The sequence below is a fragment of the Enterobacter sp. 301B genome (assembly GCF_003850715.1).
GTDB classification, from domain to species: domain Bacteria; phylum Pseudomonadota; class Gammaproteobacteria; order Enterobacterales; family Enterobacteriaceae; genus Enterobacter; species Enterobacter intestinihominis.
Window position 1 is genome coordinate 1 of sequence record NZ_PQTC01000010.1, and the last position, 57,671, is coordinate 57,671.

Below are 57,671 nucleotides of genomic sequence, written 5' to 3' on the forward strand. Positions count from 1 at the left end.
TGATTACATCGAAATGTTTTATAACAGTAAGCGTCGGCATGGTTCCAGCGATCAGATGTCACCGACAGAATATGAAAACCAGTATTATCAACGGCTAGGAAGTGTCTAGATTATCCGTGGCGATTCAAACAGCCATGATGACAAAAGATCTGCTGGCGCGCGGTTACGCTGAACAGCGTCTGAAACGTTCCAAAAGCCGCTATACCCTGACTGCCAGTCAGTCTCTTCCAGCAGGTCTGGGACAGTTCTATGCAAGTGCGTCATTACAGAATTACTGGAACAGTAAGGATACCGATAAACAATTCCAGGTCGGTTACAGTAATAGCTGGAATTCAGTTACTTACGGATTAAATGTCAACCGGACATACACCTGGTACGGCAAAAGCGATACCAGCTGGCTTCTGTCCCTCAGCTTCCCTCTCGGTACTGCCGGAGATACACACGTTCCATCCGCGCGTCTGGAAACAGGGCGCAACAATGATGGTTCATGGTCTGAGGCGGCCTCCCTGTCCGGAACTGCCGGCGAAGACAACCAGTACAGCTATGGGGTAACAGCCCGCAATACCAGCGGCGCAACCGGCAGCAGCCTGTATGTTAACGGGCAGTGGCGGACACCATATACCTATCTTAATGCCAGCAGCAGCGTTGGTAATCACTACCAGAGCCAGTCATTTGGTGCGAATGGATCCGTGCTCCTGCATTCCGCTGGCGCAACCCTCAGTCCTTACACCTCAGATACCTGGGCGTTGATTGAAGCCAGAGGAGCCGAAGGTGCCCGGGTTTCCTCTTACCCTGGTATCCGCATTGATAATGCCGGTTATGCCGCAGTGCCTTATCTGAATGCATATGAACTGAATGAAGTGGCCATCGATCCAAAGGATGCGACAAACAATGTCGGTTTTGAGAGCACGTCACGTAAGGTGGCCCCCTACGCCGGTGCTATTGTAAAGGTTAAATATAATACGCAAACAGGGGTCCCCGTACTGATTTCTGCCCGATGGAAAGGAGAACCAGTCCCCTTCGGCGCTGATGTCAGCAGTGAGAAGGGTAATTATATTGCGATCGTCGGCCAGGCCGGGCAGATATTTGTTCGCCTTGAGCCAGGCACTCATATTCTCAAACTGAAGGCCGGTAATCAGGGGGAGTGCAAAATGAAAGTCATCGTTTCCGAAGAAGATTCAGCAATTAATATGAAGAAAGAGGTCCTGGAATGTTACTGAATGCGGTAGGGTTTCTGTCACGCAGTAGCATTAAAATGCTACTCGCTATTTTAATGTTCATCATGGTGCATTTCCCGTCGGTGGCCTTGGCAGCGCCTGTTTGTGATGACACGAATATTGGCCACATAGAGATAGTATTGCCTGGTAGTATTTCACCCGGAGTGGATTTGCCGCCGTTGACCCCTGTGATATATAATTATGCCAATTTGGTTAATAATTATGACACTTATAATTGTCATGTAACCAGTGGAGACCAAGAAGTTTATTTTCTATATGTTTTTCTAGAGCCATTGAGTTCATATGGTAGCTATTATTTTTTAAATTCCGGGACTTCAGGGTTTTACAGTGTCGTTGCATTGAATGCTCCGGCATTTGGGGTTGGATTCATGAATCCTCTCGCTTCACCACCAGGGATGGCGGTGACTACAATTAATAAAGTAATCATTTCCGATACCGGTGTAACCGCTGGCTATGCTTTGGGTGCGTATTCTATAGTATTAGTTAACAACTCCTTATTACAGCCAGGATTTTTATCGGGGAATGACCTGCCTACCTTCGGCATATATGGCATGATTTATAAGAATAATGGAACCCCCTATAACGGAAAGAAAATAACGATGGGATCTGTATCTTTTAGCGGCTCAGTGAATATTATTCCGTTTACATGCCAGACACCTGATGTGGCCGTGCCGATGGGAAACTATAAAACGACAGATTTCACCGGTGTGGGAAGTACCAGCCAATGGGTGGATTTCAACATTGAATTAGATAACTGCCCGGGGAATTATCCAGGATATTTTCAGGCAAAAAACCAAATGAGTTTATTGATTAATCCCGTTTATGGCAATCCGACCCCTGATTCATTCAGTCTCAAAGCAGGTACTGGCAGCGCAACGGGGATAGATATGCAGATCCGAAAGCAAAATGATAACAGCTTGATAACAATGGGAACAGGTTTTGACCCTCTGGGCCCCGTAACCGGGAATACGGGAGTTACGCAATTACGCATCCCTCTGCAGGCCAGATATATACAGTCAGGCGGGCAGGTGACTCCTGGTTTGGCGGAGTCAGCGCTAACGTTCACAATAAATTATTATTAGTATGATAAATAATAATTTTTCTCTCATCCATTGAAATTAAAGAGTCGATATGACCAGGCAGGAATGGCTTTTGCAACTAAGACGATGTACTTCAAAAGATACGTTAGAAAAAGTGATAGATAAAAACACCTATTCTCTTTCCAGTGATGAGCTGGAGACATTTAACTCTGCGGTCGATCATCGACTGGCCGAACTGACAATGGGGAAACTTTACGACAAGGTACCTCCGGACGTGTGGAAATTTGTGAAATAAAATGCGGGCGTGGCAGGTAGCACAGCGCCTTCGTGACGTTAAGTTATGTCAAACCTGACGGCTGGAAGAGGAGTAACCTTCTCGTCGTCAGGTGGGCTGAATGCTCCATGCACGTTAAATTTTATGACGTTATTGGCCATCCGCAGATAATCACTAGAAAGGTAACAGGATGGCTGAGATGATCATATTTTTAGCAATTTTCATGTGTCTATCCCTGATCTCATCGACATTTCCGCGCTAACGTTTCACCAAATCGATTGCTGCTTAAAATTAATGAGATTCAGAAAGGTTTTGTGAAGCGTGTTTTTCTCAAAAAATGACATAAACGGATTAAGTGAGTTTTGTCCGTAGCTATTTAAAAAGAACTCACTTTTCTTTTTCATCAATCCAGGCAATCAAATCGGCGAGCCTCTTCTCAGAAACTACGGCTATACCATGTTTGGAGAGTAGCGATGCAGCGACACCCATTCCTGACTTACGCTGGCCGCTGAATGAACCGTCATAGATAAATTGACTACCGCATGTTGGGCTGTCGTCGGTTAATAGCGCCGCGGTACAATCTGACTCCTGAGCGGTACGAAGCGCTAATCTGGCGGCGAGCTGATATTGTTCAGTGACATCCTGCCCATTAATTTCAATTATTCTGACCTGCGCCAGCAATGTATCTTTAATTTCAGCAGAAATAATTTCAGCCGGAGGACGGGGCACTGATAAACCGGCGGCCAGTTCTGGACAGAAGATCACAAGGCGTCCTTCTTTCTGCCAGCGCTGCAACTGATCTGACATCTGTGCTTTCTCGCTTCCGTCATAACGTACTTTGAGTCCCGTCAGGCATGCACTTACCAGTATTTTATTGATCATCGTTATCTAATATGACGTAACCCGTATAGCTGTATGTTAACACATTACTTGTATATATCTGTCTCTTAGCGGGGGAATGCTGCGCTGTATCTTTAGACTGATTGAGAAAAAGCATGATCGTAAACGCCGAATGGCGGTATACCCCCAAGGCTATACCGCCAGCGCCATATTATCGCGCCATTAACGCAAACACCCCCCAGCCAAAGTACTCCCGCGAGTACGTCACATGACGTTCAGGCGCTGTCGTCAGCTCCGCCCGAACCTCCTGCGCGAAGTCATCTTCTGGGTTTTCCTCCAGCCAGCGACGCATGGTCATCCATTTTGCGGCTTCGTACCTGTCCCAGCCTTCCTGGTCTGCCAGCACCATTTCAACCAGGTCATAGCCCTGTTGATCGAAAGACGCAACCAGACCGGGCAGAGTGAGAAAGTCTGCAATCGACGAGACGCCGCACGCCTGGGCTGTCTCCTCCGTCGCGGGTACCTGACGCCAGTACGGTTCGCCAATGAGCATTATTCCCCCGGGCTTGAGGCTTTTTGCCAGCAGATCCATCGTCCCGGCTACGCCACCCGCAATCCAGGTTGCGCCAACGCAGGCCGCCACGTCACATTTTTCATTCGCGACATAGCCAGCCGCGTCGTTATGAATGAAATGGACGCGTTCGCTGACGCCGAGTTCCTCTGCGCGCCGCGTGGCCTGCGCGGTGAAGAGCGGGCTCATGTCGATGCCGGTACCGGTGATACCGTAATCACGTGCCCAGGTGCAAAGCATCTCTCCCGAGCCGCTGCCAAGATCGAGAATGCGTGTGCCTCGCTTCATGCGTAACACGCGACCCAGCGTCGCGTACTTCTCTTGCGTAAAGGGGTTATGAATGCGGTGTTCGCTTTCGCTAACAGTAAAAATACGTGGGATATCCATCATCCTCTCCTTAACGGTTATCGGGCTGGGCGCGGACGTTATTCAGCCCGGTAGTGTTAATGCGGTAGGGCTGACCGTTAACGGATTTGATCAGCTTTTTGGTTTTGAGCTTTTTGAAAACGGCGAGCGTGCAGTCAGCCAGCAGTAGCCCTTCGCGGCTATAGCATTCAACGGCGGTGACGCGGCCGGAGGTATTGCGGACGTGCACAATACGGCCACCTTTGGCGAGAACGTGTAAGGTACGTTGTTCCTGACGGGATAAATTCATACTGGAAAACCTGTTTAATCATCATGTGCAAAACGTGCAAACACACAGCGGTGTCCGCATTCGATTTCGGCGCATTGATAATCAGTCCGGCCTGGAAAGGTCGGTAAGCTGATTATCGGATGATTACATTCTCCAGCATCAAAGCCTCGGGTTGAGTTGAAAGGTATTTACGGGGTGAATGATAACACCTGATTTTTATAAGTGAATACCCAGGGGTGAAAAACGTGATCACGGTTGGCATCGGGTTGAGGAGAGGGAATCATTCCAGGCCGCTCTTAATTTTGCTGTCGACCTGAGGCTGTGGTTTGCTGAAAAGATATCCCTGCACAAGCTCACAACCCAGAGCCTGAAGCCGCTCAAGCTGCTCTTCGGTCTCAACGCCCTCGGCTATAACGCCCATATTAAGGCTCTTAGCCATACCGGTAATAAGCTTCACAATATTAAGCGCATCTTCTTGTGTAGATATCGGATTGACAAAAGATTTATCGATCTTGATTTTATCAAAATTCAGTTCGCTTAGTCTGGAGAGCGACGAATAACCCGTGCCAAAATCATCAATGGAAATTCTTACGCCCAGTGCGCGGAGTTTTTTCAGAATCGCAATGGGGTTATTTCTGTCACTAAAGAGGGATGACTCCGTGACCTCTAACTCAAGACGGTTAGCCGGGAGCCCGGTCTCAGCCAGAACGGTCTGCACCGTATTAATAAATGATTTACTGCCTAATTGAACAGGCGAGACGTTTACGGAGATCCTGGCCGGAACAGCCCAGGAGACCGCTTCCCTACAGGCCAGTTTAAGTACGGTTTTACCTATCTCGTTGATCATGCCTGTTTTTTCAGCGGCGAAAATAAAGCTATCCGGGGAAAGCATTCCCTTGACGGGGTGCATCCAGCGAATAAGCGCTTCATAGCCGTAAATTTCCTTGCTGACGGAATTCACAATAGGCTGGTAATAAACAATAAATTCATTGTTTTCTATCGCCCTTGCCATATCATTTTCAAGCGTTCTGCTCTCCTGCAACTTCTGAAGCATTCGCTGACGGAAAACTTTAATCTGCTGTGAGCCTGCCTTTTTGGCTTCATAGAGCGCCAGATCGGCGAACTTATAAAGATAATCAGCACGTCGTTCATTATCTGATAAAACAATACCCACGCAGGTGGCAATTTTTATAAGCTGGTTATTAATCGTATAGGGTTTACTGATATTCTCGCTGATTTCTCTAGCGCGCAAAACGGCTTCGCTTTCGTTTAACCCGCTGGCTAAAAAAGCAAACTCGTCTCCGCCTAAACGGTAAAATCTGTCTGAAATATTGCTCATGGCGGTCAATCGCCTGGATACCTGACGTAACAGTAAATCGCCAGCATCATGACCATAGGTATCGTTGACCTCTTTGAATCGGTCTAAATCAAATAACATTACCGTAACGGGAACATGATTTTCTTCGGCCTCAAGATTGAGTTTGCTGAGGTCATCCCAGAAGTACAGACGGTTTTTCATGCCAGTGAGGGAATCATGGTAAACGTCATACTCTAGTTTTGAATTCTGAATCTGTAGGGTCTCCTTGGATAACTGGAGTTCTTCTGCAAGACTTTCAACCTGCCTGTGCGCTTTAAGGATGTTTTTATTTTGATAGATCGTTAAAAAACCCAGGATAATACTCAGAATGATCAGCAGTAAAGAGAGGGCTGAGTAAATATAATACAGGATCTGTATTTTATGGTTGCTACTGTTAATCGTGCTAATGTCTTTCGTTAACGCGCTTGATGAAAGCTGACTGAGTGGAGCATCCAGCAAATGCATGGTATGAAGGTATGTTTTTACATCCGAATGGCTCATTTTTTCGAGGTTAGCATCCAGATACGTAAGGATTTTATCAAGGCTTAACGCGAGGTCATGATGTGCCTGAACGTTTTTAATGTAATGCCCTAAATCCCCCTCCTTAAACAGATCATTCTGGCTTAGCATAATTTCCAGCCGCATCCTGACCTGGTCTATCGTAACGTCATCGGAATCGGTTGCGTACAGACCAAGCCATGATTCAAAGCGGTAATATTCGGATACCAGTTGGGCGACAGACCATGACTCCGTGTAATGAGTCAGTTTTTGGAGCTCCTGCTGTCGATCGTAAACAAGAAAAGCAATATATCCAGTGGTGATAAAAAGAGAAAAAATGATACCAACCAGTATCCTGTTCATTATGTTCTCCTGAACTGCTATTCAATCTTCATTTTGCTGACCTGCCATGCCGATCGCGAGTAATATATCTGATTATTTAATTCAGGAAGACTGTCGTAGGGATATACAATGAATGCCGGCCCTTTATCTCGGATGCGCATATATTCACCATTAACCTTCAAAGCGAGTATGGCATTATATTTTTTAAAGTCGCTGAGCGGGATGGCTGTCGCGTAATCATTAAGCGCTATAACATTGACCACGTTACCCTTTGCGCCAATATAATCCATGAGTTTGCTCATTGGAACACCCTCAAACTTTGTGCGGCCATTATACCAGGGGGATGATGTCTGAAAGCTCACCATACCGAGTTTTTCAAGGCTGGCGATATCAAACACGGCTTTTCCACTTTCATTCGTGTTCTCGATATTACCGTAAATCGTTAAAATGGGTTTACCAGCAGGTTTTGGCAACTCACCAGCCAGGGTGACGCTTTGCACTAAAAAGCAGCACAGCATTAGGATAAATCGCATTTCAGCCTCCACGTTTTAACATAAGTATAAGAATTATAATTTAGTTATCCTACTAGTTTATATATTTTATCTCTCCCCACGTTTATCCATCATAATCAGGATGTAAAAACGCCGTCAGTCGGCAGCCACCCGAGCGATGCTTAACCTTCTTACCGCAGACGCATGACAAGGAACCGTCCATCATGAAAAAAGATAGCTATGCCTTTTTAATTCCACTCATCGTTGGCGGGTTAACGTTGATATTTGGCTTTGTTGTCTGGTCAATCGAGATTTATCGCGTGACATTTCTTACGGCCCTGGGGGAACAGTATCTTGCGGCTGTCTCATTGTTGCTGCCGCTGGTGGCGATGGTGATGTTCGCCGCGAAGAGGGCGTTTAAAGACAAAACCCTTGTTGACGTTGTCAAACTTTACCTCGGCCTCATCATCTTCAGCCTGCCGGTTGCCATTTTTGTCATCTTTACCGCGGCCTGGCTACTGAACGGAGAATACTCTGCCTGGAGCCAACCTTACCGGTATGAATCCGGCAGCAGAAATAGCTGTTCGGGGGCGGAAGTCTATGAGCCGGAACTCAAGAGAGAGATCCGCATCTGTTATCCTCAGGGATATTATTTAATCGATGGCACCCTGTACGTGGAAAAGCGGAGTAATTCGCTGGGTATGGTGGTGCTTTGGGCGATCGCGCGATCCTGAACCTCAGGCTCGAATAACCCCTTTAGCCCGCCTCCAGCATCCCAAAGCTGACAATCCGCGAGCGGCCCAGCTCTTTCGCCCGGTACAACGCGACGTCCGCCGCGCGCAGCAGATTATCGCTCTGGGCGTGCTGCGGATAGCTGGCGATCCCGATCGACACATCCACCGGGCCAATCTCCGAAAGCCCGTAGCGCAGCGAAAGCGCATGCACGCCGTTGTAGATCTCCGTTGCAGCGGCGTGCGCTGCTTCCTCATCTGCACCGGTAAGAAGCACCAAAAACTCTTCACCCCCATAGCGGAAGGCCAGCCCGCTATCGTGTACCGCCCGTTGAATAATGGCTGCCACGCTTTTGATCACCAGATCGCCGGCCTCATGACCAAAGCGGTCATTAATGCTCTTGAAGTGATCGATATCGATCATCAGGCAGCTTACCGGCTCCTCGTTACGCACGGCCTGCTTCATTTGAGTACGTAACGTATCTTCCAGATGGTGGCGGTTACGCAGCCCCGTCAAGGGATCGAACAGGGCTTTTTCCAGCAGCGCATCGCGCAGCCGCTGGTTGGCCAGCGCCAGTCCCAGCGCCTCGGCCATCAGTTCCAGATAGGCGCGGGACGGCGCGGTTTCAGGCGTGATGTTCTGGAATGAGAGCAATCCAATCGCCTCGCCCTGAGCAATCAGGGGAACGCACAGCGATTGCTGCGCCTGTGATTCGGGCAGATGATAACAGCCGATATCCGGCTCGCCGTTCACTGGCGGATGGCTTTGACCACGCCGGACGGCCCAGCATTCGTCAGGATGGAACGGCTTTTTATCCCCTTCTGGCGATAGCCATTCGGCCGTACAGCGCATCTGCCACGGCTCGCGTTCCAGAATATACAGACGCCCTGAAACCCCCGGCGCAATATTGGGTGCAAACAGCTCCGCCACATTCATCACGTCGGCAAAGTTTTCACAGCCCTGCAACCGCTGGGTCATTCGCGCCAGCAGTTCGCGGATGGCCCAGTCAGCATCGCGCTCTTTTTCCAGCCGCTGCCTTGCCAGCCCGTTCTCACGGAAGATGCGGATGGCCTGCGCCATATCACCGATTTCATCAACCTGGGTAAAGTTCGGCGTTTCGACGGCGTAATCCTGCGATGCAAGACGATGAACTACGTCACTCAGACGCACCACCGGACGGAGTACGCGGCGCTTGAGGATGAAAACCATCACAAACAGGAAGAGCAGGGCGGTCAGGCCGACCATCACCTCAGAGGCCGTTCGAAGCGTTTTGGACGTTTTGGTTGCGGCCTGCACGTCGGCAATAATGCGCTTGTCCAGCAGCATGCGAAAGCGTTCGATAGTGTTGTGTGCCCGTTCGAGTTCCAGCTCATAGCTCTTACCAAACAGCAGCGAAACGGCCTGCTGTTCCTCGCCACGGGTGATGCCGTCAATGGCTGCCTGCTGTTCATCCTGGAGATCGTCTACAATTTTCAGTCCGTCGTACAGCAGCGCCAACTCTTCGCCCGATGCCCCCGTATTTTTGAGCTGTCGCAGCGTGTGTTCGATATTCTTCAGCTCGGCTTCTTTCGCCTGATATTTCTCAAGCACCTCGGGCTCTTTTTGGATGACGTAAAGCCGCGCCAGATCGGAGAGCATCCAGGTGTCTGTCTCGATCTCCTCCGTCAGCTGATCGAAGACCTGGCGTTGTTTAACGGCTTCACGTTCGATGTTATCGGCGTGGGAAGCCATCAGCATGACGATGCCGGAAGCAATGGTCAGGCACACCGTGACACCATAAGCCCAGTTCGTGATCGTGGCGATTCGCACCTGTTGGATCCTTCTACGACAAATGTGGAAGAGCGTTCATTTCAGATTATAGAAAACCTCTGATTTATCGCGAAAAAAAAGGCGGCACAGGGCCGCCTCACAGAACGCGTTTCTTTATAGATCCGGAGAATTTCTCCCCTCTTCGATAAAGTCTGCGTCCAGCTCCTCGGCGTTGCCTGCGTGGTCGCGGCCGGAGAAGAGGTTCCAGCAGGCGATAAACAGAGCGGCAATCAGCGGCCCAATCACAAAGCCGTTAATGCCATACAGCTCCATACCGCCGAGCGTGGTAATCAGTATCAGGTAGTCCGGCATTTTGGTGTCTTTGCCCACCAGCAGCGGACGCAACAGGTTGTCCACCAGCCCGACGATAATGACGAAGAAGCCCACAATGAACAGACCCTGCCACAGCTGGTGAGTGGCAAACAGGAAGATGGCGGCGGGAACCCAGACGATGGCCGACCCAACGGCAGGCACCAGGGAGAGAAATGCCATCAGTGCGCCCCACAATACGCTGCCGTCAATACCGACAATAGCAAAGGCGATACCACCGAGCGTGCCCTGAACCACCGCCACGACCGCCGTGCCTTTTACCGTGGCGCGCGACACGCCGACAAACTTAGCGAACAGGTGCTGTTTGACGAAGTCAGACAGCGGCAGCGAGTCGAGGATCTGGCGCACCAGGTACGGCCCGTCTTTCAGCAAGAAAAACAGCAGATACAGCATAATGCCAAAGCTGATGGCAAAGCCGAACGTCCCTTTCCCAATCAGGAACGCGCTGCCCGCCAGATACTGCCCGCCCTGTAACGCGACATCGGAGAGTTTTTTCTGGATCTGCGCGGCGTTGGTCAGGTTGTGATCCGCCAGGAAGCCGCTGGCCCAGTCCGGCAGGCGGTTGAAGATACCAGCGATCACTTCCGGGAACTGCGTGTTGTTCTGTTGCAGCCTGGTGTAAACCATGTTCAGTTCCACCGCGAGCGAGGAAAGGATCACCATCAACGGAATAAACACGATCAGGCAGATAATGCCGAGTGTGAGGAGTGAAGCCAGCCCGTTGCGATCGCCCAGCGCGGTACGCAGTTTGTTTTTCACCGGGTTGAAAATGATGGTCAGGATCGCGGCCCACAGAATCGCCGAGAAATAGGGAGACAGCACGTCAAAGAAGGCCCAGGTTACAAGGGCCAGGATGAGAATAAAGAAACCTTTGGTCAGTCCGTTAAATCGCATAGTGAGTCCTGGTGAAGAAGAAACTGTGTCGACTATAGAACTGATTTAAGGATTTACCAATAATTGCGCTGAAGTCGCGCCGGGTGGCTTTTTGTTAACAATCGCGGTATAACACTCCTTCTTTGGATGTTTAGATGTCCATACGTTTAGAAGGTAACATGCAAACACAACAAGAAAACGGGCAACTTAAGCGCACCATGAAAACCCGCCACCTGATTATGCTCTCGCTGGGTGGCGTTATCGGCACAGGGTTATTCTTCAATACCGGATATATCATCTCGACAACCGGCGCGGCGGGCACGCTGCTGGCATATCTTATCGGTGCGCTGGTGGTCTGGCTGGTCATGCAATGCCTGGGCGAACTTTCCGTGGCGATGCCGGAAACCGGCGCGTTTCACGTCTATGCCGCCCGCTATCTCGGCCCGGCGACGGGGTATACCGTGGCGTGGCTCTACTGGCTTACGTGGACAGTGGCGCTGGGATCGAGCTTTACCGCGGCCGGGTTCTGCATGCAGTACTGGTTCCCACAGGTTCCCGTCTGGACGTGGTGCGTTGTCTTTTGCGCTGTGATTTTTGGTCTTAACGTGATTTCCACGCGCTTTTTCGCGGAAGGGGAATTCTGGTTCTCGCTGGTCAAGGTTATCACCATCGTCGCCTTTATTATTCTCGGCGGCGCGGCCATCTTTGGCTTTATCCCGATGGCGGACGGCTCTGCCGCGCCGGGACTAAGCAACATTACCGCCGAAGGCTGGTTCCCACACGGTGGCCTGCCGATCCTGATGACCATGGTGGCGGTCAACTTTGCCTTCTCAGGAACGGAGCTTATCGGCATCGCGGCAGGGGAAACGGAAAACCCACACAAGGTTATTCCGGTTGCTATTCGCACCACCATCGCCCGGCTCATCATCTTCTTTATTGGCACCGTGTTTGTGCTGGCGGCGTTGATCCCGATGCAGCAGGCTGGCGTGGAGAAAAGTCCGTTCGTGCTGGTGTTTGAAAAGGTCGGCATTCCGTATGCGGCGGATATCTTTAACTTCGTGATCCTGACGGCGATCCTCTCGGCGGCGAACTCGGGTCTGTACGCCTCTGGCCGTATGCTTTGGTCTCTGTCTAACGAGAAAACGCTGCCGCGCTGCTTTGCCCGCGTCAACAAAAACGGCGTGCCGCTGACGGCGCTTTCTGTTTCCATGCTGGGCGGCGTGCTGGCGTTGTTCTCCAGCGTGGTCGCGCCGGATACGGTGTTTGTGGCCCTGTCAGCCATTTCCGGTTTTGCGGTGGTGGCGGTGTGGATTAGCATTTGCGCGTCGCACTTCGTGTTTCGTCGCCGTCACGTGCAGTCCGGCCAGCCGCTATCCGCGTTGCAGTATCGCGCGCCATGGTATCCGCTGGTGCCCGTGCTTGGCTTTATCCTCTGTCTGGTGGCCTGCGTCGGCCTGTGGTTTGACCCCAGCCAGCGTATTGCCCTTTATTGCGGGCTTCCGTTTGTCGCCCTGTGTTATGGTGCGTACTACCTGACCCGAAATCTGACCACGCAGGAGCCTGAACATGTCGCAGAATAATCCGCTTACCGCCCTCCTTGAAAAACAGCCGTTTGTCGTGCTGGATGGGGCGATGGCAACGGAGCTGGAAGCGCGCGGTTGTAACCTTGCCGACAGTCTCTGGTCGGCTAAAGTGCTGATGGAAAATCCGGAGCTGATCCGCGACGTACACCTCGACTACTACCGCGCGGGTGCACAGGTGGCGATCACCGCCAGCTATCAGGCGACACCCGCAGGCTTTGCCGCTCGCGGACTGGACGAGTCGCAATCCCGGACGCTGATCGGCAAAAGCGTAGAACTGGCACGCAAAGCGCGCGAAGCGTACCTGGCAGAGAATGCGCAGGCGGGCACGCTGCTGGTGGCGGGATCTGTGGGCCCTTACGGCGCGTATCTGGCCGATGGTTCCGAGTATCGCGGCGATTATGTGCGTAGCGCTGAAGAATTTACCGCCTTCCACCGCCCGCGTGTAGAGGCGCTGTTGGATGCGGGCGCGGACCTCCTGGCCTGTGAAACGCTGCCTTCGTTCACTGAGATTAAGGCGCTGGCGGCGTTGCTGACGGCGTATCCGCGCGCCCGGGCATGGTTCTCATTTACCCTGCGTGACAGCGAGCACCTGAGCGACGGAACGCCGCTGCGGGATGTTGTTTCTGCGCTGGAAAGCTACCCGCAGGTTGTCGCGCTGGGGATTAACTGTATCGCGCTGGAAAACACCACGGCGGCGCTGACGCATCTGCACAGCCTGACGTCGCTGCCCCTGGTGGTCTATCCGAACTCCGGCGAGCATTACGATGCGGTGAGTAAAACCTGGCATCACCACGGTGAAACGTGCGAGACGCTGGCGGGGTATTTACCGCAGTGGCTGGAAGCAGGCGCGAAGCTGATTGGCGGCTGCTGTCGGACCACGCCGCAGGATATTGCTGCGCTGACGGTTCAGCGCTGAGGCCTTTGCCGGGTGGCGGCTGCGCCTTACCCGGCCCACAAATTGCACGAACCGTAGGCCGGGTAAGCGCAGCGCCACCCGGCGAAACAACCGTACAAAATTCACTATCCTTTCCCGCTTTTTTTCTAAAAACGAATCGTCATTAGCGATTCTTTTTTATTCCTTTATCAAAAATCCCACGCCGGAAATACTGCCCTTATAACAACAAGGGGAGCAGACGGTATGGCAATTTCATCGCGAATCACGTTACTTGGTGCACTGGCGCTGTGGGTATTTCAGGCGCAGGCGGTGGACGTCACCGTGGCGTATCAGACTTCTGCGGAACCGGCGAAAGTCGCGCAGGCGGATAACACCTTCGCCAAAGCGAGCGGGGCGAACGTCGACTGGCGCAAGTTCGACAGCGGCGCGGCAATTGTGCGGGCGTTAGCCTCGGGCGACGTGCAGATTGGCAACCTGGGTTCCAGCCCGCTGGCCGTTGCCGCCAGCCAGCAGGTGCCGATTGAAGTCTTCCTGCTGGCATCGCAGCTCGGAAATTCCGAAGCGCTGGTGGTGAAGAAAAGCATCACGAAACCCGAAGATTTGATTGGCAAACGCATCGCGGTGCCGTTTATCTCCACCACGCATTACAGCCTGCTGGCAGCGCTGAAACACTGGGGCATTAAGCCGGGCCAGGTGCAGATCATCAACCTGCAACCTCCAGCGATTATTGCCGCCTGGCAGCGTGGCGACATTGACGGAGCATACGTCTGGGCGCCCGCCGTCAACGAGCTGGAAAAAGACGGCACCGTGCTGACCGACTCCGAAAAAGTGGGGCAATGGGGGGCGCCAACACTTGATGTCTGGGTCGTTCGTAAGGACTTTGCCGAAAAACACCCTGAAGTGGTGAAAGCCTTCGCCAAAAGCGCCATCGAGGCCCAGCAGCCTTACATCAGCAACCCGGATGAATGGCTGAAACAGCCCGCCAACCTGGAGAAACTCTCACGTCTGAGCGGCGTGCCGGAAGCTGACGTGCCGGGGCTGGTGAAAGGCAACACCTATCTGACACCTGCGCAGCAGGTCCAGCAGCTGAACGGGCCGGTGAGCAAAGCGATTGTCGACACTGCGACGTTCCTGAAAGAGCAGGGCAAAGTGCCTGCGGTGGCAGCGGATTACAGCCGGTTCGTGACCGACCGCTTTGTGAAATAAGGGGGCTGCGATGCTGAACATTACAAACCTGTCTGCCGATTACGGCGGCAAACCCGCCCTGAAAGAGATCAACCTGACGCTGGACAGCGGTGAACTGCTGGTCGTACTGGGGCCGTCCGGCTGCGGGAAAACGACGCTGCTGAACCTGATCGCCGGGTTTGTACCGTATCAGCACGGCACGATCCAACTCGAAGGAAAACGGGTAACGGGGCCGGGCGCAGAGCGCGGCGTGGTCTTCCAGAACGAAGGGCTACTTCCGTGGCGAAACGTGCAGGAAAACGTTGCGTTTGGTCTGCAACTGGCCGGCGTAGCGCGTGAACAGCGTCTGAATACGGCGCGCGACATGTTGAAAAAGGTCGGGCTGGAGGGGGCTGAAAAACGCTTTATCTGGCAGCTTTCAGGCGGGCAGCGTCAGCGCGTCGGGATCGCCCGCGCGCTGGCGGCTAACCCTCAGCTGCTGTTGCTGGACGAACCTTTCGGGGCGCTGGATGCCTTTACCCGTGAGCAGATGCAAACCCTGCTGCTGCGCCTGTGGCACGAAACCGGCAAGCAGGTGCTGTTAATCACCCACGATATCGAAGAGGCCGTGTTTATGGCGACGGAGCTGGTGCTGCTCTCACCGGGACCGGGACGCGTGCTGGAGCGTCTGCCGCTTGAGTTTGCCCGGCGCTATGTGGCGGGAGAGCCAGTACGCAGCATTAAATCAGACCCGCTATTTATCGAAAAACGGGAATACATCCTGAGCCGTGTGTTTGAACAGCGGGAGGCGTTCTCATGAGCATTGTCTTCAGTGAAAAAACGCGGCGGACGCGCCGTGCCTTACGCTGGCCGTTCTCTCGCCAGCTCACCTTAAGCGTCAGCACGCTGGTGGTGTTGCTGGCGGTATGGTGGGCGGTTGCCGCGCAGCAGTGGATCAGCCCGCTGTTTCTGCCCCCGCCAGGCCAGGTTCTGGAAAAACTGATCGCCATCGCCGGACCGCAGGGCTTTATGGATGCCACCCTCTGGCAGCATTTAGGCGCCAGCCTGACGCGTATTCTGGTGGCGCTGCTGGCGGCGGTCATTATTGGCGTTCCGGTGGGGATTGCGATGGGACTGAGCCCGACGGTGCGCGGCATTCTCGACCCGCTGATAGAGCTTTACCGTCCCGTACCGCCGCTGGCTTATCTGCCCCTGATGGTGATCTGGTTTGGCATCGGCGAGACGTCAAAGATCTTACTGATATATCTGGCTATTTTTGCGCCGGTAGCAATGTCGGCCCTGGCTGGCGTAAAGAGTGCGCAGCAGGTACGCATACGTGCGGCGCAGTCGCTCGGCGCCAGCCGCGCGCAGGTACTGCTGTTCGTCATTTTACCAGGTGCGCTGCCGGAGATATTGACCGGGTTGCGCATCGGCCTTGGGGTGGGCTGGTCAACGCTGGTGGCGGCAGAGCTGATTGCCGCCACGCGCGGCCTTGGGTTTATGGTGCAGTCGGCGGGAGAGTTCCTGGCGACTGACGTGGTACTGGCAGGGATCGCGGTCATCGCCGCGATCGCCTTTGGATTAGAACTGGGACTGCGCACGCTACAGCGTCGCCTGACGCCCTGGCATGGAGAAATACAATGAGTGAACGTCTGACGATTATCCCGTTGGGGCCGTACATTGGCGCGCAGGTGTCGGGCCTGGACGTAACCCGTCCGCTGAGCGATAACCAGTTTGAGCAGCTGTACCACGCGGTGCTGCGCCATCAGGTGGTGTTCCTGCGCGATCAGGCCATCACCCCGCAACAGCAGCGCGCGCTGGCCCTGCGTTTTGGCGACCTGCATATCCACCCGGTCTACCCGCATGCGGAAGGGGTGGAGGAAATTATCGTGCTGGACACTCATAACGATAACCCGCCCGATAATGACAACTGGCACACGGACGTTACCTTTATCGACACACCGCCAGCCGGGGCGATTCTGGCAGCAAAACTACTGCCAGAGACCGGCGGCGATACGCTGTGGGCGAGCGGCATTGCGGCGTTTGAGGCGCTCTCCGCGCCGTTCCAGACCTTGCTAAGTGGCCTGCGGGCGGAGCATGATTTTAAAAAATCGTTCCAGGAGTATAAGTACCGTAAAACGGAAGAGGAGCACCAGCGCTGGCTGGATGCGGTCGCAAAACATCCGCCGCTGTTGCACCCGGTGGTGCGTACCCATCCGGTGACCGGCAAGCAGGCGCTGTTTGTGAACGAAGGGTTTACCTCGCGCATTGTGGACGTAACGGAAAAAGAGAGCGAGGCGTTGCTCAGTTTCCTGTTTGCGCATATCACGAAGCCGGAGTTTCAGGTGCGCTGGCGCTGGCAGGAGAACGATCTGGCGATCTGGGATAACCGCGTCACGCAGCATTACGCCAATGCGGATTACCTGCCGCAGCGAAGGATTATGCAGCGGGCGACGATTTTGGGGGATAAGCCGTTCTACCGTGCGGTTTGAGCCCCTCACCCTAACCCTCTCCCCAAAGGGGCGAGGGGACTGACCGGTGCGGTTTTCACCCTCTCCCTTTTAGGGAGAGGGCAGGGGTGAGGGTATTAAGTGCGCCTCTATATACCGCTGATAGCGGTTCGTCTTCAGATAACACAGATCCACCAGCACCAGCCCGTCGATACAGTTATTGAACGCCGGATCGCTGCCGAAATCGATAAACTGCACGCCGCCTGGCTCGCATAGCTCGGAATATTGTTTATAAAGCGGCGGAATACCGCAGCCCAGATTGCCGAGCAGGGATTTGAGCTTTGTCAGGTCATCCACGTAATCCACCCCGCTAAATTGCGCCAGCACGTCCGGGAGTGACGCCGGGTAGGGTTGACGCGAGGCGGCTAACGGGTGGCTGGCCGGAAACCAGAGACGATAAAACGCGACCAGCAGATCCCGGGCGGCAGGCGGTAAGCCGCCGGAGATGGACACCGGACCAAACAGGTAACGGTAATGTGGATAGCGCGCCAGATAGGCGCCAATGCCTGACCACAGGTAGTCCAGACCGCGACGTCCCCAGTAGCGCGGCTGTATAAAGCTGCGCCCCAGCTCAATGCCGTGCTCCAGTATGTCCTGCATTTTTTCGTCGTAGTGGAACAGGCTGTAACTGTACAATCCCTCGACGCCGCACTTTTCCACCTGCATGGCCGTTGGCATAAAGCGGTACGCGCCGACAATCTCGAGGTCATCATCATCCCACAGAATAAGGTGCAGATAGTCATCATCGTAGCTGTCGGTATCCCGGCGCTTTCCGCTGCCTTCCTCCACGGCGCGAAAGGCAATCTCGCGCAGTCGCCCCAGCTCGCGCAGCAGAGGCGCCTCTTCCTGCCCGTTGCGCTGCCACAAATAGATGGTTTTACCATCGCTGGTTTTGCCCAGACATTCGGCCTGCGCCAGCTCCCGCTTCAGCGTGGCCCTGTCTTCCGGGCGGGCAATGGCGCACTGGGTTTTAAAGACGCCAGGCAATCCCTTGCCAAGTCGTATCACGTGCTGACGGCACTGCTCGGCCATCTCACGCGATGAAAGGGTAGAGCTAAACCGATCATTCCAGGCAATCTGCTGGCCGATTTTGATCGGCAGCTGGCTGTGGCGGCGGCGAAACATCTGTTGCATCAGCAGCAGCAGGGATACCGTCGGCGATACCAGGGTGCTGGCATAAAACAGCAGGCTGTTGTGGGCCTGAATATGTACCGGTAGCAGCGGTACCCGTAGTTTGCTGGCCAGCTTGATAAAGCCCGGATGCCACTTTTTATCGCGGATGCCTTTACGCGTTGGGCGGGAGACTTCGCCCGCCGGGAAGAAGATCAGCACGCCGGCGTTTTGCAGGTGCTGCTCCATCTGCACCAGAGATGATTTTGCGGTTCTGCCGCCCATATTGTCCACGGGGATAAACAACGAGCTGAGGGGCTCAAGGTGAGACAGCATCCGGTTGGTGACAACCTTGACGTCCCGGCGCACGCGCGAAACGGCATACAGTAGCGCCAGCCCATCCAGGGTGCCCGTCGGGTGGTTCGCTATCACAATGAGTGGGCCGTGTTCGGGGATTTGTTCGAGGTCTCGGGCGGAAATGGTGCAGAGAATATCAAGGTGTTCCAGAACCTGCTCTACCATATCCAGCCCTTTCAGGTGACGGTGGCTGGCGGCAAACTGCTGAAATTCGTCTTCGTGGAGCAGTCTTTTTAACAGACTTTTTTGCCAGGGTGCGGGCCTCGCCTGAGGCCAAAGGTCATCAAGAACGCTGTCGAGACTAAACATTGATCACTCCTCCTGCCGTCTTGCCCAGACAGTAGAAGGAGGAGATGTCGGTTGTATTGCAGTTTAGTGAAGATTCGCGCAGAGAGTAGGCCGGGTATGGCGAAGCCACCCGGCGCTAAAGCGGATTAACGCAGAATTTTCTTCTCAGCCAGATCCAGCGCGAAGTAGCTGAAGATCAGATCCGCGCCCGCGCGTTTGATCGCCCCCAGGCTTTCGAGGATCACTTTCTCTTCGTCGATGGCACCCGCCTGCGCGGCGAATTTGATCATCGCGTACTCGCCGCTCACCTGGTATGCGCCCAGAGGCAGTTCGGTGCGTTCGCGAATGTCGCGCAGGATATCCAGATACGCGCCGGCCGGTTTCACCATCAGACAGTCTGCGCCCTGTGCTTCATCGAGCAGAGATTCACGAATCGCTTCGCGGCGGTTCAGCGGGTTCATCTGATAGGTTTTACGATCGCCTTTCAGCGCCGTGCCCGCTGCTTCACGGAACGGGCCGTAGAAGGAGGAGGCGAATTTGGTGGAGTAGGACATGATGGCGGTGTCGGTAAAGCCTGCCGCATCCAGCGCATGACGAATAGCCTGAACCTGACCATCCATTGCCGCAGAAGGTGCAATAAAATCCGCACCCGCGGCGGCGGCAACCACCGCCTGCTTGCCCAGATTCAGCAGGGTCGCATCGTTGTCCACGCCGTGATCGCACAGCACACCGCAGTGGCCATGAGAGGTGTATTCGCAGAAGCAGGTATCGGACATGACGATCATCTCCGGCACACTCTCTTTGCAGATGCGCGACATGCGTGCCACGAGACCGTCTTCTTTCCATGCATCACTGCCGGTTGCGTCAGTGTGGTGGGAGATACCGAACGTCATCACCGAGCGGATGCCCGCATTCGCAATGCGTTCGATCTCGCGGGCCAGATGCTTTTCAGGAATGCGCATCACGCCCGGCATCGCGTCGATGGCTTTGTAGTCATCGATCTCTTCTTCAACAAAAATCGGCAACACCAGATCGTTTAAGGTCAGTGTTGTCTCTTCAAACATGGCGCGCAGTGCGGGTGACTTGCGCAGGCGACGGGGACGAGCAATTAAATCGGTCATGGTATGCCTGATGTTTGTGGAACAAAGAGGCTTAGTGTACCTGAAAGCGGAGAGTGGTGTTTTACTAAAGTTGTCTTTTAGATTTTCGAAATCGATTAATATACGCTACATGTATTTTGTATATATTATAAATCTTATTATGGTGTCCAGAGTGGTATGTGATATTGGTGAGGCTTCTATATTGGTTTGGGATTATAAATATAAATGATTTATTGCTTTTTATTATATGTGTCGAAGCAACTAAAGTAGTTTGCAATCAGTTGAATTTATAATATTTATTCATAATGATTGATATTGTCCTGGGTTTATAAGCTTATTTGTCTGAATACGGACTTAATGGAATCATTCATTGAACCTTTTCGAAGTGAAACTGCATAATTCCTTCCGCAATTAAACGTTGCCAAATGATTTGATGGACAAACTTGCTTACGTCCCTGAGGAGGGATGACCCAATGCAAACATGGAAAAAGAAACTGGTTGTATCACAACTTGCATTAGCCTGCACACTGGCTATCGCTTCTCAGGCCAATGCGAAAGATATATCCGGCACGACATATAATACTTTTGGATATGACAATGCTGCGTCCACGCCCTGGTATTATGGTTATGCTGACTGGGATTATTCAGATGCCACACATGATGGTGACATTTATCCAGTCATCAATAAATCAACCGTAAACGGAGTTATTTCGACATACTATCTGGATGATGGTGTCAATGGCCGTGCGAACGCGTTGAGTATTTCTAACAGCACCATTAACGGCATGATCACGTCAGAGTGTATGACCACGACGTGTGCAGAAGGCGTGGATACTGACGGCACTACGCATACCCAGTACGATCGTTTTAGCCTGACTGTTGATAACTCCACCATCAACGATACCTACGAGCATTATGCGTATGATGTCGTTAATGGCGATACCACTGAAACGCATTATCTGGACACCTATGGTCTGGGTAACGCCATCACCCTGGATGTTGAGTCTGATATCGTTATTCAGAACAATTCCCACATCGCGGGCATCACGCTGACGCAGGGTTATCAGGAGCTTGATAACACGCCATACGACGGTGTTGAAGGCGTTGCTAACAGCAGCAATATCTTTACCGATACGCTGGTGGTGAAAGACTCTGTGCTGACCTCTGGCGCATACAGCGATCTGGGTACCAGCGGCTTCTACGGTCAAACGGCGAAGCCAAGCGACTACGGTGAAACCAACGCCACGGCTGCGGATGATGCGGCGCTGATCGTTGCTGCCAGTGCGTCTGATAACGCCATGCAGACCACCGCTACCTTCGATCACTCTACCGTTACGGGTGACATTCTTTTCTCCAGCACCTTTGATAACAACTTCTACGAGAATGGCGATCCGGCAACGGATACCACAGAAGATGGCGTCTATAACCCAACCACCAACGGCTGGGATGGTACCGATAAACTGGATGTCACGCTGACCAACGGCAGTAAGTGGGTGGGTGCAGCGCAGTCCAGCGTTGAAGCTATCGGCACTGCGCAGATGTATGGCCAGGGCTACAGCAACGTAGACTGGCACGCATTGTCCCCGAATAGCATCTGGCCTGATTCTACCTTTGACAGCAACGGTCACGTTGCCGGTGAAGAGGTGTATCAGAGCGGCCTGTTCAACGTGGCGCTGGATAACGGTTCCGAGTGGGATACCCGCAAGATCTCCAACATCGATGCACTGACGGTGAACAACCAGTCTCAGGTCAATGTTGAAAACTCCGGCCTGCTGGCAGATTCCATCACCCTGACCAATGCTTCAACCTTGAATATTGGCGACAGCGGTGCCGTGGCAACCGACAGTCTGTATCTGGATAGCTACAGCCGTGCGGCACTGACTGAAGAGACGGCAGAACTGTATGCCAACACCATTACTGTAGACAACGGTGCAGAGCTGGCGCTGGGTCTGGGTCAGGTTGATACGCACAATATGGTGCTGACCGATGGCGGTGTGCTCAACGTTGCCAGCCGCGATTATGTGCTGAACAGCGACCTGAACAACGCACGCTATATCACCAACGATAGCCATAAAGCGGACTACGACTATGGTGTTGTCGCGCTGAACTCTGACGGCCATCTGGCGGTGAACGGTGACGTTGCCGGTAACTATAAAGTGCGCATCGACGATGCGACCGGTGCAGGCTCCGTAGCTGACTACAAAAACAAAGAGATCATTCGCGTCTATGACAATAACGCGGATACCGCTGCCAGCTTTACTGCGGCAAACAAAGCTGATTTAGGTGCATACACCTATCAGGCGCAGCAGAAGGGTGACACCGTTGTTCTCCAGCAGGAAGAGCTGACTGACTACGCCAACATGGCGCTGAGCATTCCTTCTGCTAATACCAACATCTGGAATCTGCAACAGGATACCGTGGGTACCCGTCTGACCAACAGCCGTCATGGCCTGGCAGATAACGGCGGCGCATGGGTGAGCTATTTTGGCGGCAACTTTGACGCGGATAATAGCACCGTTAGCTACGATCAGGACGTAAGCGGCATTATGGTGGGTCTGGATACTCAGATCGACGGTAATAACGCGAAGTGGATTGTCGGTGGTGCGGCTGGTTTCGCGAAGGGTGATATCAGCGATCGTACTGGTCAGGTCGATCAGGACAGCCAGACTGCGATGATCTACGCGTCGGCGAAGTTCATGAACGACATCTTCCTCGACAGCTCCATGAGCTACACCCGCTTCAACAACGACCTCTCTGCTACCATGAGCAACGGTCAGTATGTTGACGGTAATACCACGACTGACGCCGTTGGTTTCGGGATGAAACTGGGCTATGACTGGAAACCAAACCTGTCTGGCTACGTCACGCCTTACGCGGCGATCTCTGGCCTGTTCCAGTCCGGTGATGACTATCAGTTAAGCAACGACATGCGTATCGATGGCCAGTCTTACGACAGTATGCGTTATGAGCTCGGCGTGGATGCAGGTTATACCTTCAACTACGGTGGCGAGCAGGCATTAACCCCTTACTTCAAGCTGGCTTACGTGTATGACGATGCCGACAACAATGCTGATATCAACAATGACAGCATTGACAACGGCGTGGAAGGCTCTGCGGTTCGCGTGGGACTGGGCACTCAGTTCAGCTTCACGAAAAACTTCAGTGCTTACACTGATGCGACTTATCTGGGCGGCGGTGACGTTGACCAGAACTGGGGAGCAAACCTGGGTGTGAAATATACCTGGTAAGAAAAAAACGCGGGGGATTTTGCCCCCGCTTTTTTATGTGCTTTAAAAATAATAAAGAACCGACATATACAGATGACTTGAGGTATGCATGAACGTTAATGCGAAACCACTTTCTGAATTAAGCCGGCTCATAAAGTGTCTGGAAGTCGCCGGTACCCCATTTAAAACGGAACCACAACAATTTATAACTACCGGCAATAATGATGATGAACCATTGACATTTGTAATACAATCCGGCCTGACAGTCGTTCACCGTAAATCAGATGAATTACTCGTGGGTATTGCACGGGCACCCTATATTCATGGATTAAGTGCATGGATTAATGACAGCTATCTTGAATATTCCCTGATGGCACAAACACCTTGTTCCGGATTTTATTTGCCAGCCTCTACTGCATGCGAAATTATTCAAGAAGCACAACTTTGGCAAGAAGCATTCTGCTGGCTTTCATGGCTAAATCATTTACTGGGAAAACGTGATATCCAGCTGGTCGGAAATAATTCGTATAGCCAAATTCGGGCGATGCTAATCAATATGGCCGAGTGGGATGACGCGCTACGCTCAAAAATTGGTGTGATGAATCATATTCAGCGTAGCACGCGTATATCACGTTCGGTGGTTGCGGAGGTTCTGGCGGCGCTGCGTCAGGGGAACTACATCAATATGAGCCGGGGCAAACTGATCAGTATCAACCGTTTGCCCACGGACTATTAAGCTCAGTTAGCGGCCGTAAGTACCTGCGCTTTATTGGCGCTCAGCTCGGCTACAAGGTTATTTACGCCATCACTCATATTCACGAAGCGGGTGTTCGGTGACCGGGTGACCACCACAAAAGCGCCCACGTTTGATTGCGGAATCATCGCCATGTAGGTGATGAATCCGCCACCCCCACCGGTTTTTTGAATAATACCCGGGCGACCATCTTTTGGCGCCATATATACCCAGCCCATGCCGAGGGCATCGGCTTTACCGGGAACATCCATACCAATGACGCGACGTAACTGAGCACGCTGGTAGATGAGCGTCTGCATTCGGTCGGCCTGATTACTGCGCGCGTAAAAATCCGATGAGAGGAACTGTTGCATCCAGCGCATCATGTCGCCAGGCGTAGAGTAAACCCCACCGCTGCCAATGGCTGCCAGCGTGTTATTACACGGGCTGGCCCCTTTTTCCGCCACCATCAGACGCTTGCACTGGTCCGGGGAGGGGGTGTAAGTAGTATCTTTCATCCCGAGCGGACGCGTGATTTGCTCTTCAAACAGCTGAGGGTAAGGCTTACCTGATGCCGTTGCTAACGCGTCGGCCAGCAGATCAAACGCCAGGTTAGAATAGCCAGCCTGAGAACCCGGAGCCGATTTCAGCGTTGCGGTGCTCAGGTAATTCCAGCGTTGTTCGCGAGTTGGCCAGACAAAGACAGGGCGATGCGCAGCGCCACCGGGCTGTTCTCGCGGCAGGGCGCTGGTATGGGTCGCCAGGTTCACCAGCCTGATCGGCGTTCCCTGATATGTCGGAACGCGAGCGCCGGGTGGCGCATATTTGCTAAGTGGATCGTCGAGTTTTACCACGCCCTGATCGAGCAATTTCACCAGCATTTCGCTGGTCATCAGCTTGGTTATCGACGCGACACGGATAACGGAATCCAGCTGCGGGCGAACGTTATTTCCCGGTCGTGTTTCACCGAAGCTGCGAAACACCCGCTGGTTACCGTCGATCACGACCAGCGCCATTCCCGTCGCACCACTGCCGTAATAAATAAGGTTCGCATAGCGATCGGCAATGTCAGAGGCCAGAACCGGTGCCGTCAGAGGCTGTGCTGCCTGGGCGGTGGACAGGCTCACCGCACACAGCGCGGCGAAAGAGAGCAGACAACGTTTCAACGAAAAGCATCCATCCAGTGAATAAGGAGAGTTACGGGTAGTTATACTACTAATCGGCGTCGGGCAATCGTCCGATTTGCATAACGATAGCGAGAAAAACGTAACCGTGGGTAAATTTGCACAATTTACTTACGGCCAGACTCCCATTTTGTGACATCGGGCTTATGATAGTCACCAGTTACATTCATTATTGCGGAGAACGGTATGTCTGAAAAGCGTGTGGTTTTGGTGGTTGATATACAGAATGGGGTGTTTAAGACGCCGCGCCATCAGAGTGAGAAATGTGTCTCACTGATCAATCAGCTTACCCAGGCTGCTGAGGCCGTTATTTTCATACAGCATACTGAAGCTGGCGGGCTAGAGGAGGGGAGCGAAGGGTTTGCATTGCTGCCCGATCTCAACCAGCCGGCAGGGGCGTTTTACGTCACGAAGACCGCTTGCGATGCCTTCTATGACACTTCGCTCGAGGCACTGTTGCGCGAACAGGAGATCGATGAATTTATTATCTGCGGCTGCGCGACGGATTATTGTGTCGATGCCACCTTTAAAAACGGTGTCAGCCGGGGCTACCACATCACGGTTGCGGAGGATGCCCACACCACGGCCAATCGTCCAGCGGCCGATGCCCAGGTTCTGATCGCGCACTATAACGATGTCTGGCGTAACTTCATCGCCCCTGCCAACCCGCCTTCGGTGAAACGCACCGAAACAATTCTTGAAAACTGGAAAGCGAACTAATAATTCACCCGCAGGTCTGACTTTTTTGCCTGAGCCGGGAGGCTGGCCCAGGCAAGGTTTCGTGTGGCGATATGTTAAACACAGCAACAGCCATAACAACAAGAAGGAAGCACAATGTTTAAGTCTTTTTTCCCAAAGCCGGGGCCCTTTTTCCTGTCGGCATTTATTTGGGCACTGCTGGCTGTCATTTTCTGGCAGGCCGGTGGCGGCGCGTGGCTGACCCGTCTTACGGGGGCAACGGGCGACATTCCCATTAGCGCTGCGCGCTTCTGGTCCATGAGCTATCTGCTTTTCTACGCCTATTACATGCTCTGCGTGGGGCTTTTTGCCATGTTCTGGTTTATCTATTCGCCTCACCGCTGGCAATACTGGTCGATTCTCGGCACGTCGTTAATCATCTTTGTCACCTGGTTCCTGGTGGAAGTGGGCGTGGCGGTCAACGCCTGGTATGCGCCGTTTTACGATCTGATCCAGACGGCGCTGAGTTCGCCGCATAAAGTGACCATTAACCAGTTCTACCATGAGGTGGGGATCTTCCTCGGCATCGCCCTCATCGCCGTGGTGATCGGCGTGATGAATAACTTTTTCGTCAGTCACTATGTGTTCCGCTGGCGTACCGCGATGAACGAACACTATATGGCGCACTGGCAGCACCTGCGTCATATCGAAGGTGCCGCACAGCGTGTGCAGGAAGACACCATGCGTTTTGCCTCTACACTGGAAGATATGGGCGTGAGCTTTATTAATGCCATCATGACGCTGATCGCCTTCCTGCCGGTGCTGGTGACACTCTCATCCCACGTTCCGGAACTGCCGATTGTCGGCCATCTGCCGTACGGCCTGGTCATTGCCGCGATTGTCTGGTCGCTGATGGGAACGGGACTGCTGGCAGTGGTGGGGATCAAGCTGCCGGGGCTGGAATTTAAAAACCAGCGCGTGGAAGCGGCCTACCGTAAAGAGCTGGTGTATGGTGAAGACGATCCCAACCGTGCGTCACCGCCTACCGTGCGTGAGCTGTTTGGCGCCGTACGTCGTAATTACTTCCGCCTCTATTTCCATTACATGTATTTCAATATCGCGCGCATCCTTTATCTTCAGGTTGATAACGTTTTCGGGTTGTTCCTGCTGTTCCCGTCCATCGTTGCGGGTACGATTACACTCGGTCTGATGACCCAGATCACCAACGTTTTTGGTCAGGTTCGCGGTTCGTTCCAGTACCTGATTAGCTCCTGGACTACGCTGGTGGAGCTGATGTCCATCTACAAACGTTTACGCAGTTTCGAGCGTGAGCTGGACGATAAGGATTTGCAGGAAGTCACCCATACATTAGGTTAAAAAGGAATTGCTATGCCATTTGCCGTACCACGTGCATTACCGCTGACGTTACTCGCCGCCGTCGTGCTGGCGGGCTGTGCCGAGAAAGGGACTACCCCGCTCAAAGAAGGGGAGAAGCCCGTTGATGTGGCGAGCGTGGTGCGGCAAAAAATGCCCGCCAGCGTGAAGGATCGCAGTGAGTGGGCTGATGCGCTGGCAACGACCTTCAAAAGTCAGAAGATCGCGCCTACCGAGGAGAACATCTGCTCGGTGCTGGCGGTGGCGCAGCAGGAATCGATGTATCAGTCAGATCCTGTTGTGCCTGGCCTGAACAAAATCGCCTGGAAGGAGATCGACCGCCGGGCCGAATCGATGCATATCCCGGTTTTCCTGGTACATACCGCCCTTAAAATCACCTCGCCAAACGGGAAAAGCTACAGCGAACGGCTGGATACGGTGAAAACCGAGAGGCAGCTCAGCGCCATTTTCGATGATTTCATCAATATGGTGCCGATGGGGCAGAAGCTGTTTGGCTCGCTGAATCCGGTACATACCGGCGGTCCGATGCAGGTAAGCATCGCATTTGCGGAAAAGCATACCGACGGCTATCCGTGGGAGATCGACGGTACGGTGCGTCAGGAAGTCTTCTCCCTGCGCGGTGGGCTGTGGTTTGGGACGTATCACCTGCTGAATTATCCGGCCAACTACGATAAACCGCTGTATCGTTTTGCCGACTTTAACGCGGGCTGGTATGCCAGCCGAAATGCAGCCTTCCAGAATGCGGTAAGCCGCGCCAGCGGTGTGAAGCTCGCTTTGGATGGCGATCTCATTGCATACGGCAGCAGCGAGGCAGGGTCCACCGAACGGGCAGTGCGAAAAATTTCGACGAAACTGGAGATGAGCAACAGTGACATTCGCCGACAGCTGGAGAAGGGTGACAGCCTGGCGTTTGAGAAAACGGATCTGTATAAGCAGGTTTTCGCGCTTGCAGAGAAGAAAAGTGGAAAGGCACTACCCAGAGCCATTCTGCCAGGCATTCAGCTTGAAAGCCCGAAGATCACGCGTAACCTGACGACCGCATGGTTCGCAAAACGCGTGGACGATCGTCGGGCTCGCTGTATGGGACTGTAATCAGTGGCGGTTGCGCCAGCGCAGCACGAGCGCAATCACGCCCAGAACCATGCTGCCCGCGAGGAAGGGAATGAGCCCGAATACGGTGCTCACGCCTAAACCGATTTCAACGCGCGGGCGGCCGGTATCCTGCACCTGCATCAGATGCTCATACACGCCAGGGGCATGCACCAGCATGTTCAGCAGTTGGGTTCCTGCCCAGAAACAAAACAGAACAAACAGGGCATAGGCAATATTCCCCGCCGTGGAGGTTTTTGGTTGTTTTCCGCCAAAAATCGGTTTCGACAATGTAAAGTCTGCCATAAGACCTCCCGAAAATATCACTCTGTTTTAATACGCGTCGTACAGGGTGAGTGTGACAGGTCATAGCATTTGTCAATATCAGAATCGTGGGAAATTCGGCTCAGGATTTCTCCTGGATTGTCGATTTCTGCATCACGTCACAAATTGATAACATAAGTGAAACTACGCTGCTTTTCAGAATTTACGTATCCGCCACAGACGGCTTTATCAAACTGTGAGAGGATAGTTTTTTTTCTGCCGGAGTTGTCATGAAGCTCACTTCCAAACTACGCCGTGACTGGCATTACTACGCCTTTGCGATCGGGCTGATCTTTATACTCAACGGTGTTGTCGGGCTGCTGGGATTTGAAGCGAAGGGCTGGCAAACCTATGCGGTTGGGCTGGTGACCTGGGTAATCAGTTTCTGGCTGGCGGGATTCATTATCCGCCGTCGTCCCGATGAGACGACGGCAGAGAAAGCCGACTAACCGTCAGTTAACAGAGCTTTTCAGGGCGCTGTCAGCGGCGTGACGCTCCAGCGCCAGTTCAATCAGGCGGGTGATCAGTTCTGGATAGCTTATTCCGCTGGCCTGCCACAATTTCGGGTACATGCTGATATTGGTAAAGCCCGGCAGGGTGTTGATTTCGTTAATCACCACCTCGTTATCCGCCGTCAGAAACACATCGACGCGCGCCATCCCACTGCATCCCAGCGCCTGATAGGCTTCAACGGCGATCGCCCGGATCTTGTCGTTAACGTCAGGATCGAGCGCGGCGGGAACCACAACCTGGGCACCTTTGTCGTCAATATATTTGGTGTCGTAGGAGTAGAAGTCGCTATTCAGCACCACTTCACCACAGGTACTCGCCTGCGGGAAGTCGTTACCCAGTACGGCGCACTCAATTTCGCGCCCGTTAATTCCCTGCTCAACCACCACCTTGTGGTCAAACTCAAAGGCCAGACGAACGGCATCGTTAAACTGTGCTTCGCTGGTGACTTTGCTGACGCCGACGGACGAGCCCTGATTCGCCGGTTTCACGAACAGCGGCAGGCCGAGTTGCGCCTGGATCTGCGCGAAGCTGTGTTTATCACGGTTGGCGCGAGTGAGCGTGACGAACGGTGCAATATTCAGACCGGCGTCGCGCAGCAGACGTTTAGTGACGTCTTTATCCATGCAGGCGGCAGAACCCAGCACATCGGAGCCGACAAACGGCAGGTTCGCCATCCGCAACATGCCTTGCAGGGACCCGTCTTCGCCCAGCGTGCCGTGAACGATAGGGAACACCACGTCAATTTGTGCCAGCGCCTGCGCGTTCCCGGCATCGATAAGCTGTCCCTGTGCCACGCCTGGAACCGTTGCGACGCTGATATCAGAAGGATTAAGGGCGATGCGCGCCGGATCATCAGCGTGTAACAGATACTGGCTGGCATCGTTAACATGCCATTGGCCCTGTTTATCAATGCCCAGCAGCACCACGTCAAAACGGCTTTTATCAATCGCATCAACGATATTTTTAGCCGATTGCAATGACACCTCGTGCTCTGATGATTTTCCCCCAAAGACAATACCTACGCGCTGCTTTGCCATCTCACTCTCTTCCAGTCTGACGAAAAGCCAATAACATACCACGATGCCCGGCGGGTTTCGCGGCCTTCTGCCATAATGTTTGAGGGATGTTGAAGGGGGGCGCGTGAAAGGAAAAGGTCTGCTTATTCTTATTGTTATTGCCGGGATCGCCACGGTGGGCTACCGCTGGTTGCCGCCGCATTACAACCCTTTCGTGCCGCTTACGCTTGACGATCCGCCTGGAAAAATAACCCAGTTAAAACTCCGGCGCTTAACGCCGCAGGCGTGCGCAAACCTGTTAGCGCAGGCGAATCAACGCCAGCTTATCCGTACCCAGGCGGTCGCTGACAGCGCCGGTGAGTGTCCGCTGAGTAACGTGGTGCGCGTGCGCGATTTTGGCCCGGTCAGCCTGAACAGCAGCTTTATTGCCAGTTGCCCGCTGGCGTTAAGCTCGGCGCTGTTTGTCAGCCAGCAGGCCCGGCCGCTCACCAAAACCTGGACCGGAAGCGAGCTTACGCGTATTGAACATCTGGGCAGCTTCGCCTGCCGCAATATCTACAGCCGCCCGGATGCGCGGCGCAGCGAACATGCCACGGCGGATGCGCTGGATATCAGCGCTTTCAGGCTGGCAAACGGACAGCGTGTTACCGTCCTCAACGGCTGGAAAGCGGAAAAGACGCAGCCCTGGCTACAGGCGCTGCTGTCGGCAAGTTGCGGCTATTACGGTAACGGTCTGGGGCCGGACTACAATGCCGCCCATGCCAACCATTTCCATCTGGGAATGCGCGGCTATGGCTTATGTCGATGAAGCATAATCTTCCGCCGAAAATTGGATAGATTGTGACTTATCTCACAAATATGATGACTGGGAAGATAAAACACCAAAGTCTGCAAGGCCGCATCTCTGGCGCTATGTCATTGCGCGTAACTTGCTAATCTGTCGGCGAATTCGCCTAAAAATGAAGACTATTTCTGTTATGGAATCCTGGAAAGTTAACCTCATTTCAGTCTGGTTCGGCTGCTTCTTCACCGGACTGGCTATCAGCCAGATATTGCCCTTCCTGCCGCTTTACGTGTCGCAGCTGGGGGTCACTTCCCATGAAGCGCTCTCTATGTGGTCCGGCCTGACGTTCAGCGTGACGTTTCTGGTGTCCGCCATTGTGTCACCGATGTGGGGCAGCCTTGCGGATCGCAAGGGGCGCAAGTTGATGCTGCTCCGCGCCTCGCTGGGGATGGCGATAGCCATTTTGCTCCAGGCCTTCGCTACCAACGTCTGGCAGCTGTTTATTCTGCGGGCGATAATGGGGCTGACCTCCGGGTACATTCCGAATGCCATGGCGCTGGTGGCCTCACAGGTACCGCGCGAGCGGAGCGGCTGGGCACTCAGCACGCTTTCCACGGCCCAGATTAGCGGTGTAATTGGCGGCCCCCTGCTCGGCGGCTTCCTGGCTGACCATGTTGGGCTGCGCGCGGTCTTTATCATTACCGCCATCCTGCTAACGGTCAGCTTTCTGGTCACCCTTTTTCTGATTAAAGAGGGCGGTCGGCCTGTCGTCAGCAAATCAGAACGCCTGAGCGGAAAGGCGGTTTTCGCCTCGCTACCTTATCCTGGCCTGATGATTAGCCTTTTTGTGACAACGATGGTGATCCAGCTCTGTAACGGCTCGGTGGGACCGATTCTGGCGCTGTTTATCAAGTCGATGGCACCGGACAGCAGCAACATTGCTTTTCTGAGCGGGATGATTGCCGCCGTGCCGGGCGTGTCGGCGCTGATGTCCGCTCCGCGTCTGGGGAAACTGGGCGACAGGATCGGTACGGCACGCATTCTGATGGCAACGCTCATCATTGCGGTGATCCTTTTCTTTGCCATGTCGTTCGTCACAACACCGCTTCAGCTCGGGGTGTTGCGCTTCCTGCTTGGCTTCGCGGATGGTGCTATGCTGCCCGCTGTACAGACGCTGCTGGTGAAATATTCCAGTGACCAGGTAACCGGCCGCATTTTTGGCTACAACCAGTCGTTCATGTATTTAGGCAACGTAGCGGGCCCGCTTATTGGCGCCTCGGTCTCGGCGATGGCGGGTTTCCGCTGGGTATTTGCCGCGACGCCGGTGGTGGTGCTTCTTAATATTATTCAACTGGCCTTTGCCTTGCGCCGTCGCCGGCGAATCGCTGAGGCAAAGTCAGCCCGGCAAACACGATAATATATTATTAATTCTTATGATGGCCGCATTTTTATATAACGAAATGCGGCTTCTGTCTTTTAGAAAAACGTTTCGCTTGCGCTCCGAAATATCTTTTTTGGCAGCAATGTCACTTTTGCATAAGATAAAACCAATCCATGCTTTTCATTATTCAGTGAGGGTGTTAATTTCAGGGGAAATCACATAAGGACATAGCACCATGAAAAATCTCATTGCTGAGTTGTTGGTTAAGCTTGCCCAAAAGGAAGAAGAGTCGAAAGAGCTGGTTGCCCAGGTCGAGGCGCTGGAGATCGTTGTGACGGCGCTGTTGCGACAGATGGCAAAACCAGAGCAGGAGGCGTTGATCGACAACGTTGAAGGCGCGCTGGAAAAAGCTCGCCCTGATTCACAGGTGCCTGCAGAGGACGCGGAGCTGCTTCAGCAATACGTAAAGAAGCTTTTAAGGCATCCTCGCAGTTAACCCGCCAGAGGTGAAATGACGTGTCACAGAATTGTCATGCAGGATGCCTGGCGTCGCTCTGTTTTTATTTTTACCCTGTTACCATAGGGAAATTAAAATGAAGCAGAGCACACTTTTCACCGTATTAAACTCGCTCGTAATTACCTCCTCCGTTCCTGCGAAACCGGTTAATAATAATCGCGCTGCGACGGGACTGAAATAACCCTGAATCACGGTGAAAATCATGGCCGCAGGGTGGTTTTTTTCCCGTAACGAACCAGACTTAACGTGGAACTTCACATAAAGGATGGTGCAATGAAAACAACAATACTGGTTACCCTGCTCTCTGGCCTGTGTCTGATCGCCTCAGCACATGCGGAAGAGAAAACGTTAACGCCCCAGCAGCAGCGCATGACGACCTGTAACCAACAGGCGACCTCGCAAAGTCTGAAAGGGGATGCCCGTAAAACGTATATGAGCGACTGCCTTAAAAATGGTACGACCAAACCGGGTGAAAAAAGCCTGACCCCGCAGCAGCAAAAAATGCGCGAGTGCAATGCCCAGGCGACACAGCAGATGCTGAAAGGCGACGATCGCAGCAAGTTTATGAGCGCGTGCCTGAAAAAACAGGCGTAGTGCTAACGGGTGAGTCACGGCTGTGGCTCACCCAAAATTTCATACTTTCCCCGCTATCCCCCTCTCTATAATTTGGGAAAATGTTTCAGAATATTCCCAAAAATGATGAATGATGAGTTTTATGACAATCACGAGAACATTCGGGAAGCGTGGTATCAGCAGCTTTCTCAGGATGACTCATACCGTTCCGGTCTGCGATTTGCCCGGCGAATACGGCTGGCACGCATCGTTGGTCTGGCGGCACTGTTTGTTCCGCTTGCCAGCGTTCTGGTGAGTCAGCTTCTTTCTGGCGTCTGGTGGTTGCTATTGGTGGGCTGGGTCTTTGTCTGGCCCCATCTGGCCTGGCAGCTGGCTTTTCGTTCGACCTGCCCCCACGGCGGTGAAATCGTTAATCTGAAAATCGATGCCATCATTGCTGGCGTCTGGATGGGATTAATAGGGTTCAATGCGCTGCCAACGGCGGCGCTGATCGTGATGATCGGCATGAACATGATGGGATCGGGGGGATGCCGCTTATTCCTGACAGGACTTGCGCTGCTTGCTCTGTCTGCCCTGCTCACCGTGCAATCCACGGGTACTCCTGTGCTATTGACCTCTGAACCGCTGGCGTTGTGGCTGACGCTCCCCGTGCTGGTGGTCTACCCCATGCTGTTTGCCTGGCTCAGCCACCGCACGGCGATCCGGCTGGCAGAGCATAAGCGTCGGCTTGAGCTGATGAGTACCCGCGACGGAATGACCGGCGTGTTCAATCGCCGTCACTGGGAAACGTTGCTGCGTAACGAATTTGAGGCCTGCCGTCGCAGCCATCGACAGGCGACGATACTGCTCATCGATATCGATCACTTCAAGACGATCAACGACACCTGGGGGCATGACGTGGGGGATGAAGCGATTGTCGCCATCACGCGCCAGCTTCAGCTGACCCTGCGCGCAGGCGATTATATTGGCCGCTTCGGGGGAGATGAATTTGCGGTGATCATGTCCGGCACGCCTGCCGAAAACGCGATTGCGGCGATGGCGCGCGTCCATGAAAGGCTGGTCAACATGCCGCTGCACGGAGCACCTATGGCGAGGTTGTGTATCAGCGTTGGGGTTGCCCCCTGGGGGGCGCAGTTCACGCACTATCGTGAATGGCTAAAGGCCGCGGACGTGGCCCTCTATAAAGCCAAAAATGCCGGACGGGGTCGCACCGAAGTGGCCGCCTGACGCCCGGCGTAACGCATCAGGACTTACTCAGCTTCTCTGATTTTTCCATGCATTTTTCCATCGCCTCGATCACGGCGGAGCGGAACCCGCGCTCTTCCAGCACGCGCACGGCTTCAATGGTTGTGCCACCCGGCGAGCACACCATATCTTTCAGTTCGCCCGGATGTTTACCCGTTTCCAGCACCATTTTGGCCGAGCCCATCACCGCCTGCGCCGCAAATTTGTAGGCCTGCGCGCGCGGCATACCGCCAAGTACGGCGGCATCGGCCATGGCTTCGATAAACATAAAGACATACGCTGGGGCAGAACCGCTCACGCCGACAACCGGGTGGATCATCGGTTCGGCAATCACTTCCGCTTCGCCGAAGCAGCGGAAAATGTTCAATACATCCGCCACCTCTTCAGAAGTAACCAGCGCGTTCGGGGTAACGGAGGTCATACCGGCATTCACCAGCGACGGGGTGTTTGGCATGGCGCGAACAATCTTACGGTCGTGCCCCAGCGCGCGGGCGAGCTGGTCGAGGGTCACGCCTGCGGCAATCGACACCACCAGGCTCTCTTTGTTCAGGCTGGAGGTGATCTCGCTCAGGACTTTAATCATGATATTCGGCTTAACGGCGCCAAAGACAATGTCCGCCACCTGAGCCACTTCCTGCGCGCTTTCGGCGGCGTTGATACCATACTCATCACGCAGCGCCGCGACTTTATCCGGGGATGGGGTATAGACCCAAATCTGCCCCGGCAGCACCTGGCCGCTGGCTATCAGTCCACCGAGAATAGCTTTACCCATGTTTCCGCAGCCGATAAACCCGATTTTCTTATCCATCACGTCTCTCCGTTATTATGCGTTGTTATCTCTCATTGATAGCTTAACAACGAAATGCAGGCGACAATAGTCGCCAGAATCATAATGGGGAGACACTATGGCGATTTGGGTTGATGCGGACGCGTGTCCGAATGTGATTAAAGAGATTTTATTCCGCGCCGCCGAGCGGGTGCAGATGCCGATGACGCTGGTGGCGAACCAGAATATCCGCGTGCCGCCCTCCAGGTTCATTCGTTCTCTGCGCGTGCCGGCCGGGTTCGACGTGGCAGATAACGAGATAGTACGCCTGTGTGACGCAGGAGATCTGGTGATCACGGCGGATATCCCGCTGGCTGCCGACGTGCTGGCGAAGGGGGCCGCGGCGCTTAACCCGCGCGGCGAGCGCTACTCTCCGGCAACGATCCGGGAGAAGCTCACCATGCGTGATTTTATGGATACCCTGCGTTCCAGCGGCGTGCAAACCGGTGGGCCGGACAGCCTGTCGCAGCGCGATCGCCAGCAGTTTGCCGCCGAGCTGGATAAATGGCTGCTGGAAGTGAAGCGCCGCCCGGCGTAGCCCACCTCCGGGCTGTTTTGTGGTACAGTGTGACTTCCACAGGCTTGTCATTCCGTACCGCTTTGCAGTAAAGTTAGCGCAACATCTTCTGCAATCATTTCTTTACAGCCTTCAGTTATCCGGCAGCAAGGGGAACACCTGGTTATGAACCCACCCATCTTTTTAGTTGGCCCTCGCGGCTGTGGGAAAACCACCGTTGGTCTGGAGCTGGCGCGTCTGTGCCAGAGTCAGTTTGTCGATACTGACCACTGGCTCCAGGAGAATGCCGGTAAGACCATCGCCGATATCGTGGAGAATGAGGGGTGGGAGAGCTTTCGTGCGCGCGAAACGGCCACGCTGGAAGCGGTGACCGCGCCGTCGACCGTGATTGCGACCGGTGGAGGCATTATTCTGGCGCCGTATAACCGCCAGTTTATGCGCGAAAAGGGTGTCGTAATCTACCTCTGTGCCCCGGTTTCTACGCTGGTGGGGCGGCTGGAGGCGTTTCCGGAAGAAGGGCAGCGCCCGGCGCTGACCGCGAAACCGCTGAGTGAAGAGGTCAGCGAGGTCCTCGCCGAACGCGATGCACTGTACCGCGAGGCGGCACACCACGTTGTGGATGCGTCGGCGTCACCCGAGAAAGTTGCGATTCAGATTATTACCGCCCTGCGTTTGGCTTGCGCCAGCTGACAGCCGTCTATACTCATAGCTCAGACATAAAAAAAGGATGAGCTATGCCAACCAGACCTCCCTATCCACGTGAAGCCCGCATCGTTACCGTTGAAAAAGGTAATAGCGATCGGACCGTAACCTGGTACCAGCTGCGTGCCGATCACCCTAAACCTGATTCGCTGATCAGCGAACATGAAACCGAACAGGAAGCGCTGGATGCGAAACGGCGCTATGAGGATCCCGAGAAGTCCTGACAATAATCCGAATTCGTTACAACCGTGCCTGAATCACACTTTTAACTTATCGCTGATGTTAAGCAGCAGTTAATATTAGTTATTACAGGTAGATTTGGAAAGGCCAGTCGATCTTTACATTACGGTGTAGAGATCCCCTGCTACGCTTGGTGCTGTTTTGTTGAATAAATGAACAGTGCAGCGTAGTGAGCCTGTACCTGTGTGGCAGTAGTGGTAGTAACGGAAGGCGATCAAAATGAAGGCGACGTTGGCGATCCTCACGATTGGTGTGGTCCCTGTAAGCGAAGTATTACCGCTCTTAACCGAGCATGTCTCTGAACAACAAATTACGCATCTCAGTCTGTTAGGGAAGCTGAGTCGGGAAGAGGTCATGGAAGACTACGCAGTCGGGGAGGGGGAAGATCCCCTGGCAACGTTACTCAGTGACGGTATACTGGCGCACGTGTCACGCCAGAAAATTGAGCGCGCGCTACAGGGTGTGATCGAAGTGCTCGACAATCAGGACTATGACGTCATTTTGCTGATGAGCACAGCACCCGTTAAAGGACTCAGCGCGCGTAATGCCATTCTGCTCGAACCGATGCGGATTATCCCCCCGCTGGTGGCGTCAATTGTTGATGGTCATCAGGTGGGCGTTATCGTTCCCGTAGAAGAACTGCTGGATAACCAGACGGTGAAGTGGGCCGCGCTGGAGCACACCCCGCTGTACGCGCTGACTAACCCGTTCTGGGACAGCGAAGCGAAGCTAATTGCGGCCGGGCAGGAGTTGATCGACAGAGGGGCGGATGTCCTGATGCTGGACTGCCTGGGCTTCCATCAACGGCATCGTGATTTACTGCAAAAGGCGCTGGATGTTCCGGTGCTGCTCTCTAACGTCCTGATGGCGCGTCTGGCGTCAGAATTACTGGTGTAATGATTTTGCGTGACAGGTCATGAGCATGGCCCCTATAGTGGATTTTTCTCTATAAATATAAGGGCCAGTTCATGCTTCAAAGTAACGAATACTTTTCCGGTAAAGTGAAATCCATTGGTTTTACCAGCAGCAGCACTGGCCGCGCCAGTGTCGGCGTCATGGCGGAAGGGGAATACACCTTTGGCACCGCAGAAGCGGAAGAGATGACGGTGGTCAGTGGTGCGCTGAACGTCCTGCTGCCGGGTGAAACGGAGTGGAAAGTCTATAGTGCCGGGCAGGTGTTCAACGTGCCGGGCCACAGCGAGTTCCATTTGCAGGTTGCAGAGCCAACCTCTTATCTGTGCCGCTATCTGAAATAAAAGCATGCCGGGTGGCGCATTCGCTTACCCGGCCTACGTTTTGCCTGTCAACGCTGCGCTTCGCCGCCGAGACCTTCCACCAGGTTCTGGATCAGCGCCGCCAGCTCGCCGGTCATCAGGATAAAGTCTGCGTCAAAGCGCTGAGCATAATCTTCGCGGTCGATATCTTCGTTCTGATCGCGCAGTTCATCGCAGAATTTAAGGCGCTTCACGGAGCCGTCATCACACATCACAAACTGAATGCGCTGCTGCCAGTCGAGTGCCAGTTTAGTCACCACTTTGCCCGCTTCAATGTGCACGGCGATCTCGTCGCTCACCAGATCCTGTTTCTTCGCGCGGATCACGCCGCCATCTTCCAGCAGCGCTTTCAGCTCTGCTTCATCAAGGATCTGGAAGCCCTGCGCGGCAGTCCCGCTGCGCACCCACTCAGTCAGGGTCAGCTCAATCGGCGTCTCCAGTGCCAGCGGTACCACCGGTAATGAGCCAAGGCTCTTACGCAGCAGCGCCAGCGTATCTTCCGCTTTTTTGGCGCTGGCGCAGTCGACCATGATCAGCCCGTTCACGGTGTCGATCCACATCATGGTCTGGCTAAAGCGGCTAAAGGCGCGCGGCAGCAGCGAGTGCAGCACTTCATCCTTCAGTGAATCTTTTTCGGTTTTTTTAAGCTTACGGCCCTGTTCAGCTTCCAGCTTGAAGATCTTCGCTTCGAGCGCCTGCTTCACCACAGGCGTCGGCAGGATCTTCTCTTCTTTGCGGGCGCAAACGATGATTTGCCCCGTGCTGCTGGCGTGGGTCAGCGCATCGCTTTGAGAACCCATTGGCGGAACCCAGCCGGTTTTTGCCATATCCTGGCTACCGCAAGGGGTAAAGGAGTAAGCGGCTAACTGTTTTTCCATCTCTTCTGCACGCAGCGAAACGTCGCGGCTGAGACGGTAAACCATCAAATTTTTGAACCACAGCATGATAATTTCCACGGCCTTGTCGTTAAATCAGCGGGCATGATAACGAATTGTCGCATCGCTTGCATTGCTAATCGGGAAGTGGGCTTCTACTCTGTTGATAATCAAAATAATGAGGAGTGTCTTGTGCGTATTGGGATTGATTTGGGCGGCACCAAAACAGAAGTTATTGCGTTGAGCGAGCAGGGGGAGCAACTGTTTCGCCACCGTCTGCCTACGCCGCGCGATGATTATCACCAGACCATAGAGACGATTGCCCGTCTGGTCGATATGGCAGAGCAGGCAACGGGCGAGACGGGCACGGTCGGGATGGGGATCCCCGGCTCCATTTCGCCGTATACCGGCGTGGTGAAAAATGCCAACTCTACCTGGCTCAACGGTCAGCCGTTTGATAAAGACTTAAGCCAGCGTCTGAACCGGGAAGTGCGTCTGGCAAATGACGCTAACTGCCTGGCGGTCTCTGAGGCCGTAGATGGCGCAGCGGCTGGCGCGCAGACCGTATTTGCGGTCATTATCGGTACCGGCTGCGGGGCGGGCGTGGCCTTCGGTGGGCGCTCGCATATTGGCGGCAACGGCACCGCAGGTGAGTGGGGGCACAACCCGTTACCGTGGATGGACGAAGATGAACTCAAATACCGTGCCGAGGTGCCGTGCTACTGTGGCAAGCAGGGCTGTATTGAGACTTTTATTTCCGGCACGGGGTTTGCCACCGATTATCATCGTCTGAGCGGCCAGCCGCTGAAAGGCAACGAGATTATGCGTCTGGTTGAGGAACAGGATCCGGTGGCTGAACTGGCGCTCAGCCGCTACGAAATGCGGTTGGCTAAATCACTGGCGCATGTGATCAATATCCTCGATCCGGACGTGATTGTGCTGGGCGGCGGCATGAGCAACGTTGACCGGCTGTACGCGACGGTGCCAACGCTGGTGAAACAGTGGGTATTTGGGGGCGAATGCGAAACGCCGATCCGCAAAGCCGTCCATGGAGATTCCAGCGGTGTGCGCGGCGCGGCGTGGCTCTGGCCGGAATAAACGCAAAACGGCAACTTGCGTTGCCGTTTTTGATGTTTGTACCCTCTCCCACAGAGAGAGGGCCAGGGTGAGGGCAACATCCCCCATTTACTGCACCGCAAACTCCCTGTCCAGCCTGCTATACCCCAGCCCGTTGATCTTCTTCACCTTGATCTGCACCGGAATACGTTCTTTCATTGCCTCTACGTGGCTGATCACGCCAATGGTTTTCCCGGTGGCGTTCAGCGCGTCGAGCGCATCCAGCGCGGTGTCCAGCGTTTCGCTGTCGAGTGTGCCGAACCCTTCATCCAGGAAAAGCGAGTCAATGCGCGTTTTGTGACTGACCAGATCGGAAAGCGCTAAAGCCAGCGCCAGACTGACGAGGAAACTTTCCCCGCCGGACAGGGTACGGGTATCGCGTACCGCATCGGCCTGCCAGGTATCAACCACCTCCAGCTCCAGCGCGTCGCTGGCTTTACGCTGAAGCAGATAGCGGCCATGCAGACGGTTGAGCTGCTGGTTGGCAAGCCACACCAGATTATCCAGCGTCAGCCCCTGGGCGAATTTACGGAATTTATCGCCGGTGCTGGAGCCTATCAGCGCATTGAGATAGCCCCAGTCGTCAGCCTGACGCGCCGCCTCCTCAATCTGCTGCATAAGCGCCTGCTGGTGCAGACGGTTATCGGCGTCCTGTTTGAGCTGCTGGCGGATCTCCCCCTGATGCGTGGTGTTTTCACGAAGCAGTTGCGCCAGCTGGTGTAACTGCGCCTGAAGGGTTGCGGCGTCGGTTTCCAGCCCCTCCGGGCGTTGTGCCTGATGCGCCTGAAGCTGCTGGTTTGCCTGTACGGAGAGCGCCGTGGCCTGCTGGAGCTGGTTCTCCAGCGTCTGCTTTTGTTGTTTAAGCTGGCGGATCGACGCTTCATCCAGCAGGGCGGAGAGAAATGCCTCCTGACTGGCAAAGCAGCTCGCGGTCAGCGCGGCGCTGAACTGAGCCTGCGACTGCTGAAGCCGTTCACGCTCAAGCGTCTCCTGCTGCTGTAGGGTGGCGAGCTGGCTTTGTAGCGACACGCATTCGTCATGGATGCCGCGCCAGTTCTCAGGGATAACCGCGTCGGCTTCTGCGTCATCAGAATCCGGCAGCGTCTCCAGGATGGGCATCAGGGCGTTAATACGTTCCTGAATCGTACCGTGCTGGGCCTGTTTTTCCTGCCAGCGGGTATATTCAGCTTCGCGTGCGCTCAGCCAGGCGCTTTCGGCCCCTTCATCGGGCACGCTAAGCGACAGCGACTCTAGCGAGGCTGCCAGCGCCTGACGCGTCGCCGTCAGCTGCTGCTGGTACTGGCGCGCCTGATCTTCCTGTTCATTGAGCTGGTTTTGCAGCGTCAGACGCTGGCTAAGCTGATACAGATGGCGTTCATACTGCTCCTGTTCGCTCATCCAGGGGGCAATATCATCCTGAATATTCAGCGCTATGTTCAGGGAGGCGCAGACCTCCAGCCACTCTTTAGTGAGTGCTTGCTCTTCCTGAGAGAGGGCCTTTACTTCCTCTGTCTCGCGCTGGATCTGTTGGGTGAGCGCATTCACCTGCCCGAGCACCAGCAATCCTTCCTCTTTTAGCGCGGCAACCTCTTTCTCCAGCGCGTCGCGGCGGCGCTGATTGTCGGTCAGTTCAAGCGCCTGATACTGCACAACTGCCGGATGTTCGCGTGAACCGCAGAGCGGGCAAGGTTTACCCGCTTCGAGCTGTGCACGATAGTTCTCAAGATCCTTGATTGTTGCCTCACGCTCACAGAGCGCTTTCAGGTCGGCATAGTGCTGATTTTTCTCTTTGAACTGCTGACGCCGCAGGATCAGCGTTTCATTGAGCTTACCCTGCTCAGCCTGCGCTTTCTGCACGCTTTCCGCATTATGGCGCAGCCGTTTTTGCAGCGGCTGATAGCGAGCGTGAAGCGCAGTCAGACGCTGGCGGAGCGTCCGCGATTGTACCTGTTGCTCCATTGCCGTCGCGAGATCCTCAGCCGTCAGCGTCAACGTACTCTCCGGCATCTCAGCCAGCTTCTGACGAAGCTCAGCTATGCGCGCTGACTGGGCCACAAGCTGATTTTTATCGCGACTCAGTTGCGTAAAATGCGCCCGCCAGCCGGCAATTTCCTGCCCCCACTGACGGAAACGATCGTGTTCGGTTATCCACTGCGTCAGTACCGTGTATTCTGTCTGCAACTGTTCACGGTTGCGTAGCGCACCGTTGCGAATACGCGAGCGCTGCGCCGCTCTGTCGAGTAAGCGAGTATTTACTTCAACAATTCGCGCTGTTGTCTGCGCCAGGCGGGTGGTCTGCTCCTGCTGATACTCCCACAGCGGACGTAGCTGGGCGGCGGGCTGTGCCAGCTGGAGCTTCGCCAGTTGCGGCGCGGCGTCCGTCAGAGCCTGTTGCGCCTGCTGCTGCGAAGCGGCTGCGCGTTGCTGCTCACGTATCAGCTCGTCGTTACGCGTAAGCCACTGAAAATCTTTCTGTTGGCTCTGCTGCTGTGCCAGCAGGATTTTTTCTTCGTCAGTAAGTGCCTGCAAACTTTGCTGCAAGTGCTGCTGCTGTTCCTCGCTCAGCAGCACAACGCCTGCGGCCTGCGCTTCGCACATCTCCAGCGCGTTGCGTGCCGCTTTGTGTTTTTCAAAAACCATGGCGGAAATGTGGCCGTAAATTTCCGTGCCGGTCAGTTCCTCCAGCAGCTCTGCCCGATCGCTCGGTTTAGCATTCAGGAAGGCGGCAAACTGCCCCTGTGAGAGCAACATCGAGCGGGTAAAGCGACCATAGTCCAGCCCGGTGAGTGCGGCGGTTTGTTCCAGCTTATCCGTGACTTTATCGGCCAGAATTTTGCCGTCTTCGCAGCGGGCCAGCTCAACGCGCGGTGCCTGTAAGTTCCCGTCTGGCTGGTTGCGGGCGCGGTTCTGGCTCCAGAAAGCGCGATAAGCAACGCCTTTGACCTCAAATTCCACTTCAGCCAGGCATTCGGCGGTATCGCGCGTCATCAGGTCGTTTTGTGCCTGAGAGACCTTATTAAGACGCGGTGTTTCGTGGTAAAGCGCCAGGCAGATGGCATCCAGCAGCGTGGTTTTACCCGCGCCGGTTGCGCCGGTGATGGCAAATAGCCCATTGCTGGCGAAAGGCTCCGCGGTGAAATCGATTTTCCACTCACCCTTTAGCGAATTCAGATTTTTCAGACGCAGGCTCAGAATTTTCATGCGTTTTCGTCCTCGTCATTGAGGGAATGCAGGGTATGGGCAAACAGCTCGTTAAGCCTGGTGCGCCTGGCCTCGTCCACTTCTTCATGCGCAAGCCGCCGCGCGAACACCTCTTCAACCCGAAGTTCGCTAAGCGTTTCACGCTGGGCGTTCAGCAGAATTTTCTCGCGCTGCTCGCGGCTGCGACGTACCAGCAGCACCTCTACGGGAAGGTCTTCCGTCAGCGTCTGAATTTTACGCTGCATATCGTACAGGTAGTCGTCGGTGGCGATTTCGATATCGAGCCAGACGGGGGGATTAAGCACTGCGCCGCGCCACTGCTCAAGCTGAGCGGTAATGGCGGCCAGATCGCCTTTCAGCACTGCCAGCGGCTGGGTGACCGGCACCTCAAGCGTCTCAACGGCGCTAAGTTTGCCTTCGGTGAAGCTCACCAGATGCACGGATTTGGCTTTGCCCGTTTCGTCAAAACTGAGGGAAATGGGCGAGCCGCAGTAGCGAATATGCTCGCATCCCCCGACGATCTGGGCCCGGTGAATATGCCCGAGGGCAATGTAGTCGGCGGGAGGAAAGTTTTGCGCTGGAAACGCGTCCAACGTACCGATATAAATCTCGCGCACCGCGTCACTCTTACTGGCCCCGACGGTGGTGAGGTGCCCGGTGGCAACGATCGGAATGGCCTGTTCGCCGCGCAGGGCGCAGGCTTCCGTATGCTGCTGGTGATAATAGCGGGTGATGGCCTGCAGCAGATGCTGCTGTTTTTCGCTCCCGGACAGGCCTGCCTGGCTTTGCACGATATCGCGCGGGCGTAAAAACGGAATTGGGCATAGCACCGCGCCCGGCGTGCCATCACGTTTTTTTAGGATCTGCGGCGCGTGTCCGGCGCTGGCCACCACGGTGGTATTGAGGAACGCCAGAATATCGCGGGATTCATTCAGCGTCGCCACCGAGTCATGGTTTCCGGCGACAATCACCAGGTGACAACCGGTTTGCTGGAGGTTGACCACAAAACGGTTGTACAGCTCACGCGCATAGCTCGGCGGCGATCCGGTATCAAAAATGTCGCCCGCCACAATAATTGCGTCCACCTCGTGAGCCTGAGCCGTCTCCAGCAGCCAGTTCAGGAACGCTTCATGTTCCGCGGCGCGGCTTTTGCTGTAAAAATTTTGACCCAGGTGCCAGTCTGAGGTGTGAAGTATGCGCATAAGAGATCCGTGGCAATAATAAGAAAGCAGGATTATAAACGTTCGGGGAACGGAAAATAACCGCTGTAATAAAACAACAGTTTGCTATTTATCGTGGTAATGTTTTTCATAAATCTGTCATAAATCTGACGCATAATGACGCCGCATTACAGACTTGTAACTTAAATACGATAAGACAGGGCAAAGTATGGCGAGACGTATTCTGGTCGTAGAAGATGAAGCTCCGATCCGTGAAATGGTGTGCTTCGTGCTTGAACAAAATGGCTTCCAGCCGGTTGAAGCGGAAGATTATGACAGCGCGGTGAACCAGCTGAATGAACCCTGGCCCGATCTGATCCTGCTGGACTGGATGCTGCCTGGCGGTTCCGGATTGCAGTTTATCAAGCATATCAAACGCGAGGCGATGACCCGCGATATCCCGGTGGTGATGCTGACGGCGCGCGGTGAGGAAGAGGATCGCGTGCGCGGTCTGGAAACCGGCGCGGACGATTACATCACCAAGCCATTCTCTCCAAAAGAGCTGGTGGCGCGTATCAAAGCCGTGATGCGCCGTATTTCACCGATGGCGGTGGAAGAGGTGATTGAGATGCAGGGTCTGAGCCTGGATCCTACCTCACACCGGGTCATGACCGGTGAAAATCCCCTCGATATGGGCCCCACCGAATTTAAACTCCTGCACTTCTTTATGACACACCCGGAGCGCGTTTACAGCCGCGAACAGTTGCTGAATAACGTCTGGGGAACTAACGTCTATGTCGAAGACCGAACGGTTGACGTCCATATTCGCCGCCTGCGTAAAGCACTGGAACTGAGCGGCCACGATCGCATGGTACAGACGGTCCGCGGCACGGGTTATCGCTTCTCGACCCGTTTCTGAACAATGACAGGAGTGTGACGCGTGCTGGAACGTCTGTCATGGAAAAGGCTCGTCTTTGAACTGATCTTATGCTGTATTCCGGCCCTCATTCTGGGGGCTATTTTTGGCTATCTGCCGTGGTTTTTACTGGTGGCCGTGACGGGGTTGCTCGTCTGGCATTTCTGGAATTTACTGCGTCTTTCCTGGTGGCTGTGGGTCGACAGAAGTATGACACCCCCGCCGGGAAGCGGGAGCTGGGAACCGCTACTCTACGGCCTGCACCAGATGCAGATGCGTAATAAAAAGCGCCGTCGTGAGCTGGGAAGCCTGATAAAACGCTTTCGCAGCGGCGCGGAGTCGCTGCCGGACGCAGTGATCCTGACGACGGAAGAAGGGACCATCTTCTGGTGCAATGGCCTCGCACAGCAGCTGTTGGGCCTGCGCTGGCCGGATGATAACGGTCAGAACATCCTCAACCTTCTGCGCTATCCCGAGTTCACGCTGTATCTGAAAACGCGTGATTTTAGTCGTCCGCACAATCTGAAGCTCAATAACGGTCGCCATCTTGAAATTCGCGTGATGCCCTACAGCGATCGGCAGTGGCTGATGGTGGCGCGGGATGTCACCCAGATGCATCAGCTTGAGGGCGCAAGACGTAACTTCTTTGCCAACGTCAGCCACGAGCTGCGTACGCCGTTGACGGTGCTTCAGGGCTATCTGGAGATGATGCAGGAGCAAACGCTTGAGGGGGCGCCGCGTGAGAAAGCGCTGCATACCATGCGGGAACAGACGTTCCGCATGGAAGGGCTGGTCAAACAGCTACTAACGCTTTCAAAAATTGAGGCTGCCCCGTCGCTGGCGCTAAACGACATCATTGATGTGCCGATGATGTTGCGGGTGGTGGAGCGCGAAGCCCAAACGCTGAGCCATAATCAACACACCCTGAGTTTTGATGTTGATAACACGCTGAAAGTGCTCGGCAGTGAAGATGAGCTGCGAAGCGCTATCTCAAACCTGGTCTATAACGCCGTGAATCATACCCCGACAGGGACGCATATCGCGGTGCGGTGGCAGCATACTCCGGCAGGGGCTGAGTTTAGCGTCGAGGACAACGGGCCGGGGATTGGGCCTGAACACCTCCCGCGCCTCACCGAACGGTTCTACCGGGTGGATAAGGCGCGCTCGCGGCAGACCGGCGGGAGCGGACTGGGGCTGGCAATTGTGAAGCATGCCGTCAGCCACCACGAAAGCCGGCTCAATATCGAAAGCACCCTGGGTAAGGGCACGCGCTTTAGCTTCGTGATTCCGGAACGATTAATTGCCAAAAAAAGTGCCTGACAGCGTGTGTGTCAGGCTACCTTTCCACGGGCCAGCGATTGCTGGCCCGTTTGCTTTGCAGTCAAGCGAAACGCGAGTGAATATTATACGGCTGGTGCTTTTTTGTTCGCATGATTAGCCATGAGTTTTTCTTATACATGGCATATTATTTTGGTCTAAATTTTCATGCTGGCATATTGTTCTGGTTTTACGATCCCTTCTTGCCTTTAAACGTTATAAGCGTTTAAATTGCCCCCCATATACTGTCAGACCGACTGTATTTGCGTGGTAAATCGAAAAACTATTCTTCGCCACGCCTGGACGGGAGCATATCCCGCTGAAATTGAGCAAATTTTCCGCTGTATCGTCCCGTCAGGGATGGCGAAAATCTCAACGTATTCAACACCACATCCACAGGCAGTAAGGTTTTATGACCCATCACTTGAAATCGCGTGACATTATCGCGCTGGGCTTTATGACATTTGCGCTGTTCGTTGGCGCAGGTAACATCATTTTTCCTCCAATGGTTGGCTTACAGGCGGGTGAACACGTCTGGACGGCTGCGTTTGGCTTCCTGCTTACTGCCGTGGGCCTGCCGGTACTGACCGTTATCGCGCTGGCGAAAGTCGGTGGCGGTGTGGACAGCCTCAGCACCCCGATTGGCAAAGTGGCTGGCGTTCTGCTGGCAACCGTCTGCTATCTGGCCGTTGGCCCGCTGTTCGCGACCCCGCGTACGGCGACCGTCTCCTTTGAAGTGGGTATTGCCCCGCTGACCGGTGACGGCGCGATGCCGCTGTTTATTTACAGCCTCATTTACTTCGCCATCGTGATTCTGGTTTCTCTCTATCCGGGCAAATTGCTGGATACTGTGGGTAACTTCCTGGCACCGCTGAAAATTGTGGCGCTGATTGTGCTGGCGGTTGCGGCCATCGTCTGGCCTGCGGGGCCCATCAGCTCCGCGATGGACGCCTACCAGAACGCGGCGTTCTCAAACGGTTTTGTGAACGGCTATCTAACGATGGATACGCTTGGCGCGATGGTGTTTGGTATCGTTATCGTTAACGCCGCGCGTTCCCGCGGGGTGACCGAAGCGCGTCTGCTGACTCGCTACACCATCTGGGCTGGCCTGATGGCCGGTGTCGGCCTGACGCTGCTGTATCTGGCGCTGTTCCGCCTGGGTTCAGATAGCGCAACGCTGGTCGATCAGAGCGCAAACGGCGCGGCGATCCTGCATGCTTACGTGCAGCACACCTTTGGTGGTGCAGGCAGCATGCTGCTGGCGGCGCTGATTTTCCTGGCCTGTCTGGTGACGGCGGTGGGTCTGACCTGCGCCTGCGCGGAGTTCTTCGCTCAGTATCTGCCGCTTTCTTACCGCACGCTGGTGTTTATCCTCGGCATCTTCTCCATGGCGGTGTCAAACCTCGGTCTGAGCCACCTGATTCAGGTCTCAATTCCGGTGCTGACGGCGATCTATCCGCCATGTATCGTGCTGGTAGTGCTGAGCTTCACCCGTCCGTGGTGGCATAACTCCACGCGAATTATTGCGCCAGCCATGTTTATCAGCCTGATTTTTGGTATCCTTGACGGGATCAAAGCATCAGCATTTGCAGAAATCCTGCCAGCCTGGACACAGCGTCTGCCGCTGTCCGAGCAGGGCCTGGCCTGGCTGATGCCTTCCGTTGTAGCGCTGGTTCTGGCGATTATCTGGGACCGTGCGGCAGGGCGTCAGGTGACATCCAACGCCCATTAATCAACGGCAACAAATTGTTTAACCACGGGGCTTAAGGCCCCGTGGTTTTTTGTTTTTTTCGTGTTGAATGGCAAGATTTTAATGGAAAGCACTAACAAACTTAAACGTGGATTGAGCACCCGCCACATCCGCTTTATGGCGCTGGGCTCGGCTATCGGTACCGGTCTTTTTTATGGCTCGGCAGATGCCATCAAAATGGCCGGTCCAAGCGTTCTGCTGGCCTACATCATCGGCGGCGTGGCGGCGTATATCATCATGCGCGCCCTTGGCGAAATGTCGGTTCACAACCCCTCTGCCAGTTCCTTCTCCCGCTACGCGCAGGAAAATTTAGGCCCGCTGGCCGGGTTTATCACCGGCTGGACCTACTGCTTCGAAATCCTGATTGTTGCCATTGCCGATGTGACGGCGTTTGGTATCTATATGGGGGTCTGGTTCCCCGCCGTGCCGCACTGGATCTGGGTGCTGAGCGTGGTGCTGATCATCTGCGCCGTTAACCTGATGAGCGTGAAGGTGTTTGGCGAGCTGGAGTTCTGGTTCTCCTTCTTCAAGGTCGCGACCATTATCATCATGATCCTCGCCGGTTTCGGCATTATCATCTGGGGGATCGGCAACGGTGGACAGCCAACCGGCATTCACAACCTGTGGAGCAACGGCGGCTTCTTTAGCAACGGCTGGCTCGGGATGGTCATGTCGCTGCAGATGGTCATGTTCGCCTATGGCGGAATCGAGATTATCGGCATCACCGCCGGGGAAGCGAAAGATCCGGAGAAGTCTATTCCGCGCGCCATCAACTCGGTGCCGATGCGCATCCTGGTGTTCTACGTGGGCACGCTGTTTGTGATTATGTCCATCTACCCGTGGAACCAGGTGGGCACCAACGGCAGCCCGTTTGTCCTGACTTTCCAGCATATGGGCATTGCGTTTGCCGCCAGCATTCTCAACTTTGTGGTGCTGACCGCCTCGCTGTCGGCCATCAACAGTGACGTGTTCGGCGTGGGCCGTATGCTGCACGGCATGGCGGAGCAGGGCAGTGCGCCGAAGGTGTTTGCCAAAACGTCGCGTCGCGGTACCCCGTGGGTAACGGTGCTGGTCATGACCGTGGCGCTGCTGTTCTCGGTCTACCTGAACTACATTATGCCGGAGAACGTCTTCCTGGTGATTGCGTCGCTGGCGACCTTTGCGACGGTGTGGGTGTGGATCATGATCCTGCTGTCGCAGATTGCGTTCCGTCGCCGCCTGTCACCAGAAGAGGCCAAAGCGCTGAAGTTTAAAGTGCCGGGCGGTGTTGCGACGACCGTCGTTGGCCTCATCTTCCTGGTGTTTATCATCGGCCTGATTGGCTACCACCCGGATACCCGCATTTCCCTGTACGTAGGCTTCGCGTGGATCGTCCTGCTGCTGGTGGGCTGGATGTTTAAATGTCGCCGCGATCGTCAGCTGGCGGAAGCACAGTAACATTCTTTTCCCCTCTCCCCGTGGGAGAGGGTTCCCCACAAATTAATGCGAGCACTGAGCAATCCCCTCGCCCCTCCGGGGAGAGGGTTAGGGTGAGGGGAACATACGGCGGTGGTGGTCATTCCGTTCACTTTATGTTCCTTGCTACTCTGTAACGACATGACCGGTGAACGTGCCAGGGTGGCTCAGTCGCCACCACCCTGGCGACCCGGGCTCCCGGCGGTAAATCGCCGCTTCGCGGTGCCCTCGGCTTATTCCTTCCGGCTTATCGGGTACGGGCGGAGGCAACGTCCCTGTAAAGCCGCCCTCTCGGCGCATCCCTGCGCCTCGCCCCGGCCGGAAGGCAAACGCCTCAGCGATTTACAGCCGGACCAGGGCATCGCTGACAGCCCTCAGTCATTTAGAAAGCAACTTTATTGCTTCTGCATAAAAAAATTACTGGGGATCCCTTAGCCCCGTGGGAGAGGGTGAGGGTGAGGGCATCAGGCCGCACTGATGCCTCCTCCCCCGTCCTCCTCCCCCAATAAATCCCATCATGGTGAGCTATCCTTAATCACCCTGTGGCAAGGTGACGTCAATTTCATCAAAGGGGATTCGTGATGTTAAACGCCTGGCACCTTCCGGTTGCCCCATTTGTTAAGCAAAACAAAGACAACCTTGTGATTACGCTCTGGCTGGCAGGGGAAAATCAGCCTGAACGTGTGACCCTGCGCGCCGAAGTGGATAACGAAGAGACATCGCTGAAAATGCACAAGGTGCGCAGCCAGCCTCAGCCGGGTATTACGGCGTGGCGGGCGAATATCGATTTGCGCAGCGGACAGCCGCGTCGCCGCTACGGCTTCAAGCTGCTGTGGAACAACCGCCAGCTGTGGTTTACCCCGCAGGGCTTCAGCCGTTTCCCTCCGGCCAGGCTGGAGCAGTTTGCCGTGGATCACCCGGATAACGGCCCGCAGTGGGTTAACGATCAGGTCTTTTACCAGATTTTCCCGGACCGCTTTGCGCGCAGTGAAAAGCGCACCGCCGACCAGGACAAGGTTTATTACCATCATGCGGTCGGTCACGACATCATTCTGAAAAAATGGGACGAGCCGCTGACCGCCCAGGCGGGGGGATCGACCTTTTACGGCGGCGATCTCGACGGTATCAGCGAAAAACTGCCGTACCTGAAAAAGCTCGGCGTGACGGCGCTGTACCTGAACCCGGTGTTTAAAGCGCCAAGCGTTCACAAATACGATACGCAGGACTACCGCCACGTAGACGAGCAGTTTGGCGGTGACGAGGCGCTGCTGCGGCTGCGCCACAACACGCAAAAAGAAGGTATGCGCCTGATCCTTGATGGCGTGTTCAATCACAGCGGTGATTCTCATGCGTGGTTCGACCGTCACAATCAGTCGATGGGCGGCGCATGCCATAATCCGGATTCCCCCCAGCGTGACTGGTACAGTTTTGACGAAAATGGACGCGCCCTGGACTGGCTGGGCTACCCGAGTCTGCCGAAGCTCGATTTCCAGTCGTCAACGCTTGTGAATGAAATCTACGGCGGCGAAGACAGCATCGTGCGCCACTGGCTGAAAGCGCCGTGGAATATGGACGGCTGGCGGCTGGACGTGGTGCATATGCTGGGTGAAGCAGGCGGGGCGCGGAATAACCTTCAGCATGTCGCCGCCATTACCCGGTCGGCAAAAGCGGCCCGGTCGGAAGCATTCGTCTTCGGGGAGCACTTTGGCGACGCGCGTCAGTGGTTGCAGGCAGATGCAGAAGACGCGTCGATGAATTATCGCGGCTTCACCTTCCCGCTGTGGGGCTTCCTCGCTAACACCGATATCTCTTACGATCCGCAGAATATTGACGCTGAAACCTGCATGGCGTGGATGGAGAACTATCGCGCTGGCCTGTCTCATCAGCAGCAGCTTCGGATGTTTAACCAGCTCGACAGCCACGATACCGCGCGCTTTAAATCGCTGCTGGGTAAAGATGTGGCGCGTCTGCCGCTGGCGGTGACCTGGCTTTTCACCTGGCCGGGCGTGCCGTGCATCTATTACGGAGATGAAGTGGGGCTGGACGGTAACAACGATCCGTTCTGCCGCAAAACCTTCCCATGGGAGCCTGAAAAGCAGGATCAGGATCTGTTCAGCCTGTACCAGCGTATGGCGACACTACGCAAGCAGAGCCAGGCCCTGCGCTACGGGGGCTGTCAGGTGATGTACGCACAAGATAATGTGGTGGTATTTGTCCGCGTCTACAACCAGCAGCGTGTGCTGGTGGCGATCAACCGGGGCGAGGCGTGTGAAGTGGTGCTGGAAGATTCACCGCTGCTGGCCGGTAAAACGTGGAAGAGCAAAGAGGGGAAAGCGACGTTACAGGAGAACGTGCTCACGCTGCCGGCGATCTCCGCTACGGTCTGGTTCGGCAGCTAAGCGCAGGCAGCATGGTTTTCACCTTTTAGATGGCGCAAATGCAACTACTTGTGTCAATCTTAACGGATCTTTTACGGTGAAGGTGGAAACATGGACGAGCTTTACATCCTTGGCTGTTTGTTCCTGGTTTTTGCGCTGGTCGTGGCCCCCGTGCTTGCGGTGATAGGCTTTAATCGAAGCACGGCGGCGCGGCAGGAGATCGCCCGGCTTCGCCAGCGCATTGAGGCGCTTGAGCAGCACGGTGTAGCTGAGAAAGCGCCGGAGCCGGTGCAGACCGCCGCGCCAGTGGAGACACCAGCGCTGGTGCCAGAGGCCGTTAACGCACCTGTCGATCCCTGGCGTCCCGAACCGCCCGTCACTGAAGCAGAACCTGCGCCTGTCCCGGCGGCAAAACGGCCTTCCGCCTTTGGCGGCATCCTGTCCTCGCTGACGCGCTGGTTTATGCAGGGCAATCCGCTGGCAAAACTGGGGATTGTACTGCTCTTCCTCGGCCTCTCTTTCCTGCTGCGCTATACCGTTGAACATTCACTGTTTCCGCTTGAGCTGCGTCTTGCCGCCACGGCGCTGTTTGCCATGGTTCTGCTGGCCGTTGGATGGCGGCTGCGGCACAGGCAGCGGATCTACGCGCTGATCCTCCAGGGCGGGGCGACCGGCGTGCTTTACCTGACCGTCTTTGGCGCATTCCGGCTGTGGCAGATGCTGCCGATGACGCTGGCGTTTGCGCTGCTGGTGGTGATTTGTGCGGCGAGCGTCGGGCTGGCCGTGCTGCAAAAGGCGCTGAGCCTTGCCATGCTGGCGAGCCTGGGCGGATATCTTGCGCCGCTGCTCCTGTCTACCGGGGGCGGTAGCTTTGTGGCGCTGTTCTCCTTCTATCTTCTGCTCTCCATCGGCATTCTCGTCATCAGCATCTGGCAGCACTGGCGCGAGCTCAACCTGCTCGGGCTGCTCTTCACGTTTGGCGTTGGCGGAGTGTGGGGGCTGAGCAACTACCAGCCTGAAAACTATGTTATCTGTCAGCTGTTCCTGATTGCCAATACGCTTATTTTTGGCGTGTTTAGCGTAGCGCTGTCGCTGCGGGCGCAGGAAAAAGGCAAACAGATTATTGACGGCGTACTGCTGTTTGCACCGCCGCTGATTGGTTTTGGGATGCAGTACGGCATGACGTCGCACTGGACGTACGGCCCGGCGCTCAGCGCGCTGGGTTATGGTGCGTTTTATCTCTCACTGGCGTTCCTCGCGCTGCGACGTTACCCCTCCATTGGGCGACCACTGATTATGGCGGCGCTGGCGATTGGCGGCGGGTTTGCCACGCTTGCCATTCCGCTGGCGCTTTCGGCGCGCTGGACGGCGATGGCCTGGGCGCTGGAGGGGCTGGGTATCCTCTGGCTGGGCGTGCAACAGCAGCAGCGGCGTATGAGCTATAGCGGGACGGCGCTGCTGGTGCTGGCGCTCGGCAGCGCGATATGGGCGCAGATGGACGGCGTCACCTCCCTGAGCCTGCTGCTTATTTTCGCAGTGCTCAGTCTTTGCTGGGTGGCTGCGGCCTGGCTGTGGCGAAAAATCTCTCTGCCGGGTAGTTGGGCGCTGCTGGTCGGTGGGCTGCTGTTCTGGTTAGTGGCGCAACTGGGTGCGTCGCAACTGATCCTCAAGACAGAATTATCGGTTCTGGCGGGCGTGCTGGCGCTGACGGCGGCGTCGGCCTGGGGATGGCGGCAGGCTGCTGCTCGTCTGGCATGGCGGGAGCTGGATGCCAGCAAATGGCTGCTGTGGCCGGTGATGCTGCTGATGGTGCTTTATCAGGTCTGGCAACAGCAGATCCTGGCAGCCGGCTGGGCAAATCTGGCCTGGGCTATTGCGCTGCCTGCCGCCCTGATGCTGTTGCGGCGCGACGAAGATAAACTTCTTCCGCGCATCGCAATGGGGCTGCATCTGTCGCTGTTGTGGATGATTTTACTCGCCATGGCCGCCGAGCTTTACTGGTTTGCCCGCTCCCTGCCATGGGGCATGGCAGCCTGGGGAAGCGGCATTGCGATGGCTGTCGGCGGTGGGGTGATTATGGCGCTCTCCGCGGCCGTACGGCGTCGCGGGTGGCCGTTCCGGGTATGGCCTGCGCTCTACGCCTGCCTTGCCGTGATCCCTGTGGTTGTGGCGCTGGTGGTATTGCTGGTCGTGACTAATTTCCAGGACGGGGTAGTCTATCGACAGACCTGGCTGCCGCTGGTGAACCCGCTTGAGGAAGGGGCGGCGTTCGCGCTGCTGGGGCTGGTGGTGTTTTATCGGGCAGTGGATCGCCACTATCCGGCATCGCTTGCGCAGTCCCGACCGTGGTCCGCCGTTGTGCTGATGGCCCTGGGTTTCTGGTGGCTCAACGGCGCGCTGCTGCGCGCGCTGGCGTGGTACGGCGAGGTGGCCTGGAACATGGAGTCGCTGTGGCATTCGCGGCTTATCCAGACCACCTTTGCCCTGTTCTGGATGTTCTGCGCGCTGGTGGTCATGATCCGCGCCACCCGTCAGGCCTCCCGTCAGCAGTGGCTTGCCGGTGCGGTGCTGCTGGGAGTGGTCATGCTCAAACTGATGCTGGTGGACAGCGCGGGCGGTGGCGGCCTGGCGCGTGCTGTCGCGTTTATTGGCGTGGCGATCCTGGTCCTGATTGTGGGCTATTTCTCGCCGCTACCGCCTAAAGCAGGAGAAGAAAAATGAAATGGATGAATGCGGTTGTTTGTGCGGCACTGCTGGCCGTGGCCGGTCCGGCATTCAGCGAGGGCGCGCCGGTGGAATCCCCGCGGGATTATGCCTATGGCCTGTCCCTTGATACCTCTGCCTCTTCGCCGTGGTATCGGGTCATGCTGCCGCTGGCGGTTTATCAGCAGAGCACATCGCCCGATCTGCGCGACGTGCGCGTGTTTAATCAGTCGGGCGAGCCGGTACCGTTCAGCCTGGTTACCACGACGCGTCCGCAGCCAGCACCGACCACCACGGCGCTGCGCCTCTTTGCGCTTAACGCCTCGACGGGCGGGGAAGAGGGCAGTGGCGATAAAATTATGTTACGTGCCAGAAACGGCGTGGAGATTGTGCTGGAAGGGCAACACGCGGCGGCTGCCGGACAGCATTATCTGCTGACCCTGCCGGAAAACGCGACGGAGGTTCCGCTCTCTCAGCTCCAGCTTTTCTGGGACACGCCGCAGGGCTCGTGGCAGGGGACGGCATCGGTCTATTACAGCGAGGATCTGAAAAACTGGTATACCCTGCGCGAAGAGATGCCCCTGCTGGACGTGATGAGTGGACAGGATCGCCTGAAGCTCGACCGCATCGATACCGATCTGGTGTTATCTCCTGAGGCGAATCGCTATCTGCTGCTGGTGCTGAACACGGGGCGTTCAGCCCTGACGTTAACCGGCGTCAACGCGATTAACGCTCCTGCGCAGCCGGAATCAGAGCACATTAGCCTGGCGGGAGAGGGGGAGCGGCTATCCGAAAGCGAAGCCGTGTGGCGCTGGACGCATCCGCAGCCTCTGAGTGCGATCGCCTTCATGCTGAATGGTGACGGCGTTCTCCCGGCAGAAATAGCCTGGCGGGGGGCGGACAAGGATCGGTGGCATACGCTGAAAAAAGAGGTGATCTACCAGCTCGGCGGCAAAACGTCTGAACCTGTTCCGCTCCCGGGCGGGCTGGTTGAGGCGGTAAAAATCAAGACCTTCAATGCGCGTTTGCCAGAGAACCTGCCGGGCGTGATCGGGCAACGCGTGCGCTATGATCTGGTGTTCAACGCGCAGGGGAAGGGGCCGTATCTGCTTGCATGGGGGAACGGGGCTGCGAAACCGGCAAGCGTGGAGACGGATATGCTGATCCCGACCGAACTGCGTAAAACCTACGCTCTGGCAGCCCTGCCGATGGCGGATACGCTGGAACCTGTCCCGCTGGGCGGCGAGGCGCGTTTAACCGCGACGTCTGCGGCTGAGCAGGAAAGCAGAATGAAAACGCTGATGGTCTGGGGCGTACTGATCGTCGGGGTGATGGTGCTTGCGGGTATGGCATGGCGCATCTGGCGCGAGGTAAAAAAAGACGGCGCAGCATAAGCCATAAAAAAACCCGCGTAGTCGCGGGTTTTTTCGTAAACCGTGCCGATTACAGGCTGGATACGTTCTCAGACAGGTATTTAGCTACGCCGTCTGGGGAAGCCGCCATACCTTCTTTACCTTTTTCCCACTGAGCCGGGCACACTTCACCGTGCTCTTCGTGGAACTGGAGCGCGTCAACCATGCGCAGCATTTCGTCAATGTTACGACCCAGCGGCAGATCGTTCACAACCTGGTGACGAACGATGCCGTTCGCGTCGATCAGGAAAGAACCACGCAGCGCAACGCCAGCGTCCGGATGTTCGATACCGTAAGCCTGCTGGATTTCGCGTTTGATGTCCGCAACCATCGCGTATTTCACCGCACCGATGCCGCCGTTTTCGACAGGGGTGTTACGCCATGCGTTGTGTACAAATTCAGAGTCGAAGGAGACGCCAACCACTTCCACGCCACGCTTCTGGAATTCTTCGTAACGTTTGTCGAACGCGATCAGCTCAGACGGGCAAACGAAAGTGAAGTCCATTGGCCAGAAGAACAGAACGGTCGCTTTACCGTTGGTGTGCTGTTTGAAGTTGAAGTTTTCAACGATTTCACCGTTGCCCAGAACGGCGGCAGCTGTAAAATCCGGAGCCGGACGAGTTACCAGAACCATATGATTCTCCTGTAGATACTAAGGTTATTTGGAACGCAACGCGGGCCAGTATAGAGGCAGCGCGGGAATAAGACAAAGAGGTGGTAACAATCGTTCCACCAGCTTTTACCTATCAATCGAACCGGCATCACAGTTCTTTATTTTTCGCCTGCGCCATCATGCGCGGGTAGAACTGCCAGAAGCGCGTCTCCAGCGCGTCATAATGTTCGTCCAGGTCGTGCCAGGAGTCGCGCAGCGCGTCCAGACGCGGTCGACGGCTGGCCATGCCGTTGAGCACGTTCTGAATGAAATCCATCTCGCGGTAACGCTCCAGCCAGCGTTCAGACCACAGATAGTTATTCAGATTCACAAAGCGCGGTGGGGAGTCCGGCAAAATGATCGACACCTGCGCGTGGGCGTAGCGCACAAACTCAGGCAGCGACATATCAGGCGACAGCTGGGACCAGTGGCGCGACAGGAAATGATCCCACATGACGTCGAGCGTGATCGGCGCCACGCGT

At 55.1% G+C, this 57,671-nt stretch carries 53 protein-coding genes (1 of these 53 running past the window's edge); 35 read left to right on the forward strand and 18 right to left on the reverse strand.

Annotated elements, in window-relative coordinates; all coding sequences use genetic code 11:
- The 4 genes from C3451_RS12615 to hha all read left to right on the forward strand — a co-directional run.
- Positions 1-109: IS3 family transposase (locus tag C3451_RS12615; protein WP_131023897.1), on the forward strand; the 109-nt coding region annotated here is incomplete at its 5' end.
- Between the two features lie 25 nt (positions 110-134).
- Positions 135-1,220 carry a fimbria/pilus outer membrane usher protein gene (locus tag C3451_RS12620; protein WP_192894886.1) on the forward strand — a complete coding sequence of 362 codons (1,086 nt, stop codon included), beginning with the start codon at positions 135-137 and terminating at the stop codon, positions 1,218-1,220.
- A complete protein-coding gene (locus C3451_RS12625) occupies positions 1,211-2,320 on the forward strand; it encodes a fimbrial protein (RefSeq protein ID WP_124304320.1) in 1,110 nt (369 codons plus the stop codon). The genes C3451_RS12620 and C3451_RS12625 overlap by 10 nt, the downstream gene beginning before the upstream one ends.
- Positions 2,321-2,369: 49 nt before the next feature.
- Complete coding sequence (gene hha, locus C3451_RS12630; RefSeq protein ID WP_045621051.1) at positions 2,370-2,573, forward strand: hemolysin expression modulator Hha; 204 nt, start codon at positions 2,370-2,372, stop codon at positions 2,571-2,573.
- Between the two features lie 366 nt (positions 2,574-2,939).
- Here hha and C3451_RS12635 read toward each other — a convergent pair whose 3' ends face one another.
- From C3451_RS12635 to C3451_RS12655, 5 genes are all read right to left on the reverse strand, one after another.
- Positions 2,940-3,434 carry a DUF523 domain-containing protein gene (locus C3451_RS12635; RefSeq protein ID WP_045621052.1) on the reverse strand — a complete coding sequence of 165 codons (495 nt, stop codon included), beginning with the start codon at positions 3,432-3,434 and terminating at the stop codon, positions 2,940-2,942.
- Between the two features lie 169 nt (positions 3,435-3,603).
- Positions 3,604-4,350 carry a class I SAM-dependent methyltransferase gene (locus tag C3451_RS12640; RefSeq protein WP_023305547.1) on the reverse strand — a complete coding sequence of 249 codons (747 nt, stop codon included), beginning with the start codon at positions 4,348-4,350 and terminating at the stop codon, positions 3,604-3,606.
- Positions 4,351-4,360: 10 nt separating this feature from the next.
- Positions 4,361-4,618, reverse strand: a complete 258-nt coding sequence (locus C3451_RS12645; protein WP_022647185.1) for a YjhX family toxin — start codon at positions 4,616-4,618, stop codon at positions 4,361-4,363.
- Between the two features lie 259 nt (positions 4,619-4,877).
- Complete coding sequence (locus C3451_RS12650; protein WP_124304321.1) at positions 4,878-6,815, reverse strand: bifunctional diguanylate cyclase/phosphodiesterase; 1,938 nt, start codon at positions 6,813-6,815, stop codon at positions 4,878-4,880.
- Positions 6,816-6,832: 17 nt separating this feature from the next.
- Positions 6,833-7,327, reverse strand: a complete 495-nt coding sequence (locus C3451_RS12655; protein WP_045621053.1) for a molybdopterin-dependent oxidoreductase — start codon at positions 7,325-7,327, stop codon at positions 6,833-6,835.
- A 182-nt stretch (positions 7,328-7,509) separates the two neighbouring features.
- Here C3451_RS12655 and C3451_RS12660 point away from each other — a divergent pair, with 182 nt between their 5' ends.
- Entirely contained in the window at positions 7,510-8,019 is a 510-nt protein-coding gene (locus C3451_RS12660; RefSeq protein WP_045621054.1) for a hypothetical protein, read from the forward strand.
- Between the two features lie 22 nt (positions 8,020-8,041).
- Here C3451_RS12660 and C3451_RS12665 read toward each other — a convergent pair whose 3' ends face one another.
- Positions 8,042-9,826 (reverse strand): diguanylate cyclase, encoded by a 1,785-nt coding sequence (locus C3451_RS12665; protein ID WP_045621055.1) that lies wholly within the window; start codon positions 9,824-9,826, stop codon positions 8,042-8,044.
- 114 nt (positions 9,827-9,940) lie between these two features.
- Entirely contained in the window at positions 9,941-11,050 is a 1,110-nt protein-coding gene (locus C3451_RS12670; RefSeq protein ID WP_022647190.1) for an AI-2E family transporter, read from the reverse strand.
- A gap of 158 nt (positions 11,051-11,208) precedes the next feature.
- Here C3451_RS12670 and mmuP point away from each other — a divergent pair, with 158 nt between their 5' ends.
- The 6 genes from mmuP to tauD all read left to right on the forward strand — a co-directional run bounded on the left by mmuP (position 11,209) and on the right by tauD (position 17,163).
- Positions 11,209-12,609, forward strand: a complete 1,401-nt coding sequence (gene mmuP / locus C3451_RS12675) for an S-methylmethionine permease (protein WP_023305550.1) — start codon at positions 11,209-11,211, stop codon at positions 12,607-12,609.
- Positions 12,596-13,528, forward strand: coding sequence for a homocysteine S-methyltransferase (mmuM, locus tag C3451_RS12680; RefSeq protein WP_045308923.1), 933 nt, complete (start codon positions 12,596-12,598; stop codon positions 13,526-13,528). The genes mmuP and mmuM overlap by 14 nt, the downstream gene beginning before the upstream one ends.
- 222 nt (positions 13,529-13,750) lie before the next feature.
- Positions 13,751-14,713, forward strand: coding sequence for a taurine ABC transporter substrate-binding protein (tauA, locus tag C3451_RS12685; protein WP_045621056.1), 963 nt, complete (start codon positions 13,751-13,753; stop codon positions 14,711-14,713).
- A 10-nt stretch (positions 14,714-14,723) separates the two neighbouring features.
- The gene (gene tauB / locus C3451_RS12690) at positions 14,724-15,491 is read left to right on the forward strand and encodes a taurine ABC transporter ATP-binding subunit (protein ID WP_022647194.1); all 768 of its coding nucleotides are present in this window, start codon (positions 14,724-14,726) and stop codon (positions 15,489-15,491) included.
- Positions 15,488-16,315, forward strand: a complete 828-nt coding sequence (gene tauC, locus C3451_RS12695; protein WP_022647195.1) for a taurine ABC transporter permease TauC — start codon at positions 15,488-15,490, stop codon at positions 16,313-16,315. The genes tauB and tauC overlap by 4 nt, the downstream gene beginning before the upstream one ends.
- Complete coding sequence (gene tauD / locus C3451_RS12700) at positions 16,312-17,163, forward strand: taurine dioxygenase (protein WP_022647196.1); 852 nt, start codon at positions 16,312-16,314, stop codon at positions 17,161-17,163. The genes tauC and tauD overlap by 4 nt, the downstream gene beginning before the upstream one ends.
- A 69-nt stretch (positions 17,164-17,232) precedes the next feature.
- Here the strand turns inward: tauD and C3451_RS12705 are convergent, their stop codons facing one another.
- Both C3451_RS12705 and hemB read right to left on the reverse strand, forming a co-directional pair.
- Positions 17,233-18,957 carry a lysophospholipid acyltransferase family protein gene (locus C3451_RS12705; protein ID WP_045621058.1) on the reverse strand — a complete coding sequence of 575 codons (1,725 nt, stop codon included), beginning with the start codon at positions 18,955-18,957 and terminating at the stop codon, positions 17,233-17,235.
- A gap of 125 nt (positions 18,958-19,082) precedes the next feature.
- Positions 19,083-20,057, reverse strand: a complete 975-nt coding sequence (gene hemB, locus C3451_RS12710) for a porphobilinogen synthase (RefSeq protein WP_003859169.1) — start codon at positions 20,055-20,057, stop codon at positions 19,083-19,085.
- A gap of 452 nt (positions 20,058-20,509) precedes the next feature.
- Here hemB and C3451_RS12720 point away from each other — a divergent pair, with 452 nt between their 5' ends.
- Together C3451_RS12720 and C3451_RS12725 are read left to right on the forward strand one after the other, a co-directional pair.
- On the forward strand, positions 20,510-23,284 hold the full coding sequence (locus C3451_RS12720) for an autotransporter outer membrane beta-barrel domain-containing protein (RefSeq protein ID WP_063139311.1): 2,775 nt from the start codon (positions 20,510-20,512) through the stop codon (positions 23,282-23,284).
- An 88-nt stretch (positions 23,285-23,372) separates the two neighbouring features.
- Positions 23,373-23,999, forward strand: a complete 627-nt coding sequence (locus tag C3451_RS12725) for a helix-turn-helix domain-containing protein (protein ID WP_023299418.1) — start codon at positions 23,373-23,375, stop codon at positions 23,997-23,999.
- A gap of 2 nt (positions 24,000-24,001) precedes the next feature.
- On the opposite strand, the gene ampH is transcribed toward C3451_RS12725, so the two are convergent.
- Positions 24,002-25,162, reverse strand: coding sequence for a D-alanyl-D-alanine-carboxypeptidase/endopeptidase AmpH (gene ampH, locus C3451_RS12730; protein ID WP_022647200.1), 1,161 nt, complete (start codon positions 25,160-25,162; stop codon positions 24,002-24,004).
- Positions 25,163-25,366: 204 nt separating this feature from the next.
- Between ampH and C3451_RS12735 the strand changes: the two genes are divergently transcribed.
- The 3 genes from C3451_RS12735 (at position 25,367) to C3451_RS12745 (ending at position 28,345) form a co-directional block, all read left to right on the forward strand.
- A complete protein-coding gene (locus C3451_RS12735) occupies positions 25,367-25,900 on the forward strand; it encodes an isochorismatase family protein (RefSeq protein ID WP_045622055.1) in 534 nt (177 codons plus the stop codon).
- Between the two features lie 114 nt (positions 25,901-26,014).
- Positions 26,015-27,235, forward strand: coding sequence for a peptide antibiotic transporter SbmA (gene sbmA / locus C3451_RS12740; protein WP_022647202.1), 1,221 nt, complete (start codon positions 26,015-26,017; stop codon positions 27,233-27,235).
- 12 nt (positions 27,236-27,247) lie between these two features.
- Positions 27,248-28,345 carry a DUF1615 domain-containing protein gene (locus C3451_RS12745; protein WP_045622053.1) on the forward strand — a complete coding sequence of 366 codons (1,098 nt, stop codon included), beginning with the start codon at positions 27,248-27,250 and terminating at the stop codon, positions 28,343-28,345.
- Here the strand turns inward: C3451_RS12745 and C3451_RS12750 are convergent, their stop codons facing one another.
- Positions 28,346-28,648 carry a DUF2755 family protein gene (locus C3451_RS12750; RefSeq protein ID WP_003859159.1) on the reverse strand — a complete coding sequence of 101 codons (303 nt, stop codon included), beginning with the start codon at positions 28,646-28,648 and terminating at the stop codon, positions 28,346-28,348.
- A 248-nt stretch (positions 28,649-28,896) separates the two neighbouring features.
- Here C3451_RS12750 and C3451_RS12755 point away from each other — a divergent pair, with 248 nt between their 5' ends.
- Positions 28,897-29,115 carry a DUF2754 domain-containing protein gene (locus C3451_RS12755; RefSeq protein ID WP_022647204.1) on the forward strand — a complete coding sequence of 73 codons (219 nt, stop codon included), beginning with the start codon at positions 28,897-28,899 and terminating at the stop codon, positions 29,113-29,115.
- A gap of 3 nt (positions 29,116-29,118) precedes the next feature.
- Here the strand turns inward: C3451_RS12755 and ddlA are convergent, their stop codons facing one another.
- Positions 29,119-30,216 (reverse strand): D-alanine--D-alanine ligase, encoded by a 1,098-nt coding sequence (gene ddlA, locus C3451_RS12760; RefSeq protein WP_022647205.1) that lies wholly within the window; start codon positions 30,214-30,216, stop codon positions 29,119-29,121.
- A 103-nt stretch (positions 30,217-30,319) separates the two neighbouring features.
- Here ddlA and C3451_RS12765 point away from each other — a divergent pair, with 103 nt between their 5' ends.
- From C3451_RS12765 to adrA, 5 genes are all read left to right on the forward strand, one after another.
- The gene (locus C3451_RS12765; RefSeq protein WP_045622051.1) at positions 30,320-31,003 is read left to right on the forward strand and encodes an extensin family protein; all 684 of its coding nucleotides are present in this window, start codon (positions 30,320-30,322) and stop codon (positions 31,001-31,003) included.
- A gap of 169 nt (positions 31,004-31,172) precedes the next feature.
- Complete coding sequence (locus tag C3451_RS12770) at positions 31,173-32,396, forward strand: multidrug efflux MFS transporter (RefSeq protein WP_124304322.1); 1,224 nt, start codon at positions 31,173-31,175, stop codon at positions 32,394-32,396.
- A 199-nt stretch (positions 32,397-32,595) separates the two neighbouring features.
- Positions 32,596-32,856 (forward strand): anti-adapter protein IraP, encoded by a 261-nt coding sequence (iraP, locus tag C3451_RS12775; RefSeq protein WP_003859148.1) that lies wholly within the window; start codon positions 32,596-32,598, stop codon positions 32,854-32,856.
- 294 nt (positions 32,857-33,150) lie between these two features.
- On the forward strand, positions 33,151-33,471 hold the full coding sequence (gene psiF, locus C3451_RS12780) for a phosphate starvation-inducible protein PsiF (RefSeq protein WP_022647208.1): 321 nt from the start codon (positions 33,151-33,153) through the stop codon (positions 33,469-33,471).
- A gap of 102 nt (positions 33,472-33,573) precedes the next feature.
- Positions 33,574-34,677, forward strand: coding sequence for a diguanylate cyclase AdrA (adrA, locus tag C3451_RS12785; protein ID WP_032624773.1), 1,104 nt, complete (start codon positions 33,574-33,576; stop codon positions 34,675-34,677).
- Between the two features lie 16 nt (positions 34,678-34,693).
- Here adrA and proC read toward each other — a convergent pair whose 3' ends face one another.
- Positions 34,694-35,503: a pyrroline-5-carboxylate reductase gene (gene proC, locus C3451_RS12790; protein ID WP_038415461.1), complete on the reverse strand. Its 810-nt coding sequence runs from the start codon at positions 35,501-35,503 to the stop codon at positions 34,694-34,696.
- 97 nt (positions 35,504-35,600) lie between these two features.
- Between proC and C3451_RS12795 the strand changes: the two genes are divergently transcribed.
- The 5 genes from C3451_RS12795 to ppnP all read left to right on the forward strand — a co-directional run bounded on the left by C3451_RS12795 (position 35,601) and on the right by ppnP (position 38,236).
- Positions 35,601-36,059 carry a YaiI/YqxD family protein gene (locus C3451_RS12795; protein WP_022647211.1) on the forward strand — a complete coding sequence of 153 codons (459 nt, stop codon included), beginning with the start codon at positions 35,601-35,603 and terminating at the stop codon, positions 36,057-36,059.
- 144 nt (positions 36,060-36,203) lie between these two features.
- Positions 36,204-36,728: a shikimate kinase AroL gene (aroL, locus tag C3451_RS12800; protein WP_023305564.1), complete on the forward strand. Its 525-nt coding sequence runs from the start codon at positions 36,204-36,206 to the stop codon at positions 36,726-36,728.
- A 44-nt stretch (positions 36,729-36,772) separates the two neighbouring features.
- The gene (yaiA, locus tag C3451_RS12805; protein WP_023299429.1) at positions 36,773-36,964 is read left to right on the forward strand and encodes a protein YaiA; all 192 of its coding nucleotides are present in this window, start codon (positions 36,773-36,775) and stop codon (positions 36,962-36,964) included.
- 235 nt (positions 36,965-37,199) lie between these two features.
- Positions 37,200-37,877, forward strand: coding sequence for an AroM family protein (locus C3451_RS12810; RefSeq protein WP_045622050.1), 678 nt, complete (start codon positions 37,200-37,202; stop codon positions 37,875-37,877).
- A gap of 71 nt (positions 37,878-37,948) precedes the next feature.
- Positions 37,949-38,236 carry a pyrimidine/purine nucleoside phosphorylase gene (gene ppnP / locus C3451_RS12815; RefSeq protein WP_003859131.1) on the forward strand — a complete coding sequence of 96 codons (288 nt, stop codon included), beginning with the start codon at positions 37,949-37,951 and terminating at the stop codon, positions 38,234-38,236.
- Positions 38,237-38,283: 47 nt separating this feature from the next.
- Here the strand turns inward: ppnP and rdgC are convergent, their stop codons facing one another.
- Positions 38,284-39,198 (reverse strand): recombination-associated protein RdgC, encoded by a 915-nt coding sequence (gene rdgC, locus C3451_RS12820; RefSeq protein ID WP_006809928.1) that lies wholly within the window; start codon positions 39,196-39,198, stop codon positions 38,284-38,286.
- A 123-nt stretch (positions 39,199-39,321) separates the two neighbouring features.
- On the opposite strand from rdgC, the gene mak reads away from it, so the two are divergent.
- Complete coding sequence (gene mak / locus C3451_RS12825) at positions 39,322-40,227, forward strand: fructokinase (protein WP_003859127.1); 906 nt, start codon at positions 39,322-39,324, stop codon at positions 40,225-40,227.
- An 87-nt stretch (positions 40,228-40,314) separates the two neighbouring features.
- Here mak and sbcC read toward each other — a convergent pair whose 3' ends face one another.
- Together sbcC and sbcD are read right to left on the reverse strand one after the other, a co-directional pair.
- Complete coding sequence (gene sbcC / locus C3451_RS12830; protein WP_045622048.1) at positions 40,315-43,446, reverse strand: exonuclease subunit SbcC; 3,132 nt, start codon at positions 43,444-43,446, stop codon at positions 40,315-40,317.
- Positions 43,443-44,648, reverse strand: coding sequence for an exonuclease subunit SbcD (gene sbcD / locus C3451_RS12835; protein WP_032624766.1), 1,206 nt, complete (start codon positions 44,646-44,648; stop codon positions 43,443-43,445). The genes sbcC and sbcD overlap by 4 nt, the downstream gene beginning before the upstream one ends.
- 187 nt (positions 44,649-44,835) lie before the next feature.
- Between sbcD and phoB the strand changes: the two genes are divergently transcribed.
- The 7 genes from phoB (at position 44,836) to C3451_RS12870 (ending at position 56,519) form a co-directional block, all read left to right on the forward strand.
- On the forward strand, positions 44,836-45,525 hold the full coding sequence (gene phoB / locus C3451_RS12840) for a phosphate response regulator transcription factor PhoB (RefSeq protein ID WP_003859122.1): 690 nt from the start codon (positions 44,836-44,838) through the stop codon (positions 45,523-45,525).
- A 21-nt stretch (positions 45,526-45,546) separates the two neighbouring features.
- A complete protein-coding gene (gene phoR / locus C3451_RS12845; RefSeq protein ID WP_023299433.1) occupies positions 45,547-46,842 on the forward strand; it encodes a phosphate regulon sensor histidine kinase PhoR in 1,296 nt (431 codons plus the stop codon).
- 409 nt (positions 46,843-47,251) lie between these two features.
- Complete coding sequence (gene brnQ / locus C3451_RS12850; RefSeq protein WP_003859118.1) at positions 47,252-48,571, forward strand: branched-chain amino acid transporter carrier protein BrnQ; 1,320 nt, start codon at positions 47,252-47,254, stop codon at positions 48,569-48,571.
- Positions 48,572-48,652: 81 nt separating this feature from the next.
- Positions 48,653-50,026 (forward strand): proline-specific permease ProY, encoded by a 1,374-nt coding sequence (gene proY / locus C3451_RS12855; RefSeq protein WP_023299434.1) that lies wholly within the window; start codon positions 48,653-48,655, stop codon positions 50,024-50,026.
- Positions 50,027-50,625: 599 nt separating this feature from the next.
- The gene (gene malZ / locus C3451_RS12860; RefSeq protein ID WP_045622332.1) at positions 50,626-52,443 is read left to right on the forward strand and encodes a maltodextrin glucosidase; all 1,818 of its coding nucleotides are present in this window, start codon (positions 50,626-50,628) and stop codon (positions 52,441-52,443) included.
- A gap of 90 nt (positions 52,444-52,533) precedes the next feature.
- Positions 52,534-55,143, forward strand: a complete 2,610-nt coding sequence (locus C3451_RS12865; protein WP_045622331.1) for a DUF2339 domain-containing protein — start codon at positions 52,534-52,536, stop codon at positions 55,141-55,143.
- Positions 55,140-56,519, forward strand: a complete 1,380-nt coding sequence (locus C3451_RS12870; protein WP_045622329.1) for a DUF3999 domain-containing protein — start codon at positions 55,140-55,142, stop codon at positions 56,517-56,519. The genes C3451_RS12865 and C3451_RS12870 overlap by 4 nt, the downstream gene beginning before the upstream one ends.
- Before the next feature lie 49 nt (positions 56,520-56,568).
- Here C3451_RS12870 and C3451_RS12875 read toward each other — a convergent pair whose 3' ends face one another.
- Positions 56,569-57,171: a peroxiredoxin C gene (locus tag C3451_RS12875; RefSeq protein WP_003859113.1), complete on the reverse strand. Its 603-nt coding sequence runs from the start codon at positions 57,169-57,171 to the stop codon at positions 56,569-56,571.
- Positions 57,172-57,298: 127 nt separating this feature from the next.
- Positions 57,299-57,671, reverse strand: partial view of an ACP phosphodiesterase gene (acpH, locus tag C3451_RS12880; RefSeq protein ID WP_032624760.1) — the 3' portion only. 209 nt of this gene lie beyond the right edge of the window; the window shows 373 of its 582 coding nt (coding positions 210-582); its start codon lies off the right edge, out of view; it ends in the stop codon at positions 57,299-57,301.

Coding starts and splice junctions, on each gene's coding strand:
- C3451_RS12620 (WP_192894886.1), top strand. CDS start 135: ATGATGACAAAAGATCTGCTGGCGCGCGGTTACGCTGAACAGCGTCTG.
- C3451_RS12625 (WP_124304320.1), top strand. CDS start 1,211: ATGTTACTGAATGCGGTAGGGTTTCTGTCACGCAGTAGCATTAAAATG.
- hha (WP_045621051.1), top strand. CDS start 2,370: ATGACCAGGCAGGAATGGCTTTTGCAACTAAGACGATGTACTTCAAAA.
- C3451_RS12635 (WP_045621052.1), bottom strand. CDS start 3,434: ATGATCAATAAAATACTGGTAAGTGCATGCCTGACGGGACTCAAAGTA.
- C3451_RS12640 (WP_023305547.1), bottom strand. CDS start 4,350: ATGGATATCCCACGTATTTTTACTGTTAGCGAAAGCGAACACCGCATT.
- C3451_RS12645 (WP_022647185.1), bottom strand. CDS start 4,618: ATGAATTTATCCCGTCAGGAACAACGTACCTTACACGTTCTCGCCAAA.
- C3451_RS12650 (WP_124304321.1), bottom strand. CDS start 6,815: ATGAACAGGATACTGGTTGGTATCATTTTTTCTCTTTTTATCACCACT.
- C3451_RS12655 (WP_045621053.1), bottom strand. CDS start 7,327: ATGCGATTTATCCTAATGCTGTGCTGCTTTTTAGTGCAAAGCGTCACC.
- C3451_RS12660 (WP_045621054.1), top strand. CDS start 7,510: ATGAAAAAAGATAGCTATGCCTTTTTAATTCCACTCATCGTTGGCGGG.
- C3451_RS12670 (WP_022647190.1), bottom strand. CDS start 11,050: ATGCGATTTAACGGACTGACCAAAGGTTTCTTTATTCTCATCCTGGCC.
- mmuP (WP_023305550.1), top strand. CDS start 11,209: ATGCAAACACAACAAGAAAACGGGCAACTTAAGCGCACCATGAAAACC.
- mmuM (WP_045308923.1), top strand. CDS start 12,596: ATGTCGCAGAATAATCCGCTTACCGCCCTCCTTGAAAAACAGCCGTTT.
- tauA (WP_045621056.1), top strand. CDS start 13,751: ATGGCAATTTCATCGCGAATCACGTTACTTGGTGCACTGGCGCTGTGG.
- tauB (WP_022647194.1), top strand. CDS start 14,724: ATGCTGAACATTACAAACCTGTCTGCCGATTACGGCGGCAAACCCGCC.
- tauC (WP_022647195.1), top strand. CDS start 15,488: ATGAGCATTGTCTTCAGTGAAAAAACGCGGCGGACGCGCCGTGCCTTA.
- tauD (WP_022647196.1), top strand. CDS start 16,312: ATGAGTGAACGTCTGACGATTATCCCGTTGGGGCCGTACATTGGCGCG.
- C3451_RS12705 (WP_045621058.1), bottom strand. CDS start 18,957: ATGTTTAGTCTCGACAGCGTTCTTGATGACCTTTGGCCTCAGGCGAGG.
- hemB (WP_003859169.1), bottom strand. CDS start 20,057: ATGACCGATTTAATTGCTCGTCCCCGTCGCCTGCGCAAGTCACCCGCA.
- C3451_RS12720 (WP_063139311.1), top strand. CDS start 20,510: ATGCAAACATGGAAAAAGAAACTGGTTGTATCACAACTTGCATTAGCC.
- C3451_RS12725 (WP_023299418.1), top strand. CDS start 23,373: ATGAACGTTAATGCGAAACCACTTTCTGAATTAAGCCGGCTCATAAAG.
- C3451_RS12735 (WP_045622055.1), top strand. CDS start 25,367: ATGTCTGAAAAGCGTGTGGTTTTGGTGGTTGATATACAGAATGGGGTG.
- sbmA (WP_022647202.1), top strand. CDS start 26,015: ATGTTTAAGTCTTTTTTCCCAAAGCCGGGGCCCTTTTTCCTGTCGGCA.
- C3451_RS12745 (WP_045622053.1), top strand. CDS start 27,248: ATGCCATTTGCCGTACCACGTGCATTACCGCTGACGTTACTCGCCGCC.
- C3451_RS12750 (WP_003859159.1), bottom strand. CDS start 28,648: ATGGCAGACTTTACATTGTCGAAACCGATTTTTGGCGGAAAACAACCA.
- C3451_RS12755 (WP_022647204.1), top strand. CDS start 28,897: ATGAAGCTCACTTCCAAACTACGCCGTGACTGGCATTACTACGCCTTT.
- ddlA (WP_022647205.1), bottom strand. CDS start 30,216: ATGGCAAAGCAGCGCGTAGGTATTGTCTTTGGGGGAAAATCATCAGAG.
- C3451_RS12770 (WP_124304322.1), top strand. CDS start 31,173: ATGGAATCCTGGAAAGTTAACCTCATTTCAGTCTGGTTCGGCTGCTTC.
- iraP (WP_003859148.1), top strand. CDS start 32,596: ATGAAAAATCTCATTGCTGAGTTGTTGGTTAAGCTTGCCCAAAAGGAA.
- psiF (WP_022647208.1), top strand. CDS start 33,151: ATGAAAACAACAATACTGGTTACCCTGCTCTCTGGCCTGTGTCTGATC.
- adrA (WP_032624773.1), top strand. CDS start 33,574: ATGATGAATGATGAGTTTTATGACAATCACGAGAACATTCGGGAAGCG.
- proC (WP_038415461.1), bottom strand. CDS start 35,503: ATGGATAAGAAAATCGGGTTTATCGGCTGCGGAAACATGGGTAAAGCT.
- C3451_RS12795 (WP_022647211.1), top strand. CDS start 35,601: ATGGCGATTTGGGTTGATGCGGACGCGTGTCCGAATGTGATTAAAGAG.
- aroL (WP_023305564.1), top strand. CDS start 36,204: ATGAACCCACCCATCTTTTTAGTTGGCCCTCGCGGCTGTGGGAAAACC.
- yaiA (WP_023299429.1), top strand. CDS start 36,773: ATGCCAACCAGACCTCCCTATCCACGTGAAGCCCGCATCGTTACCGTT.
- C3451_RS12810 (WP_045622050.1), top strand. CDS start 37,200: ATGAAGGCGACGTTGGCGATCCTCACGATTGGTGTGGTCCCTGTAAGC.
- ppnP (WP_003859131.1), top strand. CDS start 37,949: ATGCTTCAAAGTAACGAATACTTTTCCGGTAAAGTGAAATCCATTGGT.
- rdgC (WP_006809928.1), bottom strand. CDS start 39,198: ATGCTGTGGTTCAAAAATTTGATGGTTTACCGTCTCAGCCGCGACGTT.
- sbcC (WP_045622048.1), bottom strand. CDS start 43,446: ATGAAAATTCTGAGCCTGCGTCTGAAAAATCTGAATTCGCTAAAGGGT.
- sbcD (WP_032624766.1), bottom strand. CDS start 44,648: ATGCGCATACTTCACACCTCAGACTGGCACCTGGGTCAAAATTTTTAC.
- phoB (WP_003859122.1), top strand. CDS start 44,836: ATGGCGAGACGTATTCTGGTCGTAGAAGATGAAGCTCCGATCCGTGAA.
- brnQ (WP_003859118.1), top strand. CDS start 47,252: ATGACCCATCACTTGAAATCGCGTGACATTATCGCGCTGGGCTTTATG.
- proY (WP_023299434.1), top strand. CDS start 48,653: ATGGAAAGCACTAACAAACTTAAACGTGGATTGAGCACCCGCCACATC.
- malZ (WP_045622332.1), top strand. CDS start 50,626: ATGTTAAACGCCTGGCACCTTCCGGTTGCCCCATTTGTTAAGCAAAAC.
- C3451_RS12865 (WP_045622331.1), top strand. CDS start 52,534: ATGGACGAGCTTTACATCCTTGGCTGTTTGTTCCTGGTTTTTGCGCTG.
- C3451_RS12870 (WP_045622329.1), top strand. CDS start 55,140: ATGAAATGGATGAATGCGGTTGTTTGTGCGGCACTGCTGGCCGTGGCC.
- C3451_RS12875 (WP_003859113.1), bottom strand. CDS start 57,171: ATGGTTCTGGTAACTCGTCCGGCTCCGGATTTTACAGCTGCCGCCGTT.